The organism is Xanthomonas sp. 3793, from assembly GCF_024806835.1.
Lineage (GTDB): Bacteria > Pseudomonadota > Gammaproteobacteria > Xanthomonadales > Xanthomonadaceae > Xanthomonas > Xanthomonas arboricola_F.
The window spans coordinates 169,292-226,962 of the sequence record NZ_JANTYU010000007.1; the positions used below are offsets into that span (position 1 = coordinate 169,292).

The following is a 57,671-nucleotide window of genomic DNA, read 5'->3' on the forward strand; positions in this document are numbered from 1 at the left end:
CGGCACCACCATCAGCAGCACCAGCAGCGTGGAGGTCAGCATCCAGGCGACGTCGCCCTTGTCGACCACCGGCGCGGCTTCGGCCGCGGCGGCCGGCGCGGCGGCCGGCTGCGCAGACGGCAGCGGTTCGGTGGTGACCGGCTCGGTCGGCAACGGGGTGACCTGCGGGGTGGACTGCGCTTGCGCGCTGCCCATGCCGCCCACCACCAACGCGCTGAACAGCATCAGCATGCACACGCTATAGAACCGGGCTTTCCACCCGGCAAACAGAGCTGTCTTCATACGACCTCCGGAGGTGGGGGACTCAGAGCGCATCGGCGCCGATTTCGCCGGTGCGGATCCGCACCACTTGCTCGATCGCAGTCACAAAGATCTTGCCGTCGCCGATCTTGCCGGTGCCGGCCGCGTTCTGGATCGCTTCGACCACGGCGTCCAACCGGTCGTCGGTGACCACCGTCTCGATCTTGATCTTGGGCAGGAAATCCACGACGTATTCGGCGCCGCGATACAGCTCGGTGTGGCCTTTTTGCCGCCCGAAGCCCTTGACCTCGGTGACGGTAATACCCGACACGCCAGCGGCGGACAGGGCCTCACGGACCTCGTCGAGCTTGAACGGCCGGATGATGGCGGTGATCAATTTCATGCGCATACCCCGAAAGGTGGAAGGAACCGGCCGGCATTGCGCCGCCCGGCGGTGTCATTCACCTGGATGCCAACCCCGGCATCCAATCGTTCGCGGATCGCGCAGACCCCGACGGATGCCAGGCATCCGCCTCGTGGGAGAGGTCAGGCCCGCGCGCCGCGAACTGTGTGCTCTCTCGTTCCCCTCGACTCCACGGCGGTGCCGGGGAGCCATCGAACATGTGCGGCGATGGCGGAGGTGGGAGGGGGGGCCTCCGCCATCACCGCGGTGGAACTCAGTTGCCGTAGTACAGCTGGTACTCCAACGGATGGGTCGCAGCACGGAACTTGGTGACTTCCTGCATCTTCAGCGCGATGTAGCCGTCGATGAAGTCGTCGCTCATCACGCCACCGGCCTTGAGGAACTCGCGGTCCTTGTCCAGCGCTTCCAGGGCCTGATCCAGGCTGGAGCACACCTGCGGAATCAGCTTCTCTTCTTCCGGCGGCAGGTCGTACAGATCCTTGTCGCTCGGCGCGCCCGGGTCGATCTGGTTCTTGATGCCGTCCAGGCCGGCCATCATCAGCGCGGTAAAGGTCAGGTAGCCGGACTGCAACGGATCGGGGAAGCGCATTTCGATGCGGCGTGCCTTTGGGTTGGTGACCCACGGAATGCGGCACGAGGCAGAGCGGTTACGCGCCGAATAGGCCAGCATCACCGGCGCTTCGAAGCCCGGGACCAGGCGCTTGTAGCTGTTGGTGCCGGAGTTGGCGAAGGCGTTGATCGCGCGGGCGTGCTTGAAGACGCCGCCGATGTACCACAGCGCCAGCTGCGACAGGCCGCCGTAACCGTCGCCGGTGAACAGGTTGCTGCCGCCCTTGGCCAGCGACTGGTGCACGTGCATGCCGCTGCCGTTGTCGCCGACGATCGGCTTGGGCATGAAGGTGGCGGTCTTGCCGTTGCGGTAGGCGACGTTCTTGATGATGTACTTCATCGTCAGCAGTTCGTCGGCCTTCTGTACCAGCGAGCTGAACTTGGTACCGATCTCGCACTGGCCGGCGGTGGCCACTTCGTGGTGGTGCACTTCGGTTTCGATGCCGACCTGTTCCAGGGTCTTGATCATTTCCGCGCGCAGGTCGTGCAGGGTGTCGGTCGGCGGAACCGGGAAGTAGCCGCCCTTTACGCCCGGACGATAGCCGCTGTTGCCGCCGTCGTACTTTTCACCGGTGTTCCAGGCCGCTTCTTCGGAACCCACCTGGAAGAAGGTGTGGCCCATGTCGTTGGCGAAGCGCACCGAGTCGAAGATGAAGAATTCCGGCTCCGGGCCGAAGAACGCCTGGTCGGCGATGCCGGAGGACTTCAGGTAGGCCTCGGCGCGCTTGGCGATGCCGCGCGGGTCGCGCTCATAGCTCTGCATGGTGGCCGGATCGAGGATGTCGCAGGTCAGCACGATGGTCGGATCGGCGAAGAACGGATCCAGGTACGCGGTGCCGGCGTCGGGCAGCAACACCATGTCCGACTCGTTGATGCCCTTCCAACCCGCGATCGAGCTGCCGTCGAACATCTTGCCTTCTTCGAACAGCGCCGGCTCGATGATGTTGGCCGGGAAGGTGATGTGCTGCTGTACACCACGCATATCGACGAAGCGCAGGTCGACAAACTCGACCTTGTTGTCCTTGATCAGCTTTTCAACGTTTTCCACGGACATCGGAAGAAACCTCGGATTGGAGTGAAGTGGCTCGTGGGCGGAACTACAGCAGGGACCATGCCAAATGGCAGACTTTCACAAGTCGTTGATTTTGCTTGCGTCGCTTGAGGTCGCTCGCGGCTCGATAGCACCATTCAGGTGCTATCCGCGCAGAGGATGCACCGATATGGTGCATGCCGCAATGCACTATCCTGACGCCTCCCCCAATCCCCTCCTCACGTCCGATGTCCGATCTGATTTCCGCCCTGCTGTTGGGCATTCTCGAAGGCCTCACCGAATTCCTGCCGATCTCCAGCACCGGCCACCTGTTGATCGCCGAACAATGGCTCGGACGCCGTTCTGACTTCTTCAACATCGTCATCCAGGCCGGCGCGATCCTGGCCATCTGCCTGGCGCTGCGGCAGAAGCTGTGGACCCTGGCCACCGGCCTGGGCGAGCGCGCCAACCGCGATTACGTGCTCAAGATCGGCGTGGCCTTCATGGTTACCGCGGTGGTCGGGCTGATCGTGCGCAAGGCCGGCTGGCAGCTGCCGGAAACCGTGCATCCGGTGGCCTGGGCGCTGCTGATCGGCGGCCTGTGGATGCTGGTGGCCGAGCACTTTGCCGGCAAGCTGCCCGAGCGCGATGTGGTGACCTGGAAGGTGGCCATCGCGGTGGGGCTGGCGCAGGTGGTGGCCGGCGTGTTTCCCGGCACCTCGCGCTCGGCCTCGGCGATCTTCTTGGCCATGCTGCTGGGCCTGAGCAAGCGCTCGGCGGCGGCGGATTTCGTGTTCATGGTGGGCATCCCGACCATGTTCGCGGCCAGCGGTTATGCGCTGCTGGAGATGTACAAGGAAGGCGGCTTCGGCAGCGAAAACTGGGCCGATGTGGCGGTGGCCTTCGTGGCGGCGACCATCACCGGCTTTGTGGTGGTGAAGTGGCTGCTGGGCTACATCAAGAAGCACCGCTTCACGGTGTTTGCGGTGTACCGCATCGTGCTCGGCGCCGCCCTGCTGCTGTGGTTGCCGGTCGCGGCCTGACCCGCGAATGCGCATGCCCTGCCGGTCGCCACAGCGGCGCGCGGCGGGGCAACTGCACGGGCAGTGACGCCGGTCATTGCCGCCGCCGCGCGCTGGCGGTATCACTGGTGCCTTGACCACCGGGAGCCGCCGATGCGTGCCGTGTTCTTTGCCCCAGCCCTGCTGGCGGCGGGCGTGACGGCCTGCGGCTCGGGCGCAACGCCCGGTGCCGACGGCGCCGCGCCAGGCGCAACGTCCGCCTCGACCGCAGCGACCGCGCCCGTCAGCGACAACGCCCCGTTGCGCGCTGCCTTGCAGGCGCAGCACTGGCAGCTGCAGCAGGCCAGCGATGCGCACGGCACGGCCCTGCGCAGCCTGTTCGTGGCCGGCAGCGCGCCGCTGCAACTGGACTTTGCCGATCAACGCATCCAGGTCAGCCAGACCTGCAACGCGTTGGGCGCCAACTACAGCGTGGCCGATACGCAGCTGCAGATCGGCCGGGTGGTATCGAGCAAGCGGCTATGCGCGCAGCCGCGCAAAATGTCCCAGGAGCGCGCCGCCAGCGAACTGCTGTCCGGCAGCTTTGCGGTGACGCTGGACACCGCGCACGCCGCGCCCCGGCTGACCCTGATCCGCAGCGATGGCACCCGCCTGCTGTTCAACGGCGTGCCCACGGCAACCACCCGCTACGGCGGGCCCGGGCAGACGCTGCTGATCGAAGTGGCGGCCGACACCGTGCCCTGCGCCTCCGACCCATCACGCACCTGCCTGCAACTGCGCGAGCGCACCGACGGACAGCCGGCGACCGCTTCCTGGCGCCGCTTCGACGGCAGGATCGAAGGCTTCGACCACGAGACCGGCATCCGCACCCTGCTGCGCGTCACCCGCTATCCGCCGGCGGGCGGTCAGGATGGCGCGCCGGTCTATGTGCTGGAGCAGATGATCGAGGCGAGCGGCTAACGGGTGATGGGCCGGGATTGGGGATTGGGGATTGGGGATTGGGGATTGGGGATTGGGGATTGGGGATTGGGGAGTCGGGAGTCGGGATTGGTCTGACATCGAGCCGTTGCAGGTTCGGCCAGGCAATGGCGCTCTGCGACGCCCATGCCGATCGGCCAGGCGCGACGAGCCGGTGCTTGGCAGAACCGGCGGCCGCTTCGACGGCCCGAGGCATCACTTCGCTCATGCACACCGATCGACGTGCCGGTACGGTGCGGCGGGTACGCCAGACGCGCAGCGTCGCCTGCGTGCGAAGGCCGTGCACGACTCGCGTTGACTGGGCAGCCGACTGTCGGCTCGATCGAGCTGGCATTCGTTTCGTTCCCACCGCAAAGCCGCCGGCCACGCGGTCTGCTTCGCGGTCCTGGCGCGGCGACGGATTCAGCATTCGCGTGCCCTGCAGCGCCGCTTGGGCGAGACGCCATGCATGCAGGACGCGACTTGCCATGCGCCGGATCGAGCGTTCGACCCGAACGCCCTGCTCCCCTGTGGCGACCGCGAAGCCAGCGGCCACGCGGTCGGATTGCGCGGTCTCAGCGCAGCGACGGATTCAGCGTGTACGTGCCATGCAGCGCCGCTTCGGCCAGCACGTGGCCCTGGATGGCCGACAGCACATCGGCTGCAGTGAAGGTGGCGGGCAGGCTGAGCTTTTCCACATCCAGCGCAAACACCCGGAAGAAATAGCGGTGCAGGCGCAGATCGTTGAACGGCGGGTACGGGCCGTCGTAGCCCAGATAGTCGCCGGCCATGTCGGGATTGCCCGCGAACCACTGCGTGTAGGAGTTCAGGCCCTGGCGAGCGCCGGCGGGACCGACCGGCTGCTGCTTGCCCTTGGCCACGAAGCCGTCGCTGCAGCTGCCTGCGGCAATCTCGTGCACGCCAGCGGGGATGTCGGCCATCGCCCAATGCACGAAATCGGTGCGTGGCTGCTCGACCGGGATCTGCAGATCCTCACGGCCCACCGTCTCCGGCACCGTCGGCACATCCGGGTCCAGACACAGCAGCGCGAACGAACGCGTGCCTTGCGGGACATCGCTCCAGGCCAGATGCGGGTTGCGGTTCGGCGCGAAGCCGTCCGGGGTACCGGCAGCAAATTCCACTGCGATGGGCTTGCCGTTTTCGATGCTGGTGCTGGTCAGACGCATGCAAAGTCTCCGTGGATCCAAGCGCTCAGCCTGCCTGGATTGGCACCGCAACGGAAGCCGTCGCAGTGGAACCTTGTGTGGCACAGCTGGCGTCGTCCGGGTCTCTGAATCTCCGTAGGAACGGACCTGGCCGCGACGGGCTTCACCGGTATCGGCAACGCCTCGTCGCGGCCGGGTCCGCTCCTACGACAGCCCTGCGCACCGGGGATCTCCCGGCCATGGGTTGCAGGCATCGTTGAACGCCATCGGTGTCCACGCGTGCCGCGTCGTCCGGGCTCTGGGTCTATGTAGGAGCGGACCTGGCCGCGACAGGCTTCACCTGTATCGGTAACGCCTTGTCGCGGCCAGGTCCGCTCCTACGACAGCCTTGCGCACCGGGGATCTCCGGGCATGGGTTGCAGGCATCGTTGAACGCCATCGGCGTCCACGCGTGCCGCGTCATCCGGGCTCTGAATCTCCGTAGGAACGGACCTGGCCGCGACGGGCTTCACCGGTATCGGCAACGCCTCGTCGCGGCCGGGTCCGCTCCTACGACAGCCCTGCGCACCGAGAATCTCCGGGCATGGATCGCAGGCATCGCTGAACACCATCGGTGTCCACGCGTGCCGCGTCATCTGGGCTCTGGATCTCTGTAGGAGCGGACCTGGCCGCGACGGGCTTCACTGGTATCGGCAACGCCTTGTCGCGGCCGGGTCCGCTCCTACGACGGCGTCGCGCTTGTGGGATGTATGCGGCAGGCCGCGCGTCAGTCCTGCGGATACCCGAAGCGCACGGCGATCAGCGTCAGCAGGTCGAACTGGGCGCCGAGCACGCCGCGATAGTTGCGCCAGCGGCCGGCGGCCAGGCGGGCCGGGCCGCGTGGCTCGACCAGCGGGAAGCTCAGCCCGAACGCCTGCTCCAGCGCGGTGGAGATGCCCTGCGGATCGCTTTCGATGCCATCCAGGCGGATGATCCGGTGCGGATACAGATCGCGTTCGTGCAGCACGGCCAGCTGTTCCAGCGCGGCCAGCAGCCAGTCGGTGGCCTGCTGCGGCGACTGCACCGCCAGCGGGGCGGACGCGCCGGCCGAGAGCCAGTCCAGCAGCATGTCGCGCGGATCGCGCAGCGCGATCGCCAGCCGCCCCTCGGGCAGATGCGGGCGGAGCGCGGCGAGCAGGGTGTTGTCCCACCACAGCAGCCAGTCGATGACGTTGCCATCGTCGATGCCGCGGCGCGGCAGCTGTGCCTTCCAGCCTTCCACCAGGGCCATCGGCGCCAGTTCGCCGGATGCCAGCTGCTCGACGCTGCGATAGCTCTGCAACGCATCGGACGGCGGCGTGGCGCCGTAACGGTCGCCGCGCACCAGCGGGGTGGCCGCGTCCATCACCGCGATCAGGCGTTCGACATGCGAGCCAGGCGTGCCCCATACGAACAGCGGACGCGCGGTGACGGTGTCGGGAATGCTGCCCAGCGCCGGCCACTGCATCGGTTGTTTGGCGGCCTGCGGCGGCAACGGCAGGCGGTGCTGGGCCTGTTCGCGATGGAACTGCATCCAGGTCGCCAGGGCGGCGTCGGGCTGGCCGGCGCGGTCCTGCACATTGCCCAGCCAAGGCCGCAGGACGGTCTGCTGCGGTTCGGGCAAGGACTCGATCAAGGATTGGACACAGGCGATCGCTGCCGGCGGATCGCGCTCCAGCAGCGCTTCGACGATGCGCTGCTCACCGCTGATGCGGCCCGGCTCCACCGCCACGATCTGCCGCGCCACCATTTCCGCTTCGTCGGCATGGCCCTGCATGTCGTGCACGCGCATCAGCGCTTCCAGCGCGGGCAGGTGCTCGGGCATGCCCAGCAGCCAGCGCTCGATCACCGCCTGCGCCTGCGGCCCGCCGACCGGCTCCACTGCCAACCGCGCCAGCCACAGATCGTGCGCATTGCTGGAGGTGGCCAGCGCCGCATCCAGGGTGTCGCGCGCATCGTCCACCGCGCCCAGACGCTCCCAGGCGGTGAGCAAGGCATGCAAGGTGCGGCGGTCGGCCGGCCAATGCGCCAGCGCCAGGCGCAGATGCGCGGCTGCCTGGTCCGGGCGACCGGCCTGCAATTCCATTTCGCCGGCCAGCCGGCGCATCGCCGGACCATCGCCGTCGGGCTGCGCCAGCACGCCCTGCATCGCGCTCAGCGCGTCGTCCAGGCGGCCTTGCCGCTGGGCCAGCTGGGCGATGAAGGCGCGCAAGGCAGTACCCGGCGGATTGAGCTCGACCACGCGCTCGAAGGCGCGCTCGGCGAACGCAAAATGTTCCTTCTGCAGGTAGGCAAAGCCCAGCGCGAACATCACCCGCGGGTCGTCCGGCAGCTGCTCGGCGGCCCGGGTCAGCAGCGACAGCGCGCGGTCGCTCTGGCCGCGACGCATCTCCACCACACCATCGACCGCCAGCAGCTGCGGGTGGTCAGGAGACAGCCGTGCAGCGGTGCGGCTCAGCCGCTCGGCATCGTCCAGATCGCCGCGTGCCACGGCCAGATGCGCCTGCATCACGTAGGCGTTGAACTGGTTGGGATCCAGCGCGGTACTGCGCGACAACGCGGCATCGGCCGCGCTCAGATCGCGCGTGGCCAGCAGCAGCCCGGCACGCAGCAGATGCAGGTCGGCATCTTCCGGGGTCAGCGTCAGCGCGGTTTCGATGCTGGTCAGCGCCAGCGCCGGCTGACCTTGCTGCTGCAAGGACAGCCCGAGCCAGCGGTGCGCGGCAGCGTTGTCCGGCGCGGTGGTCGCCCACTCGCGGGCCAGCGCCACCGCATCGTCGGCCGCATTGCGGCGCAGGGCTTGAAGAATGGCGTCTTGCATGGCGGCGGCGTGTCCCGGACAAACCGCTATTGTAACGATGCGCGCTGCGGCGGCTTGGTGTACGCCCGACACTGCGGTCTATTGCCGCCCGCTTGCCGTGACTGCCCGAGAGTGTCTGCAAGGGCCGCTTCCATCGCCACTGCGGCTGTCAGCTCGAGTGACCGCACGGGTCGGACGTTGGCACGCGCGCCCACATCCGGCCAGGCACGCTTGCGCCGCAGGCCACAGAGCATCCCAGGGACAAGATGCCCCGCACACCAGAACGCAGCCTGGGCGCCGATGGCGGCCGGTCCTGTCTGTGCAAAGAACAGGATCTCGCCGGTTTGCGGGTAGGCGTAGAGCCTGAGAGCGCTGTCGTAGACCATCAGGCCACCGGCGAGCGCCGATGAAACCGCGGCCAGGGCACCCAGAGGCGGATGTCCTTTCAGCACGATTAGCGCGGCCGTTAGAGCGCTGCGGTGAGCCGTTCGGCCACCCAGCGCTCGGCGAATCCGTCGCCGCGGGCGTTTTCCAGAAAGCCGCAGTGGCCGCCCCAGCGCGCGATTTCCAGGTGCGCGTGCGCCGGCAGTTTCCAGCCGGCGAAGTCCTCGAACGGAATCACCGGGTCGTCTTCGGCCATCAGGATGTGCGAGGGCACCTGCAGGCCGGCCAGACGTTCGCCGGCGATCGAATAGCTGTCGAAATACGCTTCCAGCGAGCCGTGGCCGGTGTGCTGCACCGCCAGCCAGGCCATCAGCTCGCGCATGTCCAGCGCCAGGGTGGCGTCGTCGTAGCCGTGCTGGTCCGGGAACAGCTTGCGCTTGCGCAGCAGCGATTCGCGCCATTTGCGGCGGAAATACCAATCGTAGAACTGCGGGCCCTTTTCCAGCTGGGTCATGGTCGCAGCCGGGTCCAGCAACGGACACACCGCCGCCACCCGCGTCAGCGGCAGGCCGGCGGCCGGTGCCCGCAAGGCCAGCCGCAGCGCGAAGTTGCCGCCCAGCGAATAGCCGGCCGCCAGCAGCTGCGGCGCGGGAAAGCGCCGCCACAGATCGCCGGCCGCGTTGACCACCTCATCGATGCGATCGGAGTGGAACAGGTCCACATTGAGATGGTGGGTGTCGCCGTGATCGCGGAAATTCAGCCGGAACACCTGGTAGCCCAGGCCAAGCAGGCGCGCGGCGGTCAGCCGCATGTAGTTGGAATCGGCGCTGCCTTCCCAGCCGTGCAGCAGCAGCACGGTACCGCGCACCGGCGCATCGCCCGGCGGCACGCTCATCCAGCCCTGCAGGCGCACACCGTCGCCGCCGTCGAGAATATGTTCAGTGGTGACCGCGCCGCTGGCGCTCAGCAACTGACGGCTGCGCAGCCGGCGCAAGGCGCTGCTGCCCAGCACCGATTGCACGTGCGGATTGCGCAGCCAGCGCGGCGGCTGAAAGTCGGAGGCGTTCATGCGCTCATCGGGCCGGGCAGCAGGACGCCGGCCCCTGGATGGATGAGCGCGTGCATCGCCGGCTCAGGACTGCATCGCGGCGATGATGCGTTGACGCGAGGTGTCGGCCAGGCGGCGACGTCCTTCGACATCGAACGCACCGATCGGCTCCAGGAAATGCACTTCGGCCAGACGCGACGGCTCGCCGAGCAGGCGCACGATGTTGGCGAAGAAACTTTCGCGCTCGCCAAAGGCCACCACCGCCTGCGCATTGCCGCGCGCGCCGTAGCGCAGCGCCACCGGTTGCACCGGCACGCCGGCTTCCACCGCTGCCTGGAAGATGCGCGCATGGAACGGGCCGACCTCGGTGCCGCCGCGGGTGCGCCCTTCCGGGAACACGCCCACCGGCTTGCCGCTGCGCAGGCGCTGCAGCATTTCCAGCAGCACCCCACCCAGCGATTCGGTATTGCCGCGCTGATGGAAGATGGTCTGGCCCTTGGCCGCCAGCCAGCCTACCAGCGGCCAGCCGGCGATTTCCCGCTTGGCGACAAAGCCCATCACCCGCTGGCTGTGCAGCATGGAGATATCGACCCAGCTGACGTGATTGGCCACGAACAAGGTGGCGCCCGATAGCGGCGTACCGAAGCGGCGCAGCCGAAAGCCGAAGATGCGCATCAGGTTGCCCTGCCACCAGCGGATCATCAGCTCGTCCAGGGTGTCCGCGGGGCCGGTACGGATGCGCGCCAGCGGCGGCGTCACCACGCACAGCATGGTGATCGGCAGGCACAGGCACAGATGCAACAGCAGCAGCGGCACCCGATACAGGTACCGGAACCAACGCAGCGGGCCGCCAGCGTCGCGCGTGGCGTCCAGGGATGACTCGCTCATTCGACGAACGGGACCGGTAACGGGAGAAGGAGACACGACTATTGTGACAGCAGCTCGGCCGCGGCGCAGTGCCGGCAGCGGGTGGTGCTGTTCCACTGATGCAACTGCCAGGCGTACTCAGCCATGGGTGCGCGCCACCACGGCCAGGGTCAGGCGCGAGACGCAGACGCGCTTGCCGGCCGGATTTTCGATGACGATGTCCCAGACCTGGGTGCTGCGCCCTACATGCACCGCGCGCGCGGTGCCGGTGACCAGGCCCTCGGTGGCCGCGCGCAGGTGGTTGGCATTGATCTCCAGCCCCACGCACATCTGGGTGGTCATATCCACGCACAGGTTGCCGGCGCTGCTGCCCAGGGTTTCGGCCAGCACCACCGAGGCGCCGCCATGCAGCAGGCCATACGGCTGTTTGGTGCGCGCATCCACCGGCATGGTGGCGCGCAGCCAGTCGTCGCCGGCTTCGGTGAACACGATGCCCAGCTGCTCGATCAGGGTGTTTCGGCTGGAGGCATTGAGGGCGGCTAGATCGACGGGAGCGCGGAAGGTCATGGCTGGGGAATGGGGAATGGGGAATGGGGAATGGGGAATGGGGAATGGGGAATGGGGAATGGGGAATGGGGAATGGGGAATGGGGAATGGGGAATGGGGAATCAGGAATCGGGAATCGCATCGGCGGGAGCGTGGCTGGTGCAACGCCTGCCGCTGCCTGGTGGATTCAAGGCTACTGCAAGTCGGGGTCGCTGCTTGCCCCGGATTGGCGGGAGTGGTCGCGCCGCCCGGCTGACAGGGCGGTCCGACGCCATGCCGGCAACCAGTGCGCCGCTCGTTTCTGTCGAAAGATGCAGCCTTGGAGCGGCCAACACAACGTAACGAACAGTCGTGGGCGGGTGCGGACGGCACGCCCGGAACCGGCGGGTGCGAGGGCCACATGCCGTACCGGGCAAGGCCGCGCCCGCTGGGCGGTGAGCACGGCCACCTTGTCGGCTGCTCTTAGCGGTCGATCAGAGAATCGGCACCAGGCCGGCGCCGAACGCGGTCAGCATGCGCACCAGCAGCCATTTCGGCCCGACGTTGACCTCGGGGAAATCGCCTACCGCCACATAGCACTGCCGGAACTGCGGGTCCTGGCGCTTGAGCGGGAACGGGCAACCCGGGCCCGGCTGGAACTCGTAATTGGTGGCGTAGCGCCACGGCCAGAAGTCCAGCACCGGCAACGCTTCGGAGACTTTGCCCACGCTATAGTTCAATCCGCTGAGCACCGGCGGCTTTTCGCGCGGAGCCACTGTCCAGGCATTTTCCGGGCGCATGTCGCGCTCGATGCTGGCGGCCAGCGCCTGCGCAAAGCGCGCATCGTCGATCACCACCGCCGCTTCGGTGTTGTAGTTCTCGCTGCGCGGATCGAAGTTGTGCGTGCCGATCACGCCGATGCGGCGATCCACCACCAGCGATTTGGCGTGCAGCCCCATGCGCGCGCCGGCGCGGGTGACCGGCAGCGGCTTGTTGACCGCGCGCGTGCCCAGAAACGACGGCCGGGTTTCGGTACGGAGCACGCGGCGGTCGACCTCGCTGCCGCCGGGCGCGCGGCCGGCGCCGCTGCCGCGCAGCGCGCTGGCCGGCGCCGTTTGCCCGCCGGCATCGCCACCAGCGCCACTGCCACGCATCGCGTTGCCGGCCGCACTGCCGCCGATCAGCCGATTGGTGCGGCTGTCTTCATTGACTTCGGAAGCTGGATTGAGCGGGTCCGGCACCAGGTTGGCGTAATCCACCGGCGCATCCAGCGGAAATGGCTTGAATTCGTACAGGTTGAAGCCCAGCTCGCGCATGTTGCGGCGTTTGAACTTGTACGACAGCGCATACACGATGGGGTTGTCGGTGGCTGCCAGGCTATTGGTCGACACCACGATGCGCGGCGGCTGCGGGCGACTGCGCAGCGCGCGGAAGATCGCCTGAGCCTCGTCGGACAACACCAGATACGGCGTTTGCAGCAGCACTTCCTGCTGCGCGCCGGCGATCAGGCCGTCCAGTTCCGGCGCCGTCGACACCGCCTTGGACGCATGTTCCTTGCGATGCTTTTGCGGCAGGTCAGCTACGTAGAGCACGCGCTGCACCGACATCGCCGGCGCGACGAAGGCATCGCGCACGAACTGCGGATCGCGCGCTTCCTGGTCCACCCGCCCCACCCGATCCGGGCGCCGGAACTGTGCCGGCGGCATCTGCGGGGCGCCCTGCTCCAGCAGCAGCCTGCCCACATCGTTCAGGCGCTCGGCCGGCACGCTGCGCCGTGCGCGCCAGAACGCATCGAAGTTGGCCGCCATCGCGCGCACTTCCGGGCCGGCCAGGATCACGTCGCGGTCGCGGAAGTTGTACTCGCTGTCCCAGTCGTAATAGTCGTCCTGGTAATTGCGCCCGCCGACCACCCCCAGCACGTCGTCCACCACCAGCAGCTTGTTGTGCATGCGCTGGTTGAAGCGCCGGAAACAGCACAGCACGCTGCCGGCGTAATCGAAGTAATTGAGTTTGACCTTGCCGAAGGTGGGGTTGTAGATGCGCAGCTGCAGGTTTTCGTGGGTGCTGGCCAGCGCGCCGAGAATCTGCAGGTCGGCGATTGCCGACAGCTGATCGATCAGGATCCGTACCTTGACCCCGCGCTGCGCCGCATCGGTCAGCGCGTCCAGCACCATGCGCGCGCTGTCGTCCTTGTCGAAGATGTAGGTCTGCAGATCGATGCTGCGGGTGGCGCTGCGGATCAGGTTGAGCCGCGCCACCAGGGATTGTTCGCCGTGGTCGACGATGGTGGCGTAATGGCGTGGCGCGGCCGCGGTGGAAGCGGTGATGGCATCGCCGCCCAGCGTGCGCAGCGGCGAGGGCTGGGCGCAGTGATTGGCCTGGGTGCAGCTCACCACGGTGCTACGCGCCGCAGCGGCGACGCCGGCAGCACGGTTGCGTTCGACTTGCGACAGGCCGGCGCATCCGGTGCCGAGCAACAGGGTTGCCAGCACAAGCAGCCTCAACAGGAGCCTCACGGGCGCCGCGCCTCCTGCAACCGCCCACGCAGAATGAATGTCACCCTGTCGCCCAGGGCCATCTGCCACGCATTCATTCCGTAACGTCCACGCAGGACCGTACCTCGACTGATCACATCGCAATCATAGCCCGGCCGCGCGCATTCAGCCGGTGCAACGTGCAAAGTCTCGACGTGGGTGATTCCACGGATGGTCAGGTTGCCGGTGATGTTGCCGCCGTCCTTGATCGCTTCCTCGGTGTAGGGCAGCGACTCGAATTCCACCACCGGGTAGCGCGCCACATCGAAGAAATCCTCGCCACGCATCCAGCCGGTATAGCGGTCCTTGCCCGGAATCTCCACCTGGGTGGCATCCAGGCGGAACCTGACTTGCTGGCGTTTGTCGGGCAACTCCACCACTTCACCGCGGAAACGTGGGAAGAACCCCTCGATCTTCATGCCGAAGCGGGTCTTGATCTCGAACCCGAAGCGCGATTGCACCGGATCGATGAGGTGCACTTTCTGCTGCGCAAGGCAGGGGAGCGCGACCCAGAGCGCGAGCCAGGCGAACCAGCGCAGCGACGATGACACGGATCAAGGCCACCAGAAGGCGGTCAGGCGGGCGATCCCTGGCTCGATGGTGGCGTCCAGCGGCAGGGCCAGCAAGGCGATCGAGGCGGTCGGCATGCCGCGGTAATCGCCGGTCTGCCCGCTATGCATCAACGCGGCCAACCGCTCCAGGCCCGGGTTGTGGCCGACCAGCAGCAGGCGCTCGGCCTCGCGGTGTTCGTCGACCAGGCTGGCCAGGGTTCCCGGTGTTGCTTCGTAAATGCGCTCGTCCAGACGTTGTTCGATATAGCCGGTGAGCTCGAGCACCGCTTCCAGGGTCTCGCGGGCACGCCGTGCCGGCGAGCACAGCACCCGGTCGGGCACCAGCCGCTGTTCGCGCAGCCAGCGCCCGGCCGATTCGGCCTCGGCGATGCCGTGCGGGGACAGCGGGCGGTCGAAGTCGGCCTGACCGGTATCGGCCGGCTCGGCATGGGCGTGTCGCAACAAGATCAATTCGCGCATAGGAACTTTCCGGTTCTAGGACTTCTTGAGCCACTTCAACAGCGGCTCCCAGTCCTGTTGATGGTCGCGCACCTGCGCCGAGCGGTAATCGAACAAGCTGCGCCCCAGCCCGGCCATGACCACGTAGGCCTGGGTGTCGCGCAACTGGGTCACCAGCGGATAGGGCCAGGTGCCGATCATGTCGGCGGCCTGCTGCGAGGTCTGCGTCCAGGGACGGGCGCGGTTGAGCACCAGGCCCACCGGGAGCTTGCGCTGGTGCACGCGCGGCACCTTGGCCAGCGTGTTGAGGAATCCCACCACCGCTTCGATATCCAGTGCCGACGACAGCACCGGCACCACGATGGCGTCGACATGGTCCAGAAAGCCGCTCAGGTCGTCGGCCATCGCACCGGCCGGAGCATCGATGATCAACTGGTCGGTGCCATCGGGAACCGCAGCCTGCCAGTTGCGGCGCTTGGTGGCGTCGATCGGCAGCACCGCACTTTCGAGGCTGGCGCGTCGTTGCGCCCAGCGTGTGGACGAGCCTTGCGGATCGGCATCTGCCAGCACGGTGCGCTGGCCTTGCAACGCCGCGTGTGCGGCCAGATTGGTGGCGATCGTGGTCTTGCCGACGCCGCCTTTGGAGGCGGCCACCAGGACTGTCTTCATGCACGCCTCGCTTCCGGGAGCAAGCCGGCAGCGTACACCGCGGCAAGGTGAGGAAGTAGTCGAAACGCGTTAAACGCGATACGCGCGTTCGTCGTCGCAGTGCAGCATCGGCGCAGGGTTCAGCCGCGCCCGCATGCTGCAAGGCCATCTATCGACGCAGTGCCGCGACCGGATGCCAGTGTGCCGGTGGCAAGGCGGCAATGCCGTTGCGCCGCAAGTACGCGCGCAGCGAGGGGATTTCACCTTGCGTCAAGGTGGCCTCAAGCTCAGCGGCGGCGGTGGCAACACCGGGCGGGCGGCTGTGTTGATGTTGCTGCAACCAGCGCAACTCGCGCACCCGCGCGTGCCAGTACGCCGCGTCGCCGCCGGTGCTCAGCGCCGCCATGCGCTCGGAGCCGATCAACGCCGTTACCAGCATTGCGTCGTCATTGCCCAGGGCGCCGAGGATGGCCATGCACTCATCGCGCAATGCAGGTGCGGCGATGGGCGGGGTGCATCGTCGCGTGATCTCGACCAGCGACGGAATCACCTGGGCCGCCCAGGTGCCGACCGCGTAGCTCATCGCCATCTCTGCGCCGGTAGACGGCAGGCCTTGTGACTGTAGTTGCGCGCGTAGCTGCACCGATTGCAGTTGCGGCCATTGCACCCCGGCATAGGCCGCGTGCAAGGCCTGCCCCAGCGCAACCGCGCCGCTGTCGAAATGGTCCGCGCGTGCGGCGGCCTGCCAGGCAGATTCGGCGGCAATGCGATCGCCGCGTCGCTGCGCGGCGGTGAAGGCACGCAACGGCGGATCGGCGTTGCCGGCATCGGCCTGTTCCAAAAAAGCCAGTGCGCCGACGGGGTCGCAGCGCAGCTCTGCAGGACAGCCGTTGGCCTCTGCGCGCGCGACCAGCAGATCGCGTGGCCGTGCATCCAGCGCCCCCTGCAGCAGTGCCCGCTGGGCCGGCGCATAGCCGGTGGCGGCGGACTGCGTATCAGCCGGCGTGTCATTGCCGAGCCATAGCAGGCCTGCAACATAACGCTGACCCGGCTGTCCGCTGACGGCCAGTGTCTGCAGCCGCGCCTGCATGGCCTGGCCAACCTGCTGCACCCACTGCTGCACCTCGGGTGCATCGGCGGGGTCGGGCGTGCCAGGCGCTGTTGCCGCAGAGGCGGACAGGCTGGCGCCAAGGCACAGTAACGCGACTCCGATTCGACGATATCCCTGCATGTGGTCGTCCTGCGTGTGGGCGCGGCACCATGCCGCAGGCCAGCATTCCATGCGGCTGCGGGCCGATCAAGCCAAAAGGCGCGCCAGCAGCCAGGACCAGGCGGGCAAGGTCAGCAGCGACAGCAGGATGCTGTAGCCGACCATGGCCGCCGCCAGCCGGGGGGCCAGCCGATGGGAGATCGCCAGCGCGGCGGCGGTGATCATGGTGGGCATGGCCGATTCGAGGACGTTGGTCTGCAGCATCAGCCCGCGCAGGCCGAGCGCCCAGGACAGCGGCAACGCCAGGATCGGCATCACCGCCAGCTTGAAGACCAGGCCCACCGCCAGCGGCTTGAGCTCGTCGGCCGGCAGGCGCAACTGCAGCGAAAACCCCACTGCCAGCATGACCAGCGGCAACATCGCATCGGCCAGGCTCTTCAGGCCCGAGCCGATCCAGGCCGGCGGCTGCTCCGGCATCAGCGTCAGCGCGAACAGCAGCGCCCACAGCGGCGGGAACCTGAGCACCCGGGCCAGGATCATGGCTGCGGTGGGGGGCGTATCGCCGCTGTAGCGGGCCAGCACGTACAGCCCGAAAGTGGACAGCAGTACGAAGGTGCCGAACTGATCGTAGACCACCGCGTACGGCAGGGCGTGGTCGCCTAACAGCGCCCGCACCATCGGAAAGCCGATGAAGCTGGAGTTGGTGAACACCACGCACATCAGCAGCGCGGCGTACTCGGCACGGCCAAAGCGCAGCAGGCGACTGCAGCCCCACAGCAGTGGCACGATGATGGCGGTCAGCAGCCACGGCGTGGCGATCACCCCGCCCAGCGAGGCGTCCAGATGCAGGCGCGGCACGTAGGTCAGCACCGAGGCCGGCAGGCAGATGTACAACACGATGCGGTTGAGCACATCGGCGCTGTTGTCGGGCAGCACCTTGAGCCGCGCGAACACCAGGCCAAGCCCCAGCATCGCCAGGATCAACGCAAATGCATCCACCGCCATGCAGGGTCAGGTCCATTGGAAATAGAGGCACAGGATCGCATGACCCTGCGCGGGCGTCGGCAGAACGCTGACGTGGCGCGCGCCGTCGCCGCACCAGACAGTTGGCTGGTGGTTCTGTCGAAGAACGAAGACACCGCGTCGCGCGGCTTGCCGTTACGGGTTGAAACCTCTGCGCACCGACCAACTTGACTGGTCCTTGCCCGCCCACCGTCGCGGGACCCTGTGGCGGCATGGATGCCGTCACGGAGCTTACATGGACGTACTTGCAGCGTGTCCCGCGAGCGTGGGCGGGCAAGGACCCTGCAGCAAACGTGCAGACCACGCTGTCATCCCACGCATCAGCTTCGCAACGTCAGGAAGTCGAGCTTCAACCGTGGCGACGCTCAGGCGCACGCACCTGAGCGGCCTTCCACTCAGATAGCGGAGTCGACGTATGAGTCCCGTTCCTGGAAAGCGGCAGGGCGGCGCACCAGATCGATGGTGAGCCACAATGACACGATGCCGGCGCAACATCCGCCCGGTGCACGCCCCGCTGCGCGACATTCCCGCAGCGGGGCCAAGCGCTTACGGGAACGCGGGCGGGTTGGCCTGCCAGGCCGCGAAGACCTCGGCCAGGGTGGCGCGCTCTGCCTCGCGCCAGTCCGGCAGCAGGCTGGCGTAGTTGGCGGTGCTGCCCCAGCGGTCGGGCCAGGTGCGCACGGCCGCCGCATACCACTCCACCGCCTCCTGCTTGCGCCCGGCCCGCCACAACGCCAGTGCGGCGGTGGTTGGCAGCCATGCCGGCGTGGCCGGACGGCCGTTGGCCAGGTTGGCCCACTGCTGCAGCGCCTTGTCTGCGTGATCGGCACGTAGCAGGTCCCAGCCATAGTTCCAGGTGATGGCCCGGTACTGCTGGCTGCCATTGGACACCAGGGCCAACGCGCCCTGGTACAGCTCATCGCCCAGTTGCGTCCGTCCGCCGGCATAGGCCAGCGACGCCAGCTGGGCGCGGGGCTCGGCGGCGCGTGCGTCACGCTGCACCATCGCGGCCAGGCGGTCGACCACGGCATCGCCCTGCCCCGGCACCGCAACCACCGTCTTGGTGGTGCTGCGGTCTTCGTCGAAATAGAACTCCTTGGGCTTGGGCAGGCTCTGTGCCTGCGCCAGCGACCACGCGCCTCCAAGCAGGGCCAAGGCGGCCCATGCGTATTTCCTTTTCACTGTGTTTTCCCCTGACAGCAAACGACCCCTTCCCGTCCCCATCCTACCCGCAGCGCGACGGCTGCGCATCCGCATGCGAACGGGCGCGTGAAGGCTGACTGTTACACTTTGCGCCGCCGTTTTGGAATCCGTCGGGCGCGTCATTGGTTTCAAATGATACGCACCGGGTCCCAGCCACCCTTTCCGGGCACGCCATGACCAGTACCGCTGCACTCTCTTCTCCCGACTCTGCCAACACGCCGGAGCTCGGCCGGGTGGATGCGGACTACACCCTGGACCACAAATACACGCGCACCGACGGGCGCATCTATCTGTCCGGCGTACAGGCCCTGGTGCGGCTGCCGTTGCTGCAACGCCTGCGCGACGACGCTGCCGGCCTGGACACCGCCGGCTTCATCAGCGGCTACCGCGGCAGCCCGCTGGGTGGTTTCGATCTGGAGCTGTGGCGCGCACGCAAGCACCTGGATGCGGCCCGGGTGACCTTCACCCCCGGACTCAACGAGGATCTGGCTGCCACCATGGTGTGGGGGACCCAGCAGACCAACCTGTTCCCCGGCGCCAAGGTCCAGGGCGTGTACGGCATGTGGTACGGCAAGGGCCCGGGCGTGGATCGCAGCGGCGATGTGTTCAAGCACGGCAACGCCGCCGGCACTTCGCCCTACGGCGGCGTGCTGGCGCTGGCCGCCGACGACCACGCCTGCCGCAGCTCCACGCTGCCGCATGGTTCGGAAGAGGAATTCGTCAGCGCGATGATGCCCATCCTCAACCCGGCCGGGGTGCAGGACATCCTGGACATGGGCCTGCTGGGCTGGGCGATGAGCCGCTACACCGGGCGCTGGATCGGCTTCAAGACCATCGCCGAGACGGTGGAATCGTCGGCCTCGGTGCAGGTGGACCCGCTCGCGCGCAGCATCGTGCTGCCGGAGGATTTCGCGCTGCCGCCGGGCGGCTTGAGCATCCGGTGGCCGGACCCGCCGGTGGATCAGGAAATGCGTCTGCACCGCTACGCAGTGGGGGCGGCGCAGGCATTTGCGCGGGCCAATCACATCGACCGGATCGTGCTGGATTCGCCGCGTGCGCGGCTGGGCATCGTCACCACCGGCAAGAGCTATCTGGATGTATTGCAGGCGCTGGAGTACCTGGGCCTGGATGCGCAGGCCTGCGCGCAGATCGGCATCCGCGTGTACAAGGTCGGCATGACCTGGCCGCTGGAGCCGGTGGGCATCAGCGCGTTTGCGCAAGGGCTCGACGACATCGTGGTGGTGGAAGAAAAGAAGGCTTTCATCGAGCGCCAGATGAAGGAGCTGTTCTACAACTGGCCGGCCAGCGCCGGTGCGCGGCCGAGCATCGTCGGCAAGTACGACGAGCATGGGCAATGGATCCTGCCCTCCACCGGCGAGCTGACGCCGGCCACGATCGCCGCGGTGATCGGCAAGCGCATCCAGCGCTTTTTCACGACCGATTCGATCGAGCAGCGGCTGCGCTGGATGGACAGCAAGGAAGCGGAAATGGCCTTGCCGCGTGCGCAGTTTCCGCGCGTGCCGCATTACTGCTCCGGTTGCCCGCACAACACCTCCACGGTGGTGCCGGACGGCTCGCGCGCGCTGGGCGGCATCGGGTGCCATTACATGGTGACCTGGATGAACCGCTCCACCGACACCTTCACCCACATGGGCGGCGAAGGCGTGACCTGGTCGGGGCAGGCGCCGTTCACCGACACCCCGCACGTGTTCCAGAACCTGGGCGATGGCACGTATTTCCACAGCGGCTCGTTGGCGATTCGTCAATCGGTCGCCACCGGCGTCAACATCACCTACAAGATCCTCTACAACGATGCGGTGGCCATGACCGGCGGCCAGCCGGTGGACGGCACGCTCAGCGTGCCCGACATCGCCCATCAGCTGCGCGCCGAAGGCATCCACGAGATTGCGGTGGTCAGCGACGACATCGGCAAATGGACGCGGCGCCGCGATCTGTTTCCCGCCGATGTCGCATTTCATGATCGTGTTGAACTGGAGGCGGTGCAGCAGCAGCTGCGCACGGTCAAGGGCGTATCGATCCTGATCTACGATCAGACCTGCGCCACCGAAAAACGCCGGCGTCGCAAGCGCGGCAAGCTGGTCGACCCGCCCAAGCGCGTCATGATCAATTCGCTGGTCTGCGAAGGCTGCGGCGATTGCGGCGAAAAAAGTTTTTGCGTGTCGGTGCTGCCGAAGGAAACCGAATTCGGGCGCAAGCGGCAGATCGATCAGTCCAATTGCAACAAGGATTATTCGTGCGTGTCGGGATTCTGCCCGAGCTTTGTCACCGTGCATGGCGGAGCGCCGCGCAAGGGCAAGAAGCGCGATGCCAGTGCGTTGCTGGATACCCTGCCCGAACCGCCACAACGCACCACGCTGGAGCAGCCCTGGAACATCCTGATCACCGGCGTCGGCGGCACCGGCGTGGTGACCATCGGTGCGCTGCTGGGCATGGCCGGGCATCTGGAAGGCAAGGGCGCCACGGTGCTGGACCAGACCGGCCTGGCGCAGAAAGGCGGCGCGGTGACCACGCATATCCGCATCGCACGCACGCCCGGCGACATCCACGCAGTACGCATTGCCGCCGGTGAAGCCGACCTGGTGGTGGGCTGCGACATGGTGGTGGTCAACGATTACTGGGCGCTGTCCAAGGTGCGCGATGGCCGCACCCAGGTGGTGCTCAATACCTACGAAGCGATGCCGGGCAGCTTCACCACGCAGCCGGATCTGCAGTTCCCCGCCGCCGAGATCATTGCAGGCGTGCGCACCGCGCTCGGCGGCAAGGACCCATTGTTGCTGGACGCCACGCAGCTGGCCACCGCACTGCTGGGCGATGCGATCGCCAGCAATCTGTTCGTGCTGGGCTATGCCTGGCAGCACGGGCTGGTGCCGTTGTCGCATGCGGCATTGATGCGTGCGATCGAGCTCAATGGCGCGGCGGTGGCGATGAACCAGCAGGCCTTCGCCTGGGGCCGCCTGGCGGCAGTGGATCTACCGGCGGTGCAACGCGCGGCCGGCCTGGGTACCGTGCACGCGCCTGCACACCTGCACGGCGACACCCCAGCCGCGCGCGGGCCCGGCAGCTGGGAAGACCACGACCTCAGCGGACAGAACGCACCGCGTGCATTGGCGCAGACCGATGGCAGCACGCTGCATGGCGAGGTAGATGCACCGGAGCATCCGCTCGACGATGAGCAGCTGGCGCAGTCGCTGGACGAAGCGATTACGCGCCGCATCGCATTTCTGACCGACTATCAGGACGCTGCCTACGCGCAGCGCTATTGCGCGCTGGTGGAACGGGTGCGTGCGCAGGAGGCCCAGCGCGCACCCGGCAGCAGTGCATTGACCGAAGCGGTAGCGCGCTACGCCTTCAAGCTGATGGCCTACAAGGACGAATACGAAGTGGCGCGGCTATACACGCGTGGCGATTTCCAGCGCCGGCTGCAGCAGCAGTTCGAGGGCGACTACACCGTGCGCTTCCACCTCGCACCGCCGCTGCTGGCCAAGAAGGATGCGCACGGCAATCTGATCAAGCGCGAATACGGGACATGGATGTTCAGCGCCTTCAAGCTGCTGGCACGGCTGAAATTCCTGCGCGGCGGCAAGCTCGATGTGTTCGGTTACACCGCCGAGCGGCGTAGCGAGCGGCAGCTGATTGTCGATTACCTGACCACCGTGGACGGGCTGCTGGAGCGCCTGGATTCCGACAATGTGGGGCTCGCTGCGCAGATCGCCAGCATTCCCGAACACATCCGCGGCTATGGCCACGTCAAGGAGGCGCATCTGCATGAGGCCAAGGCGCGCGAGGCCGCGCTGCTCGCGCAGTGGCGCAATCCGAAGGCGTTGCATGTGGTGCAGGCGGCCTGAAGTGGTGGGCGGGCAGGAACCCTGCAGCAAAGCCGCAAATCAGCTGCTCTGCGACAAGGACCGGCATCGAGCGCTCCGCCACAGCCCAGCGTGAGATCGACCTGTCGGCCGCTGGTCGCGCACGCCAGTCCTCAGTCGAACTGTGGCCCGCGCATCAGGCGAATCGGTCCGCGAACATCCGGCAGCTGCACTGTCCTGCCTTGCTGGGTGACACGGACGACGCCGGCGCGTGCGGCTGCCGCGGCCACCTCGCGCACCTGCGGCATCAGATTGCGCCACACGGCAGCGTCGTCGCTCAACGCGCGCGCCACCTCCGAGGGGCAGAGTGATTGCTCAGGCTGCCGTTGTGCGAGCAAGTGCCGCATCAGCGCGGCGATCTGCGCATCACTGGGCGGTTGCACGCCTGCCCCGCGTGCTCACAGTGGGCGCAGCAGGCGCAGGCCGAACCAATCCTTGGTGTCGTTCCAACCGTGCGTGACCTTGAGCCCGGCGGCCGCGGCCAGTTCGGCAAAGCGCGCGTCGGTGTACTTGTAGCTGTACTCGACCTGCATGGCTTCGCCATCGGCAAAGGCGAAGTCCTTTCCGCCCACGTGCACGCGCTGGTCGCGTTGACTGATCAAGAAGGTTTCGATGCGCCCGCGCTCGCGCGCATACACCGCATGGTGACGGAAGCCGTCCAGATCGAAGTCGCTGCCGATCTCGCGGTTGAGTCGCGCCAACAGGTTCAAGGTGAACTCGGCCGTGACACCGGCCGCATCGTTGTAGGCGGCTTCGACCAGGCCGGCGTCCTTGTCCAGATCGATACCGATCAGCGCGCAGCCATCGCTTCCCATGGTCTGGCGCATCGCGTCCATCAGGGCAATGGCAGCGGTGTCGGTGAAGTTACCCAGCGTCGAGCCGGGGAAAAACACCACATGGCGGCGCGAGGGTCGCTGCGCAGCGGGAAGGCGCAACGGCTTGGTGAAGTCGGTGCAGACCGGCAGCATCTGGATCTGCGGGAATTGCTGGGCCAGCCGCGCGGTGCTTTCCAGCAGTGCGGTGCGCGAAATTTCCAGCGGCGTGTACGCCACCACATCGCGTAGCCCCTGCAACAGCAGCTCTGTCTTGCGGCCGCTGCCGCTACCGTATTCGACCACGTGCACTCCGGCACTGATCGCTTGTGCGATCGCCGGCATGCTGGCTTCCAGCAGTCCCAGTTCGGTGCCGGTGAGGTAGTACTCCGGCTGGCGGGTGATGGCTTCGAACAGCTGCGAGCCGCGCGCGTCGTAGAAATATTTCGACGGCAGTGTCTTCGGGGTCTGCGACAAGCCGGCCAGTGCGTCGGCGGTGATGTCGTCTGGTTGCGGGCGCAGGTCCGTCAGCGCGGCGTGCGCGCGTTGCATGGCATGGGCGGCGGCGTTCAAGGCAGGTCCTTGGCAAGGCGCACGCCGGCAAACTGCCAACGCGCATCGGAGGGGAAAAAGTTGCGGTAACTGGCGCGCATATGACTGGCCGGCGTGGCGCAGCTGCCGCCGCGCAGTACCCATTGCGCATTCATGAATTTGCCGTTGTATTCGCCCAGCGAGCCGGGCCAGGGCGCAAAACCGGGATACGGCAGATAGGCGCTGCCGGTCCATTCCCAGACATCGCCGAACAGCTGCTGCATGCCGGTGTCCATTGCCTGGGCAGCGCGCGGATGCAGTGCGTCGGTATCGACGAAATTGCCTTGCACCGACACACCGACAGCAGCCTGTTCCCACTCGGCTTCGGTGGGCAGTCGCGCACCGGCCCAGCGGGCGAAGGCATCGGCCTCGAACAGGCTCAGGTGACAGACCGGCGCATGCGCATCGCGCGCGCGCCAGCCATCCAGGGTGAATTCGCGTCCATCTGTGTCCCAGTACAACGGATGTTGCCAGCCCTGCGCCTGCACCATCGCCCAGCCATCGCTGAGCCAGGCACCGGCGCTGCGGTAACCGCCAGCGTCGATGAACTGCTGAAACTCGGCATTGGTCACGACGCGATTGGCCAAGGCGTGGGCACCGATCAGCACGCGGTGACGCGGCGACTCGTTGTCGTAGGCGAAGGTGTCGGCCTGCGGCCATGCCGCTGCGCCGATCTCCACGATCTGTTCGTCGCGCGCCTGCCAGCGCAACGTGCTGGCGACTGCAGCAGGCGGTGCCGGCGCATCGCGATAGGCCGGCTGCAGCGGATTGCTCCACAGCGCGTGCTTGATGTCGGTCAGCAGCAACTCCTGGTGCTGCTGCTCGTGCTGGATGCCCAGTTGCACGATGGTGCAGGCCTGCGCATCGAGCACGCCATCTTGCAGGCGCTGGTGCATGTGAGTGTCCACAGCCGCGCGATAGTCGCGCACCTGTTGCAGCGATGGACGCGACAACACCCCGCGACGTGCTCGCGCATGCATCGGGCCGACGCTCTGGTAGTAGCTGTTGAACAGAAAGTCCCACGCCGGATCGAAGACGCAGTACGCAGGGTCGGCCTGCAGCACGAAGCGTTCGAAAAACCAGGTGGTATGCGCCAGATGCCATTTGCTGGGGCTGGCGTCGGGCATGCTCTGCACCATCGCATCTTCAGCGCTCAGGGGTGCGGCGAGGCGATCGCTCAGCGCGCGGGTCTGCGCGTAGCGATCCAGCAGCGTCAGCTGCTGTTGCTGGTGGTGGCCCAGCAGAGGTGAGAGTGCAGACATCGCCATATGCTTGAGGAGCGCCTGTGAACGCGCCGTGTCGGCGGCATGGCAGCCAGCGGTAAGCTGTTGGCATGTCATCGTCTTCGCTGCCCAGCTCGCTCCCCACTCCTGTCCTCTGGGAACATCGGCAACGTGCGTTTGCGCTGTCCGGCGATGTGCTCTATCTGGATGCCGCCTCGCGTGGGCCGTTGCTGACTGCGGTGCAGGCCGCGGCGCATCGGGCCGTCGATGCGATGGCCACGCCATGGCGGTTGCCGTTCGATGCATGGCTGCACGACATCGAGCGGTTGCGCCGCTTGGCCTCCGGCCTGTTCGACAACGATGTCGATGCGGTGGCATTGGTGCCATCGGCCGCGCACGGGTTGGCCACGGCCGCACGCAATCTGCCACTGCATCGCGGCGATGCAGTGCTGCTGCTGGATGGGCAGTTCCCGTCCAACCTGCTGATCTGGCAACGGCGCTGCACCGAGGTGGGCGCACGCATCGTGGCGGTACCGACCACTGCCGGCATGGTGCTGACCGATGCGGTGCTGGAGGCGGTTGAACAGACGCCTGCGCTGCGCATCGTCAGCCTGCCGCATGCGTACTGGCTGGACGGGCGGCAGCTCGATCTGGACCGGATCAGCGCCGCGGTACAGGCGCGCGGCGCGGCGCTGGTGCTGGATCTGAGCCAGAGCCTGGGCGTCATGTCGACCGACCTGTCGCGTTGGAAACCTGAATTCGTGGTCAGTGTCGGCCATAAATGGTTGCTGGGACCGATGGGCCTGGCGTGGCTGTGGGTGGCGCCGCACTGGCGCACGCACGGCGTGCCGATCGAAGAACACTGGATCGGTCGCGATGCCGGCAGCAGCTGGGAGTTTCCGGTGGCGCAGGCACCGGACTATCGCGAGGGTGCGCGGCGGTTCGATGCCGGCGGCGTTGCCGACCCATTGCGGATTGCGATGGCGACAGCCGCCTTGCAACAGGTGACGGCCTGGCAACCTGCGCGTATCGCCACGGCACTGGGCGCATTGACCACGCAGTGGGATGCGGCCTTGTCCGCACGCGGTCTCGGCCATTGGTGCACGCCAGGTCATGCGCCGCATCTGACCGCGTTACGGCCGCCAGCGACACACTTGGATGCGGTGGCGAAGACGTTCGGCGAACAGGGTGCGATCTGCACGCGGCGGCACGGACGTTTACGTATCGCGCCGCACGTGGGTGTCGCCGAGGATGCGCTCCTACGCCTGGTTGCGGCGTTGCCGGGCGAATGAAGCGCCACGCCAGCGCATGTAGGAGCGGACCTGGCCGCGACTGGGCGCGATCCGGGTAAGGCGGTGTCGCGGCCTGGTCCGCTCCTACGGGCTCAGGCGCATCGGGGTCTGCGGTTGAATCGTTGCTCAACCGCGCTGGCTGAGCCGCAGGCCGCGCGGGGTTGCCCAACGCTCCAGTCCTTCGAATGCCGCCTGCACCAGCAGTGCGAGGACGGCGGCGGGAATCGCGCCTTCCAGAATCAATCCGATATCGTCCAGACGGATGCCGGTGAGGATCGGCTGGCCATATCCACCGGCGCCAATCAATGCACCCAGGGTCGCAGTCCCCACGTTGATGACCGCAGCGGTCTGGATACCGGCCACGATGGTGCGACGGGCCAATGGCAATTCCACACGCCACAGTCGCGTCCAGGCGGGCAAGCCGATCGCTTCGGCGGTCTGACGTAGTTCGCGCGGAATCGAGGTCAGCCCGGCATGCGTGTTGCGCACGATCGGCAGCAGGCTATACAGAAACAGCGCGGCAATGGCCGGCTTGGCGCCGATGCCGAACAACGGGATCATGAAGACGAACACCGCCAGTGAGGGCAAGGTCTGCAGTACGCCGGTCAGCGACAACACTCCCTGGCCCAGGCGCGGCCGCCGCGCTGCGAGCACGCCCAGGGGCAGCGCGATCAGCAAGGCAAAACCCAGCGAGATACCCACCAGCGCCAGGTGCTCGCGGGTGTTGCGCAGCAAACGGCCGCCGCGCGAATCGCCTTGCGCGGTGGCCGCAACGCCCAGCCATTGCGCGGCCACTGCAGATTCGCTCTTGCGCTCCAGCTTCACCTGCGCATTGAGTTGCTGGATGGCCGCTTCGTCGATGCGTCCCTGCAGGCCTTGCAAGGTCTGCAGCATCTTCGGCGCACGCTGTGCCAGATCCTTGCGGTACAGGAACACGGCCTGGTACTCCGGGAAATACTGGCGGTCGTCACGCAGCACCTGCAGTTTGTAGTACGGAATCTCCGCATCGGTGCTGTACAGATCGGTGACCTCGATGGCACCGCTCTGCAGCGCGCGGTAGGCCAGATCGTGATCCAGGCCAGTGGCGGCCTGCGGCAGGGCATAGGCGGCGCGCACGCCCGGCCAGCCGTCGGCACGCTGCATGAATTCGTTACTCAGCCCGATCTTCAAATCCGGGTGGCGCGCCAGTTCCGACAACGTGGTGATGCCCAACGCCTGCGCGCGCTCGCGCCGCATGCCGAACGCATAAGTGTTCTGAAAGCCGAGCGACTGCGTCATCGCCAGCCCGCGCGCGTCCAGTGCGGCGCGCAGCTCGGCGTGGCTGGCCTTGGGCAACTGCAGCAGTTCCTGTGCCAGGGTGCCGGTGTATTCGGCATACGCATCGATCTGGCCGGTTTCCAACGCGCGCCACAGGATGCGCGTGCCGCCGAGCTGGGCGCGATGCTGCACATCCACCCCGTCCCGCTTCCCGGCGGCAGTGGCGATTTCGCCCAGGATCACTGCTTCGGTGAAGTTCTTCGAGCCCACGGTGACCTGCGCAGCGTGTGCGCCCAGGCTGCACAGCAACAACAGCACTGCCACAACCGCACGCGCGCTCATGCGGCGTCGCCGATGCTGCGCTGGGCAGTGAGAAACCGCTGCACGAACGGGTCGGCCGGGTGCTCGAGCAGCGCGCGCGCACTGCCCTGCTGCACCACGCGGCCGGCGCGCATCAGCACCAGGGTGTCGGCCAGATACGCCGCCTCGGCAACATCGTGGGTGACCAGCACCACGGTCTTGCCGAGCTGCGCAAACAGCCCGCGCATCTGCGCCTGCAGGTCGTAGCGCACGATCGGGTCGAGTGCACCCAGCGGTTCGTCCAGCAACAGCGCCGGTGGATCGAGCATCAGCGCGCGGATCAGGCCAACGCGCTGGCGCTGCCCACCCGACAGCTCGGCCGGATAGCGCCCCAGCAACTCCGGCGGCAGCTGGCACAGCGCGCACAACGTCTCCAGGCGGGCATCGATGCGCTCGCGCGTCCAGCCCAGCGTCTGCGCCAGCAACACCACATTGCTGCGCGCATCCAGATGCGGAAACAGACCGCCCTCCTGGATCACATAGCCGATGCGCTGACGCTGCGCCTGCAGCCGCTCGCGTTGCAGTGGCGTGCCATCGAAGGCGACCGTGCCGCTGTCGGGCCATTCCAGCCCCACCAGCAGGCGCAACACGGTGGACTTGCCGGCACCGCTGGGCCCGATCACCGCGGTGGTGAAGCCGCTGTCGAACGCCAGGCTGACGTTATCGAGTGCGAGGGACTGGCCGTAGCGCCGGCTGACCTGATCGAGTGTGAACATGCGCTCGAGCTTGCCGAAGGCGACGTCAGCCGGGCGCGAAGGCGCGCGTCAACGCGGCGGCGCCAGCAATTCGCGTGCGCTCAGATAACCATCGCCGTTGGCGTCCTGGCGTGCGAAGCGCTCGATCAAGGTGGTGCGATGCGCAGCGCGGGTAATCGGCTTGCCGCGCCGGCCCGGCAGTTCGTCGCCCTGCAGCACACCATCGTGATCGGCATCGCGCTGATCGAAGGCGTAACTCATCCAGGCCAGATATTCATCGCGGCTGACCCGGCCATCGCCATCGGTATCCATGCGCTTGAGATAATCCTGGCTGTCCTGCACCTGTGCGTGCGCTGCGCACGCGCACGCGAGGCATGCCATCGGCAACGCGCGCGCCACCAGGCCCTTCCAGCCGCGTGCGCACACCGCAGCACGCGTAACGCTGCGCTTACCCGCCACTCAGCGCATAACCCTTGAGCCGCGCGGCATACGCCTGTAGCGCAGCATTGCCGCTGGCTTCGGCCTCATGGCACCACTGCTGCAACTGCTTGAGACGCTCGGACGCATCATGGCTGCGCGCTTCCAGCACCGCGGTCAGGCGCGCGCGGTACTCGACCAGCGTGCGCATGCGCGGACGCTGCGCCACCCAGGCCTGCAACTGCGCGCGCGCATCCGGCTTGAGCCAGCGCCCGTCATCGACCAGGCCTTTACGTAAACGCCGCGGCAACAACTCACGCAACTTGGCGCCGGTCGAGGCGGCCTCCTCGCGCAAGGCCGGCTTGAGCACGTTGCGCTGGTAATCGGTCATGGCCTGGAAGCGATGCGACAACAGCGCCTTCAGCGTATCGGCATCGGGCACGGCGATATTGGGGCGGATATCCAGCGACGGCGCCACGCGCAGCACCTTGGCCAGACCCACGGCCTGCAGCCCGCGAATCGCAATCCAGCCGATATCCAGCTCCCAGCGCCGCATCGAAAACCGCGCCGAACTGGGGAACGCATGATGGTTGTTGTGCAGTTCTTCGCCGCCGATCCATAGCGCCCACGGAGTGAGATTGGTGGAGGTGTCGGCGGATTCGAAGTTGCGATAGCCCCACCAATGGCCCAGGCCATTGACCACGCCGGCCGCCCAGAACGGAATCCACGCCATCTGGATCGCCCATAGCGCAATGCCGGGCAAACCGAACAACACACCGTTGAGAACCAGCAGCGCGATCGGCCCGGCATTGGCGTGCGGGGTGTACAGATGCCGCTCGATCCAGTCGCTGGGCGCGCCCTTGCCGTACTGCTCGATGTCGGCGCGTTGCGTGCGCGCCTCGCGATACAGCTCCACGCCGCGCCAGAACACCTGCCTGATGCCCTTGGTCTGCGGGCTATGCGGGTCTTCCTCGGTCTCCACCTTGGCGTGGTGCTTGCGATGGATGGCCACCCATTCGCGGGTGATCATCGAGGTGGTGAGCCAGGTCCAGAAGCGGAAGAAGTGCGCCACCACCGGATGGAAATCCACGCCGCGGTGCGCCTGGCTGCGATGCAGATACAAGGTCACCGCAAAGATGGTGAGCTGGGTAAACACCAGCAGCACCGCCAACATGCCCCACACACCCAGCCCGGCCACGCCGGCGGTCAGGAAGTCGATGATCGGATCGGACAGCATCGGCAGTTCCACGGTGGCGGTGTCTCGTTGGTCGATGCAGACATGATGGGGGCGATCGCGGCAAACTTCACCCTTCGGATGCGTAGGGTGACGTCCGCTTTTCTAAAGCGGTTCACACGTATCTTCTCCTCCACTGCCAGATGTCTTGCGTATGACTGTTGCCACCGATGTTGCGGATGATTTTGCCGATGCGACTGCGTTGATCGAACTCGACCAGGCAAGTGTGATGCGCGGCCAGGTCCGTGTGCTGCACACGTTGCGTTTGCGCATCGCACTTGGCCAGCACACCGCCATCCTCGGCCCCAACGGCTGCGGTAAATCGTCCTTCATCAAGCTCATCACGCGCGAGTTGTATCCGTTGGCGCGTGGCGATGGTCAGCCTGCGGTGAAGGTGCTGGGGCAGGCGCGCTGGCAGGTGGACCGGTTGCGCTCGCAACTGGGGATCGTTACCGGCGACCTGAGCGTCAACCTGGCCGACATGCCGGGGCTGGATGTGGAAAGCGCGGTGCTGTCGGGGTTTTTCGCCAGCTATGTGGTGCCGCCGCATCGTGAGATCAGCGACGACATGCGCGCGCGGGCGCGCGAGGCCCTGGCACTGGCGCGCGCCTTGCCGTTGCTGGACCGCCCCTATGCCGAGCTGTCGGCCGGCGAGACCCGCCGCGTGCTGATCGCGCGTGCCCTGGTCAACCGCCCGCAGGCGCTGCTGCTGGACGAGCCGTCCACCGGGCTGGACCTGGTGGCGCGCCAACACTTGCTCGACACCTTGCGCGACCTCGCCCGGCAAGGCATCACGCTGGTGCTGGTGACCCATCACATCGAAGAAATCGTGCCGGAAATCGCGCGGGTGATCCTGCTGCGCGGCGGTAAGGTGGTCGCCGACGGCCCGCGCGATGCGTTGCTGACCGATGCCGGCCTGTCGGCAGTGTTCGACGGCCCGGTGCGCGTGCACCGCGATGGCGAGCGCTACTGGGCGACAGTCGGGGAGTGAGCCGGCGGCGCTGCTGCAACGATCAGGGTGGCGCCCCGGCCGGAGGCAGGCGCCGACCAGACCCAGGCCAGCGCCAGCGCAATGGCTTGACCACGACCGCGACGGCCGCGTGCAGGTCCGGCAGCACGCCTGCGACGTCCAGCGGTCGCAACCGCGCCTGAGCGTCCTGCACGGCATGACCTTGGACACGGGACGCGGTGGCCGTTGCTGCGGCTAGACTCGCCGCACACACAGACAGGAGTCGTCCCGATGGCCCAGTGGTATTTCCATATTCCCGGACAGGCCGACCGCATCGGCCCGCTGGACGATGCCAGCGCCCGCGCGTACGCCCAGCGCCAGCCCGACGCACTGGCCTGGCGCGATGGACTCGATGGCTGGACGCCGGCGCGTCAGCTGGCCGACCTGCAGGGCGCCGGCAGCGCACCGCCACCGCTCGGCAGCGTCGCCGGCGCCGGGCGCGCCGATGAGATCGACTACCGCATCGTCGGCAACGACATGCAGTTTGTCGAAGTGGAACTGGACCCGGGTGAGAGCGCCATCGCCGAGGCCGGCGCGCTGATGTACAAGGATTCGGCGGTGCAGATGGACACCGTGTTCGGCGACGGCTCGCATGATGGCCAAGGCGGCAGCAGCGGCGGGCTGATGGGCAAATTGCTGTCGGCCGGCAAACGCGTGGTCACCGGCGAAAGCATGTTCACCACCGTGTTCACCCATGCCGGCAGCGGCAAGGCCAAGGTGGCCTTCGCTGCGCCCTACCCCGGCACGGTGCTGGCGCTGCGACTGTCCGAGCATGGCGGGCGCCTGATCTGCCAGAAAGACAGCTTCCTGGCCGGCGCGCGCGGCGTGTCGCTGGGCATTGCCTTCCAGAAGAAGATCCTCACCGGCCTGTTCGGCGGCGAAGGCTTCATCATGCAGAAGCTCGAAGGCGACGGCTGGGTGTTCGTGCATGCGGGCGGCACCGTGATGGAACGCGAGCTCGGCCCCGGCGAACGCATCGACGTGGACACCGGTTGCGTGGTCGCCTATCACGCCGGCGTGGACATGGACGTGCGCCGCGTGGCCGGATTGAAGAGCATGTTCTTCGGCGGCGAAGGCGTGTTCCTGGCCACCCTCACCGGCCCCGGCAAGGTATGGCTGCAATCGCTGCCGTTCTCGCGCATGGCCGGCCGCATGCTGCAGGCCGCCCCGCAAGCCGGCGGCCAGCAACGCGGCGAAGGCTCGGTGCTCGGCGGCCTGGGACGGCTGCTGGATGGCGATAACCGGTTTTGATGGGGTGAAGTGGCTGGCGGGTGTGTTGCCACCCTTCTCCCGCCGGGAGAAGGTGGCGCGGGATGAGGGACGGGCGAGGCCTGCTGCGCGCTCATTCCCATCTGGCTTCGTTCCGTCCCCCACCCCAAGTCCCGCTCCGCGCCCCGGCCCGCGCTTGCGGCGCGGGGGAGAGGGGCTCTGGTTCCGTGCTGGATGCAGATGGCTGCACCCATCGCATGAATGAACCGGCTTGGTTCTCCCGCCGGAACAAGGGAGTGCAACGCCTGCCGACGATGCCGTTGTGAATGAGCTCCACTCACGCCAACCACCAGCGCCACAGTGACGGCGCGCGTGTATTCTCCCTCGCCTTTCCCATCGACGTTTTCGCCATGACTGCGCTCCGCCGCCCCCGCTCGCTTGCCCTGTTGTCCATGCTCGGTCTGCTCTGCGCCTGCGGTGGAGAGCCGCGCCCGGCAGCGCCTGCGCCGGTGGTGCAGGCGCCTTCGTCGGCTGCGGTCAAGCCGGTGAAGATCGGCATCGCGCTCGGCGGCGGCGCGGTCAAGGGCTTTGCGCATATCGGTGTGATCAAGATGCTCGAAGCCAACGGATTTGCGCCTGTGGTCGTGTCCGGTACCAGCGCGGGCAGCGTGGTCGGCGCGCTGTATGCAAGCGGCATGGATGCGTTCGAGATGCAGGAAAAGGCGGTCGCGCTCGACCAGACCAGCATCCGCGATGTGCGGCTGTTTTCCGGCGGGCTGGTGCAGGGCCAGAAGCTGCAGGACTACGTCAACGATCAACTCGGCGGCAAGCCCATCGAGAAATTGCGCAAGCCGTTTGCGGTGGTGGCCACACGCCTGGAAGACGGCGAGCGCACCGTGTTCGTGCGCGGTAACGCCGGCCAGGCGGTGCGTGCATCCAGCAGCATTCCCGGCGTGTTCGAGCCGGTGACCATCGGCAAGTTCCATTTTGTCGACGGCGGCGTGGTCAGCCCGGTGCCGGTGGATGCCGCGCGTCAGCTCGGCGCCGAGTTCGTGGTGGCAGTGGATATTTCCAGCAAGGCCAGCGGCAAGAATCCGGGCGATCTGCTGGGCACGGTGAACCAGTCGATCTCGATCATGGGCCAGCGCCTGGGCGAAGCCGAACTGAAACGTGCAGACGTGGTGGTGCGCCCCAAGGTCAACGATATCGGCTCGGCCGACTTCAATCAGCGCAGTGTCGCCATCCTGGAAGGCGAACGCGCCGCGATGGCCGTGATGCCGCAGATCCGCGCCAAGATCGCGCAGTTGCAGGCCGCGCGCAGCAGTGCCACGCGCAACGCGGCCGACCAGGCCGCAGCGGCGAAACAACAGGCCTACCAACGCTGCCTGGAACAACGTTCGCGCTGGCAGAAATTGCGCGGCAAGGACGAGGACTGCGTGGCGCCGTAAAGCGGTTGTAGTGCGGCGGCAGCTGCGCTGCGCACGATGCGTTGTCCGGTTCGAGGCAAGGATGATCGCGGGGCGTTGTAGCAGCCGCCGGATGCTGCGGTCACTACTCGCTGCGTACAAGCGCGCCTTTGAGTGCAATGGCGACCTGCATTACGCACGTTGGCGCGCGTGGGCGGGCTCTTTGCTGCCCGGTAGATAGTCTTGCGCATCGGCGCTATCGGGACGGCGTCGCGGCCAGGTCCGCTCCTACGAAGCGTGGAATCTCGGCCGGATGGTGGGTGGCGGTGTCTCCCTTTGTGCCGGCGTTGCACGCCGTCGCGTGCGATGCATTGATCCAGGCGAATGCGTTTCTTTTTGCGTTGGTCGATGCCTGCAGCCGAAGCGCGGGTGCTGTGTCGGGACGGCGTCGCGGCCAGGGCCGCTCCTACGAGGCGTGGAATCTCGGCCGGATGGTGGGTGGCGGTGTCTGCCTGCGTGTCGGCGTTGCATGCCGTCGCGTGCGATGGATGCATTGGACCAGGCGAACGCGTTTCTTTTGCGTTGGTCGATGCCTGCTGCCCAGGCGCGGATGCAGTGTCTGTCCGGCGTCGCGGCCGGAGCCGCTGCGATGCAACAGCAACATTACCTTGGGTGCTGTTTCAGGACCTATGGTTGCGACAGGACCTGCGATTGCGATGCCGGGCCGATGATCGTGGTGCATGCACCGCGCGGTGATCGGCCCGGCATCGTGGTTTCTTCAATACCGCCAGCGCAGGGACACGCTGACAAAGCGCGGTTCGCCGTAGTTCTGGTAGTCCAGATTGGCCCAGTAGGTCTTGTCGAACGCGTTGCGTACCGCCAGCGTGGCTGTCCACTGATCGCTGATGCGGTAGTTGGCGTTGAGGTGCACCAACGCATACGGGTTCTGCACCACGGTGACCGGTGTGGTGGCGCCGCTGCCGTCGCCGGTGGGGCGTGCGATGTTGAAGCCGCGCACCGCGCTCTGCCAACTGACGCCACCGCCGATGCTCAGGCGGTCCCACGCGCCGGGCAGGCGTACCTGGGTGGACAGCTGCAGATAGTCCTCGGGCAGGTTGGCGTAAATCGCATCGGTGGGCGGGCGCGTCACCTTGACGTGGGTAAAGCCGGCGTTGACGGTCCAGCCGGGCAGGATCTCGCCGTTGAAATCCATTTCCCAACCGCGGCTCTTGGTGCCGTTGATACCGATGTAGGCCGAATTGCCGTCCGGCAACGAGGATTCCGGCTGGGTCATGTCGCGCACCGCGAAGTTGTCCTGCTTGGCCTCGAACACGGCGGCGGTGGCCATCGCGCGGCCATCGAGCAGTTGCGCCTTGATGCCGGCTTCCAGATTGGAGCCTTCCACCGGTGCAAGCAGGTTATTGTCCTTGTCGCGGTAGTTCTGCGGATTGAAGATCTCGGTGTAGCTGGCATAGAGCGACACGTCCGGCACGATGTCGTAGACCAGGCCCACGTACGGGGTGACTTCATCGCTCACCTGGTACCGGCCGCTGGTGCCGGTGTAGGCGCCGTTGGTGTTGAAGGCCTGGGTGCGGGTTTCCCAGGAACTCAGGCGTGCGCCGGCGATCAGCGACAACGGCTCGGCCAGGCGTAACCGAGTGGAGGCGTACACGCCGCGCTGGGTGGTGCGCGCTTCGCGGCGGGAGCCGGTGCGGCTGTAGGTCACCTCGGGGGCATCGCCATCCCAGTTGCGGATGTTGGGAATCCGATAACAGCGCTCGGGCGCGCCGCTTTCGTTGATGCACGTTCCCCAGCCGCTGGGGTACTGCTGGGCAAGGCCGTACGTGGTCGATTGCAGATCCTGCCAGCTGCCGCCCAGCACCACGTCGTGCCGGCGGCCGAACAGCGAGAACCCGCCCGACAGGTACACATCCACGCCATCGCGCGCATCGCTGGTTTCGCCGGTGCCGGTGCGCAGGAACACGCCGCTGCCATCGGCGGCCGGGTAGCCGGTGCCGTAGACGCGAATGCTTTGCACATCGCCCTTGGTGTGCGCGTAGTTGACGCGCAGCAACCAGTCCTCGCCGAAGCGTTGTTCCAGATTGGCGAATGCAGTGCTGGTTTCGCGCTGCCAGCGGGTCCATTCCGGTGCCATGTTGGTCGAGCGCGATAGATTGGCCAACCTGCCATCGGCCGCAAAGAACGGCACCGTGCCCCAGGTCGAACCGACCGGGCTGTTGTCCTGGCGCTGGTAGCCCACGGTGAGCGTGGTGCTGTCGGTCAGGTCGCCTTCCAGCACCGCCATGCCGGACATCTTGTTGTCGTGGTAACGGTCGTAGTAATAGTCGCGGTCCTGCCAGGCCGCAACCACGCGGCTGCGGAAGCGGCCATCGTCGGTCAGCGGGGCGTTGACGTCGGCCTGCATGCGGCGGAAGTCCCAGGTACCGGCGCTTGCGGCAACCGAAGCGTCGAACGTCTTGCCCGGGCGCTTGCGCAGCAGGTTCACCGTGGCCGAGGGAATGCCCGCACCGGTCAGCAGGCCGTTGGCGCCGCGGATCACTTCGATGCGGTCGTAAAACACCGTGTCGTATTCCTGATTGGTCGCGCCGCTGTAGGTGGGCAGGCCATCGACCTGGAAGTCGGTGATCTGGAAACCGCGCGCAAAATACAGCGGGCGCTGGGTGTCGTAGAACGACACGTTGACGCCGGTGACATTGCGCATCACGTCATCGATGCTGAAGAGCGACTCGTCCTCCAGCCGCTGCAGCCCGATCACGCTCACCGATTGCGGCGTCTCCTGCAGCGTCAGCGGCAAGCGCGTGGTGGTGGCCGGTTGCGCGCGGCTGACCGCGCCATTGACGGTGACCTGGTCGAGCGTCTTGGCATCGGCCAGGTCGGCGGCGTGCGCAGCAGCGGGCCAGGTCAATGCGCACAACAAGGCAACAGACAGCGGAGTCAGTGGGTGGGTCGGTGCAGGCATCGGTCTCTCATCGATCGTGGGCGCACGCCGGGGCGTGGCGACAGGAAGCAGGCATGCGTCGGCGTGCTGCTCGGGCGACGAGCTGGCTGGCCTGGCGAGGCTGGCGGATCGACGAACAGGACGTGGCCGGAGGCGGCCGGACGTTAGGTAAATGTAAATCGTTATCGTTTGCCGGGCAAGTGCGGCGTGGTTGCGGCAGCTGGTCCTCGTCAGGAGGCACCTCCTAGTTTGTCTAGTAGGGAGCGCGCCTGTGCGGACGCTGCTGTTGTCGCATGCATTTGGCTAGACTTGCGGCAGGTCATCCAACGAGCAACGATCCGCTATGCATGCCCACGCGCTCATTCTGCTGCTGCCGATCGCCCTCGCCGGCGGCTGCACTCAGGCCGCACCGAGTAGTGCCGCGCCCGCAGCGACGGCAACCGCCATGCCACTGCAAGCGCCATCCGCCGCGGCGCCAGCGACGCCGGCCATTGCCCAATTTTTTCGCAAGGATATGACCTACAGCGAACTGCGCACGCGGTTGCTAAGAGACGACTGGCTACCGTTGCGCGAGCCCAGGTGCTGGGACAATATCGGCGGCGACGCGGATGTGTGTCGCGTCCTGCCGGAGGTCGACAGCTGCAGCGCGGACGGCTACTGCATCATGCGCTTCGCCAACCGCGCGCTCGGCCTGCAGGCCCAGATCACCACCTACGGCCCTTACGATGCATACAACGCCACAGGCGGCGGCAGCGCGCTGAAGGCGCGTTCACTCGACGTGCAGGCACCGCCGCGCACGCCGCAGGCGACCGCCTGCCCGGCGCAGGATTTCGCCCAGTTCCTGCAGCGCTTTGCTGCGGACGAGACGATCCAGCGCCAGTTCACCGCGCCGTTCGTCAAGGCGATGGAGCTGCGCTCCGATGGCGACGGTGACCAGGAACAGCCGGTCTACCTGCGTGCGCAGGACTACCGGGACTTCGACCTGCGCTACCAGGGCGGCGCGTTCCACTTCGTCGATCCCGACGGCAAGGTGGATGCGGCCCCGCTGCGCGTCCAGGTCACCCAACCGGACGCGCACGGGCAGCTGGTGCGTTACTCCATGAACATGTCGGAAGGCAATTCCTTCCTGTTCGAGCAACGAGACGGATGCTGGTACCTCAGCGAGGACCCTGAAGCCCCCGCTCCCTGAGGACATATCGGGGTGCCTGTAGAGCGATTTCCCAGAAGGACATGGAGAACGGATGCATGAGCAGATACACCATCACTGAAAGCGTCAATCGGCGCGGCGGTACCGAGCACGTACACGACTTCGAGGATCTGGAGAAACACCATCCCAGCTCGGGCCGCGAGGCCGGCCGCCAGTACGCCACGATCGATGGCAAGCTGGAGGAGGTCCGCCATCTTTCCGATGGCAGGACGTTGATCAAGAAAGACTTCATCCTTGGGCAGGACACGCCAGGGCCGGTCAGTATCCCGGCCCCGATTGCGGGCTATGTCCATCGAACCAACGATCCCTGGAACACGGTCAAGATCTACGACCGCCCTTATGTGCCCGGCGGCGACGCGGTGCTGCTGGGACAGGTGCTCCATATGGGCCGCGGTACATCGCCGCCGGAAGGTGCGCGCATCGAGTACGGCCAGCCGCTTGGACGCATGGCCGACACCGGCACCCCGGGTTCCATCCATGCTCATGTCGAAGTCGATCATGCGCAGTTCCAGCGTTATGTCCGCGACATCGACCGCGGCGCGATCGCGCCCGGAGTGACCGCGCCCGCCCTGGACGGAGTGCTGCGCCGCGGTGAGCAGGGCGAGGATGTGAAGCATCTGCAGGAAGCGCTGAACCGCCACGGTGCGCAGCTGCCGACCAATGGCAACTTCGGGCCACAGACCGAAGCGGCGGTGCGCGATTTCCAGCGCACGCAAGGGCTGGAGTTAGTGGACGGCATCGCCGGCCCCCATACGCTCAAGGCGCTGGGAGTGGCACCGCCCCAGACGCCGGGCGCCGCCAGATCTGCGCCCGGCATGGCCCAGGCAACGCCCGCCGCACCGCAGCCAGCGACGGCGACTGCGGCAACGCCTTTTCGCGACAGCCCGCTCAGCGCCCTAATCTCCGGGGGCGAGGGCGGCTATGGCTCCTATAATCGCGGCCGCGCCGGGGATGCCAACGGCGGGCAGATCGATTTCTCCGCGCTCACCGTCGGCGAAGTGATGCGACGCCAGCGGCTGCACGAGACCAACCCCGGTAGTCCGGACGAACTGTTCGCCGTCGGCAAGTACCAAATGGTACCGGCGACGATGCGAGAAGCCGTCGCTAGGCTTGGCATCGACCCGAGCGAGCAACTTACGCCGCAGCTGCAGGAGCGCCTGTTCAACGACTATCTGATTGACGAGAAACGTCCGGAAGTGCGCGACTACATCACCGGGCAAAACACCGACGAGGCCGCGCGCAGCAATGCGCAGCTGGCTTTGTCGCGCGAGTTCGCCAGCGTCGCCAATCCGGCGACTGGGCGCAGCTACTACGACGGCGACAGCGGCGGCAACGCGGCCTCGATCACCGCCGCGCAGACCGCTTCGGCGCTGGATCAGATGCGCGACAGCTACCAGCGCAACGTGCAGAGCGGCATGTCGCCCAACGAGGCATACCGCGACGTCATGACTGGCGATCGCCACAGCGGCTATCCGTCGGCGCTTGGCGGGACCCTGCGCGAGGGTCGAGGCGCACCCGACGACGTACGTGAGCTGCAGACCGCACTCAACCGCCATGGCGCCAAGTTGCCAGTCACCGGTACGTTTGATACCGAGACCACCGACGCACTCAAGACCTTTCAGCGCAGCAAACAACTCGACGACGACGGCATCGCCGGCGCGCGGACGCTCAAGGCCCTGGGCATTGGCCAGCCGACGCAGGCCGCCCCCACCCAGACTCGTACCGATGATGCCGGCGCGCCTGCGAGGGCGGCGCAGGCGGCTGGGCAGATCGAGGCACAGCCTCGCACGCACACCACTGCTGAAGCAGCGCGCGCGCCGCTGCTGTCAGACAGCGGCCATCCGGACAACCCCATGTACCAGCAAGCGCTGGCCGAATTGGAGAAGTTCAGCCCTACCTCGGCGTTCAACAACAGAGAGAAGCTGGAGCGCGGTGCGGCGATGATGGTTTACGAGGCGCGCATCAGTGGTCTGAGCCGTATCGATCACATCGTGCCCAGCACCGACGGCAGCCGCCTCATCGCGGTGGAGGGCGAATTGCGCGATCCGGCGCAACGACGCGTGGTGGCGGGTACCGCACAGGCTATCGGCCAATCGGTCGAGCAGACGACGCGCGCGCTCGCGCAGGACGTGCCGGCGCCCACACCGCTGGCCGCAACGCCAGACCCAGTGGAGCAAACGCGGATGCGCCCGATGGCGCACTGAGCCCACGTTGACACGGTGCGATACCCGCTCGGTTCCGCGTCTGCGTGCGACCCATGACTGCGCGACCGCCGCACTAGAGGCGGTCGCCAGGAGTGCAGTATCCGTCTCTCGATGGTTGCCGCCGTGCCTTAACTGCGCGGCAGTGGCAAGCCGGCGAAGTCCTTGACGGTGCGCAGGACGAAACTGGAATTGACGTCGGACACGCCGGTGGCGTTGAGCAACCGGTCCAGCAGAAACCGCGAAAAATGCTCCAGATCGCGCACCTGGACCTGTAACAGATAATCCATGTCGCCGGTCAGCGCCCAGCACGCCACCACTTCGTCCCAACCGCGCACGCCATCGGCGAACAACTCGATATCGGCCTGACCGTGCTGCTCCAGCTGCACGCGCACGAAGGCCTGCAGACCCAGCCCCAGCGCGCGCGCATCCAGGCGCGCGCCGTAGCCGGCGATGATGCCCGCGGCCTCCAGCCGTTGCGTGCGCCGCAGGCAGGCCGATGCCGACAGATTCACCTGCACGGCGAGTTCCGCGTTGCTGGTGCGCCCCTGCGTCTGCAGCAGGGCCAGCAACCGTAGATCGGTGCGGTCAAGAGCGATAGGTTGGTCCATATGTTGCGCAGCAGCAGATCAATACGCACAAATCTTGCGCGATACCGGCAGCGTTGCGCAAGATTCGCAATCCTGTTGCGCGGCGATCCGGCTAAGGTGAATCCCTGTCGCCACGGAAGTCCTGCCGCATGAATACTGCCCCGCGCCGCGTGGAAAACCAGCTTACCGACAAGGGCTACGTGCCGGTCTACACCACCGCCGTGGTCGACCAGCCATGGGACGGCTACAGCAGCGACGACCATGCCACCTGGGGCACGCTGTACCGCCGCCAGCGCGCGTTGCTGGTGGGCCGCGCCTGCGATGAGTTCCTGCAGGCGCAGGACGCCATGGGCATGGACGACAGCCAGATCCCGCGCTTCGACGCACTCAACGCGGTACTGCAGGCGGCCACCGGCTGGACATTGGTCGGCGTGGAAGGCCTGCTGCCGGAGCTGGATTTTTTCGATCATCTGGCCAACAAGCGCTTCCCGGTGACGTGGTGGATCCGCCGCCCCGATCAGATCGACTACATCGCCGAGCCGGACCTGTTCCATGACTTGTTCGGCCACGTGCCGCTGCTGATGAACCCGTTGTTTGCCGACTTCATGCAGGCCTATGGCCGTGGCGGGGTCAAGGCGCACGGCATCGGCCCGGACGCGCTGCAGAATCTCACCCGGCTGTACTGGTACACGGTGGAGTTCGGCCTGATCGCCACGCCGCAAGGCCTGCGCATCTACGGCGCCGGCATCGTGTCGTCGAAGGGCGAATCGCTGTATTCGCTGGACTCGCCCGCGCCCAACCGCATCGGCTTCGATCTGCAGCGCATCATGCGCACGCGCTACCGCATCGACAGTTTTCAGAAGACCTACTTCGTCATCGACAGCTTTGCGCAGTTGATGGAGGCGACCAGCCCGGACTTCACTCCGATCTACGCTGCATTGGCGCAACAGGTGCAGGTGCCGGCCGGCGATGTACTCAGTAGCGATGCGCTGATCCAGCGCGGCAGTGGCGAAGGCTGGAGCCGCGACGGCGACGTGTGAGGCGGTGCGCTGGTGACGCGGTGGCAGCAGTGGGGCGACGGTGAGCTTGACGAGCGCGGCAGGTTGGTCGTGTTTGCACCGCACTGCGCTCGCTGTGGGACGCAATGCGGTGCGATTGCTGGATTCGGCACGCAATCGCGCGCGGGCAGAGTGCGTTGCCCTCGCGCGCCTCGCCCAAGCGACAGCCTGACCCTGGCCAGGCGCTGCGCCATCGCGCGACGGGAATATCGGATACGTCGCGGCTCGACACCGTCGCCAGCGCGGACTATGGTCCAGATTCCCCACCTCGCCTTCGCTCAATGGACCTGACGCATCTGCGCATCCGGCGCTTGGAGCTGGACGACACCCGCCTGCTGTTCACCCTGGCCAACGGCATCCGCATCGACGAGCCGATCCAGGCGCATCGATTGCTGCTCAAGGCAGCGCCGCCGCAGCGCGCGCAATGGCAGATCACCGACGACGGCCATGGCGTGAACTGGCCCGCGATCGCACCGCCCACACCGGAAGGCCTGCTCAACATGCCCGAGCTGCTGTGGCGCCGCCGCGCCGCACGCGCGCAGGCAAAGCTGGCCAGCTTGCGCGGACGTCTGGATGGGCTGTCGCCTGGCGAACGCGAGCTGGTCGCACTCGCACGGCTGGATGCGGACATGACCGAGAGCGGCTACGCCCGCTACTTCGACCGCTGGGATGCGGCTACCCGCAGCGACGCGGTGCGCGGTCTGGCAGCGATGGGCGCAGCGCAGACCCGCCAGGCGATCGAAGGCCTGGGCGCAGTGTTCGAACGGCTGGAAGAAGACCCCGACCTGCTCAGCATCGAAGACATCCTCGACGCGATGAACGAAGCCGACCGCCAACGCGTGCAGGGCTGGGAAGAGGTCTATTACCGCCGCTCCGGCGACCTGGCGCGGCTGGGGCTGGTGCATTACGGGGTGGACAAGGCCTAACGTCGTCTGGGCGATGCGCAGCTGGCAGGACGCATTGGCCAACGCCAGCGGCGGGAGTGCACAGGCACGCTGCGATGCCCGCCCAACCAGCGCGTGGATGCACCCGCTAGTGCATCCACGCGTTGCCGCCGCATCTATCGGTGATTCGAACGGCACTGTGCGGGGCAGCGCGGCTGCGCAGTGCGGTCAGAGCGCGCAGCGATCGTCGGGCACGCCGGGGACGCGCTCCCATTGCCAGGTGTCCATGGTCTTGCCACGTGGCAGATAGTCCACATCGAACTCCTTGCCATCGCGACGCAGGCGCAGATGCAACCGTTCGGTTTGATTTCCCTGGATGCCATCCTGCGGCACCGGCCGCACGATTTCATCGCCATTGCGCACGCCGGCCACGGCGGCCGCCGAGTCGGGGACAAGACCGCGCACGATGCGCCTGGGTTCGGCCAGCACGGCCGGCTCGAATCCCAGCACGTATTCGCGCAAGGGCTTGCTGGTGCGGCGGAAGCAGGGGCCGAACGCATCGGAAGCCGGCAGCGGCGGTGTTCCGGCGAGGAAGGCGTGGAAGTCCTCGACCGCGCCCGCACCAAGCTCCTGTGCCAGCTGGGTTTCCCAATCCGCCTGCGTGGGTCCGGGACGCTGTCGGCCGATTTCCAGCAAGGCGCGCAGCACGTCATCCAGCGAACGCTGCCCGTGCGACTTCTTGCGTAGCGCATCGTTCACCGTGGCCAGATACAACATGCCGCGATCGTAGGCGAGCGTGCGGATACGGGTGTCCTTCCAGAATCCCTCGTCGATGCGCGCGTTCGGAAGATTTCCCAGCGCATTGGTGTAGTAACGCGCTGCGGTGATGTTGAGGGAATCCAGAAACTGCTGTGGGGTGAGCAAACCGAATCGCAACGGCAGCAGCGCCTCGTAAAACACCGCCGAGCCTTCGCTGAACCAAGTCGTGGACTCGGACCCGTGCTGGGCAAGGCGCGGCTGGTAGGTATGGAACATCTCATGCGACAAGGTGATCTTGACCAGGTTGATATCGGCGCCGTCCCCTGCACCATAGGTGGTGACGAAGGATTGGTTCAGTGCGGTCCCGCCGCCGGCGTTGACCGGGTTGTAGCGCAGGAAGATCGTGTAGGGCCCGGACTCGCGCTGCGGAAACGCCAGCTCGAACTGGTCGTGCAGCTTGCCTATCCACGCGGACAAGGCATTCGCGTCGAAGGGAGGTTGCCCCTGCCAGGCGACCGAAAACTTTTCCGCACGTGGCACGCCTGGCCAGTGTCCGATCTGCCCGGCCATGAAGAACAGCCCGGACAAACCGCCGCTATCGATCTCCCCGACCTGCACATCGCCCTCGCCGAACGAGCTCACGCCTTTGGCACCATCGGGCAGATGCGACAGATCCCAATCGATGTTCAGGACGTAGGTCTGCCGCTTCGGCGGCACCACCAAAAACACACTGGACGCCGCAGAAAATGCCTGGTCATCGTTGCGGAACTCGATCGGCGGTGCCGGGCCGCGCGGAGGCCGCGTCGCATTGGCAGGTACCCGGTAGCGCAAGGTCAGCGGGCCGCTGAGCGCACGTGGCGCAGTCCACACGCGCAACGGCTGATCCTCGCTTTCTTCCGCAGTGGAGGCGCGTGCTGCAAGTTGTACCGTGCCCTGCGCATCGCTCGCCTCGATGGAGGCAATGCTTTCGGCAGCGGTATCGACGTTGGCCGCCATCATCGGCAGGGACACGACGATCTCGTCGCGCGCGATGGTGGCTGTCGCAAAGCGCAGGCGCACCTCCAGCATGTTCACCTTGCCCTTGTCCGCGTAGGGAACAAGTTGCAGGTCCAGGGCGACCGGTGCAGGAACAACCGGCGCCGGGCGGGCCAGCGCGCCGGCTGCCACGGTGGTGAGTACGAACAGCAGGGACCAGGGAGTGTTCATGGGGTGCGCATTCTGGATTGGCCGATCATGCCGCCGGTCGCGCCCGCCTGCCAGCATGCCGAAGGTCATGATGCCTGCGGCGCTTGCGGCAGACGGTGGCGGCTGTCTGAGCCAGCTCGGCGCCAGATCCAGGCCCGGGAGGTCACTTGCGCAACGCTTGCCGTCTCACCGCCACTGCCCGGACACGCAACCCCATCCGCTTGTCACGCCGGCGTTGGATGCCAGTTTTCAGGTCCCTTCACACTCGTACCGGTCATCGGCAAAGCACCGTCGACGTCCCCTGCAGTACATCCGCGTTTGCTCTGGCGGACCAGCCGAGTGCCGAGGCATGCCGCTTGGCGATCTGCCCAGCACTGCTGCCCCCTGCCGGCACATTGGCCGCCATGCACGATGCAGCACCTGGCTGCTGCGGCTGAACCGCATGTCGAGCTGTGCCTAGCGGGATGCGGTGTACGCCAGCAACAGCACCAACGGGTCTTCCCCGGTTTGCTGTAACGCGTGCGTGCTGCCCGGCCGCGTCAGCAGCGCATCGCCTGCAGCGACCTGGTATTGCTTGCCATCCAGCGCATACAGGCCACGACCGCTGACGATGTAATAGATCTCGTCCTTGTCGTGCAGGTGCAGGCCGATGCCGGCGCCCTTGTGCAGCACGCGTTTGCGCAGCACGAACTTCAGCTCCGGCGCGTCCGCGAAGAATGGATACGCCGTGGTGGGACCGGCGCCGCCGTGTGGCCCGGGCTGATCGCGGGCCAGGTCGCGCTCGTGCACCACCAGCGACGGATGCGCCTGTGCAGCGCGTTGCGCGGCGGTGTCGGGAGCTGCGCCGCAGTCGGCGTCGCGACGCAGCTGGGGTTTTAGCTCAGGCTGGAGCTGCGCCCAGCCGTGCACGACCAGGCAGGCGACTGCGGTGGCGCCGGCACGGCTGAAGTGGGTGCCGTCTGCCTTGTTCTGCTCGGGCACGAACAGGAAATACGGCTTGGCAGCCTGTTCGCCGAGCGCACGAATCCAGTCGCTGGAACTGGCGTTGAGATCGATCAGGCCGACGTGTTCTTCGGCAGCCAGTTGCTGCATGGCCACGGTGTAGCGGCCATGCGTGTCGAGCAATGCACCGAAGTCGTAGAGCAGGCGCGCGGCCGGGGTGATCAGGATGGGCGTCGCCCCCTGATCACGCGCAACGGCGATATAGCGGCGCAGGAACTGCACGTAGTCGGTCGTTGGGTCGGTGTAGCGGGTGGGATCTTCGCGCTTGGCGTCGTTGTGGCCAAACTGGATCAGCAACACATCGCCGCGTTGCAATTCTTTTGCGATGGCATCAAGGCGCCCTTCGGCGATGAAACTGCGCGTGCTGCGCCCACCTTTGGCGTGGTTGTGCACCCGCCACTGGGCCGGGTCGAACCAGTCCTGCAGCATCTGGCCCCAACCAGCCTGTGGAGCGCGCTCGGTGCCGTATTCGGCGGCGGTGGAATCGCCGGCGATGAAGATCCGTTGGGGCGCCGCGTGGGCGAGGTGTGCGGAGAGCAGCAGCAACGATGCGAAGAGCAGCAGACGCATGGTGGACTCCGGGGAAATGCTGAGTGCTTGACGCCGTTCCTTCTCCCACCGGGAGAAGGTGCCCGGAGGGCGGATGAGGGTGCGACTGCATTGGAACTATTGGACAGTGCCGCCGTCGTCCAAGCCTTCTCCGTTTGCAGTGCTGTCTGCCGCCGTACCCTCACACCCCCCGCTCCACGCCCCTGCCCGCGCTAGCAGCGCGGGCGCTCCAAGGTACGTGCGCCAATGGCGCGCAAGCGGTACCTTCTCGCCCCGGAGGGAGAGGGGATTTAGCGCTTCGGGGGCCGGTTAAGCTGCCGCTGCTGCAGCGGCTTCGGGCTTGCCCAGTACACCGGCGACGAAGGCGCGGATCTCGGCGTCCTGGGCATTGTCGAAGAAGCACTGCTGGAAGCGCTCGCCGCCGATGGCCTGCCTGATCAGTTCCGGGTCGATGGCGCGCAGGCCGTCGAGGTAGGACTTGGCAGTGGCCTGCTTGACCTGGGTCAGGATGCCGGCGTTGGCGGCCTGCGATTCGCGACGCTCGGCCGGGTAGCCCAGGCCGCGCTCGCCGCTGAAAGCCTTTTCGAAGATGTAGCGCACGTTGATTTCCGCGCCCCAGCCGTAGCCCTTGGCGAATGCCAGCGACAGCGCGTTGCCGTTGTTGACCTGCGCGAACAGGTAGGCGTCGGTCGGCTCGATGCAGTAACCGCAGAACACACCCGGGTGGGCATTGAGCGACATCATCGCGCCCTGCCCGGTGCCGCAGCCGGCGACGACGAAGTCCACGGCCTTGGAGTTCAGCAGCAGGCTGGCGACGATGCCCAGGTGGATGTAGGTCAGGCGGTGGTCGTTGTCGCCGTCCATGCCCACGTTGAAGACGGTGTGGCCCTGCTCGCCGGCGACGTCGTTGAGTTGCTGCAGGATCACCGGGTTCTTGGCGGCCTGGCTAAACTCGTTCATGAGTGCGATTTTCATGGGAATGCTCCGATTGGTTGGGGAAGTGGTTCGGAAAACGTTGGAAACGACGGTGTTGCTGCCAGATGCTTCGATGGCCTGCCCCTACGGCGCCTTGGCGCCAAACGAACAAGGCGTGACCCAGGAGCTGCGTGCCGTTGGTCGTGGTTGCGGGCGGGTAGCTGCCCTCATCCGCCCTGCGGGCACCTTCTTCCGCGCGCGGGAGAAGGACATGGATCGCGGGATGGCGAGGACGGCTGCGCGCCTTGGAGGGTGCACGCCATCGCCGTGCGATCTGGATCAGCGCGCCAGCCAGCCGCCGTCGACCGGGATGATGGCGCCGTTGACGTAGTCCGAGGCGCTGCTGGCCAGGAACACCGCAGTGCCGCCGAGGTCGGCCGGCACGCCCCAGCGCGCGGCAGGGATGCGGTCCAGGATGGACTTGTTGCGATCTGCATCCGCACGCAGCTGCGCGGTGTTGTCGGTGGCCATATAGCCCGGTGCGATGGCGTTGGTGGTCACGCCCTTGCTGGCCCATTCGTTGGCCAGCAGGCGGGTGATGCCGGCGATGCCCGACTTGCTGGCGGTGTAGGACGGCACGCGGATGCCGCCCTGGAACGACAGCATCGAGGCGATGTTGATGATCTTGCCGCGGCCCTGGGCGATGAAATGGCGGCCGGCGGCCTGCGCCATGAAGAACGCCGACTTGAGGTTGACGTTGAGCACGTCGTCCCAGTCCTGCTCGCTGAAATCCACCGCGTCGGTGCGACGGATCAGGCCGGCGTTGTTGACCAGGATGTCCAGTCCGCCCAGGCCGGCGATGGTCTCGTCGACGATGCGCTGCACCGGCTCGATGCTGATCAGGTTGGCTTCGATGGCGAGGAAGCGACGGCCCAGCGCCTTGACCTTTTCTTCGGTCTCGGTGGGCGCCTGGATGCCGGCGGCGGCGATGTCGGCGCCGGCCTGCGCCAATGCCAACGCAATGCCCTGGCCCAAGCCGGTGTTGGCACCGGTGACCAGTGCGACCTTGCCTTCGAGACTGAACGGATTGCTCATTACCTTATCGCTCCTGCTGGGTGTGCCACGTTGTGATGGGTGAGCCGCGCGGGGCGCGGCAGAGTGCGTTGATGTGGTTTGAACTGCTGCACCGCCAACGCCCAAGGTGGAGCGCGCCGACGGTGCCGGTGCCGGCCTGGATTGCAGGCGTCACCCAAGCGAACGGAGTGCGGGAACCGGGCTTACTTGAGCTGGCAGATGTCCAGCACGTGCATGTCGGTGTAATCGAGGTTTTCGCCGCCCATCGCCCAGATGAAGGCGTAGTTGCTGGTGCCGGCGCCCATGTGGATGGACCACGGCGGCGACACCACCGCTTCGTTGTTCTGGATCACGATGTGGCGCTGCGCCTCGGGCTCGCCCATGAAGTGATACACACGATCGTTGGCGCCGAGGTCGAAATAGAAATACACCTCGCTGCGGCGGTCGTGCAGATGCGGCGGCATGGTGTTCCAGACGCTGCCCGGCTTGAGCACGGTCAGGCCCAGCAGCAGCTGCGAGGACTGGCAGGTGGCCGGCACGATGTACTGGTAGATGGTGCGCTCGTTGCTGGTTTCCAGCGCGCCGCGGTCCAGGGCCACGGCATCCTTGATCGACAGCTGTTTGGTCTCAAAACGCGCATGCGCCGGCGTCGAGGCCAGATAGAACCTGGCCGGGTTGGCGGCGTCGTCGGAGGCGAAGCTGACATCGGTGCTGCCCATCGCTACGTACAGGCCGTCCTTGGGGCCGAGCGTGTAGGCGGTGCCATCCACGGTCACGGTGCCGCTGCCGGCGCCGACGTTGATGACGCCCAGCTCGCGGCGCTCCAGAAACGGGTGGCCGGCGGCGGAGGCCGGCTCGGTCTGCCTGGGCAGCTCCAATGCGGTGCCGAGCGGCGCTGCACCACCGAGCACGAAGCGCTCGTAGTGGGTGTATTTGAGCGTCACCGCACCGTCGACGAACAAGCCGTCGAGCAGGTACAGCTCGCGCAGGTCGTCGTTGCTGGCGCCCTTGATGGCGTCGGGATGGGTGGCGTAGTGGGTCTTGCAGTACAGGGACATGCGCGATCTCCGGTGCCAAGCGCGGGGGGATTGGCTTGTACCAGGCCATTCTACCGGTACTGGTTAACCGGTGTCATTGCGCAGTGCACGATGGGGAGCTGGCCTTGCGGCGACTTGTCCCTTCTCCCTGCGGGATAAGGTGGCGCGCAGCGCCGGATGAGGGTGCCAGGCCGCGCGTCGTGTTGAAGAGCGCGGCCTGGCAGTCGGTGTGCGTTTGCGCGCTTGGTTCATCCCGCGCTTCTCGGATGGCTGCCTGCTGCCGTTTCAGATGGCTGTCTGCCGCCTTGCCCTCACCCCAACCCCTCTCCCGCAGGCGGGAGAGGGGCTTCACGGCAGCGACCGGCCGACTGCCTTCCCCCGCCTGCGGGGAAGGTGCCGGAATGACGGACTGCCTTCTCCCGCCTGCGGGGAAGGTGCCGGAATGACGGACTGCCTTCTCCCGCCTGCGGGGGAAGGTGCCCGAAGGGCGGATGGGGGCAAGCCGTTGGCCGATCGAGCCAGCTGTTCTCACCTCGACGGGCGCACTGTCCTGCAAGGTGGAGCGGAAGGCCGGCACCGCGTGAGGCCGCGGCGCGCGGCCCTCAATCTTCCGGCGCGGCGCGGCGCTCAATCTTCCGGCGGTTGGCAGGAGTCGCGCACGATCAGGTGCGGGCGCACGCTGGCGGTGGGGAGTTGCGGGGCGTTGTCGGGCTGGATCAGCATCGCCGCGGCAGTGCGGCCGGTGTCGCGGGTGTGGCGACGTACCGAGGTCAGCGGCGGCCACAGCCGCGAGGCCAGCGAGCTGTCGTCGTAGCCGATCACCGACAGCTGGCGCGGGATGCTGATGCCGGCGCGCAGCGCCACCTTGTAGATACCGGCGGCCATTTCGTCGTTACCGGTGAAGATGGCGGTGGGGCGCTTCTTGCCCAGCAGCAGCTTTTCGGCCGCGGCCACGCCCGACTCGAAGGTGTAGCCGGCTTCGACGATGCGTTCGGGCGGCAGTTCGATGCCGCGCCGGGTCAGTGCATCGGCAAAGCCGGAGGTGCGCTCGATCGAGGAGCGGTAGGCGCTGGGGCCGGTGACCAGGGCGATGTCGCGGTGGCCGAGCGAGAGCAGGTAATCGGCCGCTTCCGCTGCGCCGTCGCGGTCGTGGGTGATGACCGTCTGCGAGGTGGTGTCCAGCGCGATCGAGGCGATGCGGGTGTAGCGGCAGCCGATCTCGGCCAGCATGTCGGCCAGTGCCTGATCTTCGGAGGCGCGCGGCACCAGGATAACCCCATGCAGCTTCTGCGCCTGCGCAAACCGGCGCACGCCTTCGATGTAGCCGGGGCTGCGGCTGTCGCAGGGGTGCACCACCAGCTCGAAGCTGGAGCCGCGCAGCGCGTCCAGCGCGCCGTACTGCATGTCCACGATGTACTGCGCGGTGGGGTTGTCGTAGACCATGCCGATCAGGAACGAGCGCCGGAACGCCAGCCCGCGCGCGAGCGGGTCGGGCGCGTAGCCGACCTCGCGCATCAGCGCCTCGACCTTCTCGCGGGTGTCCTGGCGCACCAGCGGCGAGTTGTTGATGATCCGCGACACGGTCTTCTTGGACACGCCCGACATCCGCGCGATGTCGTTGATCGTGGCTACCTTGCCCTTCGGCAGGCCGGGCATTCCCTCTTCAGGCATCTTGCGGGCGGGCATAGCGGTCAACCAGTGAAGTTGATTGGATTCTACCGGCCCTGGGGCCGGCAGACCTGAGCGACGCCTGCCGCTGCACCGGACCTGCCAGGCCGGGCCTGCCGCAGCGGGGAGCGCCATGGCATGCCCGGCAGTGCAGACCGGTCAGTCCAGGGCGCGGTAGCGGAAGTTGCGGAACTCCACCTGGCCCTGCCCGGCGGCGTACAGCGCCGGTTTCAGGGCCAGGAACTTGCCGGCCACGTTGTGGTGGTAGCCGGACACTTCCATCTGCACCGGATACTTGGTCCAGGTGGTGCCGTCGGTGCTGCTGTGGATGGTGACGATGTGGCGGTTGTTGGTGACCCGCAGCCACAGGGTGCCACCGGTAGCACTGGGAGCCAGCGTGCCGGGGCGTTCCTCGCCGTAGCGGTGCATGACGAAGTTCTCGCCATTGCTGCCCACGCCGGCGTAGAGCTTGTCGCTGTAGAACAGCAGTGCCCCGCCCTGCCCGCCCGGCGCGACGGTCATCTGCACCTCGAACTGGTAGGCCTGATCGGTGGCGATCACCGTCAGCGGCGAGGCGTTGCGCGGGGCGGTGCCCTTGCCCTGCAGCCGCAACACGCCATCGCCGACCCGCAGGCGCCTGGCCTCGTCGGCGGCCGGGTTGAAGAAGGACCACTGCGGGCCCAGCGTGCTGGCGCGGAAGTCGTCCGACAGCGCCAGACCGTGCGACAGGGCCTGCCCGCTGGGCTTTTTCAACGGCGTGCCCAGGTCGCCGCCCTTGGCGACGAACCAGCCGTCCGGAGTCCATTCGATCGGGTCCAGCAAGGCCTGCCGGCCCAGCGTCCAGTAGCCGTGCTCGTAGCCGTGGTACAGCATCCACCAGCGCTTGTCGGTGCCTTCCACCAGGGTGGCGTGGCCGCGCGACCACCACGGCTCGTCGGCGCTCTTGGTGCGGGTGATCGGGTTGTTGGGCGCGTTCTGCCAGGGGCCGTGGATCGAGCGCGAACGCGCGGTGATCACCATGTGCCCGGTCGGCGGGCCGGCGGTGCCGCCGACCGCGGTGGTCATGTAGTACCAGCCGTTGTGGCGGGTGATCTTGGGGCCTTCCTGCGCGTAGCCTTCCACGTCCCAGCTTTCCGGGTACTTCCAGCCGTCGTAGACGTGCTTGGGGGTGCCGACCACCTTCAAGCCGTCGTCGGACAGTTGCACGTAATCGCCACCGCTCAGGAACAGATAGCGCTTGCCGTCCTCGCCCACCGCATGGCCGGGGTCGATGTACTTGCCAAGACCAATGTCGATCGGCGCGCTCCAAGGGCCCTTGATGTTGTCGGCCCAGACCACGAAGTTGCTGCGTTCGCCCTGGTCGCCACGGCGCGCCGGGAAGTAGATGTAATAGCGCTTGCCGTGCTTGATCAGGTCCGGCGCCCAGATCGCGCCGACGTTCTGGGTGATGGCGTGGCCCAGCGGCTGCCAGTTGACCAGATCGCGCGAATGCCAGATCGGCAGGCCCGGATAGGCGTCGAACGAGGACAGCGTGAGGTAGTAATCCTCGCCATCCTTGAGCACCGACGGATCGGGGTGATCGCCGGCCAGCACCGGGTTGAGGAAGGTGCCGTTGCCCTGATCGGCAATGCGCTGATGTTCGATGCCGCGCTTCCAGTCGGCCGCGCCGCCCAGGCCGGCACACAGCAGCAATCCGGCAGCAACCAGCCAACGCAGCCGGGATGAAGTGATACGTACACGCATGCTGTCTCCTAGTCCCCAAAGGATGGGGCGATGCGGTCACCGGCAGGCAGTACCACCGGTTGACCGAATGAGGCGGAAACCTCCCGCCAGCAGCAACGTCCTGCACGCTTGGCAAGGCGTCGCACGCGCCCGGCAGGTGTGGCATCGATGCGGCATCACCTGCCGCATCGATCCCGCCCATCCACCAGGCACCCGATCGCTCAGCGCGTCATGGCCTTACGCGCGCAATGCGCGTGGCAACCACAGCGACAGTTCGGGGAAGAACGCCACGATCAACAGCACGCACAAGGCCGCCAGCCAGAATGGCCAGATCGTGCGCATGCTCTGGGCGATAGTGATCTGCCCGATCGAGGTGCCGATGAACAACACCGAGCCGATCGGCGGAGTGATCAGCCCGATGCCGCCGGCCAGCACCATCACCAGACCGAAGTGGATCGGGTCGATGCCGTAGGCCTTGACCACCGGCAGGAAGATCGGCGTGCAGATCAGGATCTTCGGCGCCAGGTCCATGAACATGCCCAGCAGCAACAGCATCACCACGATCATCAGCAACACGGTGTTCTTGCTGTCGGCGATGGCCTGCAGGAACTTCACCGCCGCCGCTGGCACCTGCAGATAGGCCAGCAACCAGCCGAACACTGCAGCCGTGGCGATCACGAACAGGATCACGCCGGTGGTGCGCGCGGCATGCGTCACGGCGGCGAAGAACTCGGCCCAACGCAGCTGGCGATACAGCAGCGCGGTGACGATCAAGGCGTACACCACCGCGATCGCCGCGCTCTCCACCGCGGTGAAGATGCCGGCGCGGATACCGATGAAGATCAACGCGACCAGGCCCAGGCCCGGTAGTGCACCGAACAGGCGCAATGCCACCGCGCGCCAGCCCGGGAACGGCTCGGTGCCGTAGCCGCGATGGCGCGCCACCGCATAACCGGTGACCATCATCGCTGCGGTCATCAGCAGCGCCGGCACGATGCCGGCCGCAAACAGATCGGCGATCGACAGGCCGCCACCGGCCGCGGCCGAGAACAGGATCAGGTTGTGCGAGGGCGGTACCAGCAACGCCACCAGCGCGGCGGTCATGCTCACGTTCACCGCGTAATCGCGGTCGTAGCCGCGCTTGATCATCTGCGGGATCATGGTGCCGCCGACCGCCGACACATCGGCGATCGCCGAACCGGACACGCCGCCGAAGAACAGCGACGACAGCACGCTGACCTGGCCCAGGCCACCACGCACGCGCCCCACCAACGAGGAGGCCAGCGCGATCAGGCGCTCGGAAATGCCACCACGCAACATCAGCTCGCCGGCGAAGATAAACAGCGGAATGGCGATCAACGACGCCGAGCCGCTGCCGGCGGAAATCTGCTGCACCAGCACCACCGTGGGCAGGTCCAGATACAGCAACGTGGCCAGTGCGGCCGCGCCCAAGGCGTAGGCCACCGGCACGCCGATCAGCAGCAGCACCACGAAGGTTCCCAACAACATGGCGATGCCCATCAGCGCACTCCTCCGGTGTGGATCGGGCGCAGCACACGCCACAACTTGTACAAGGCAAACACCACCATCAGCGCACCGCCGATGGACAGCGGCAGGTAGTTGATGCTCTGCGGCATCTGCGCGCCGGCCATCTTGATGTCCAGGCCATCGATCAGCAGCGCGGCGCTCCACCATGCCAGCACCACGCCGATGGCGATGATCATCAGCGGGCGAATCACCTCGAATATCTTGCGCACCAGCGGCGGCACGTGTTCGCCCAGCAGGTAGAAGCCGAAGTGGCGGTTGGTGTGCACACCGGCGGCGGCGCCCAGGCTCAGCGCGGTGCTCAGCAGCAACAGCGTCACCGGCTCGGTCCAGCTGGGCGAGTCGTTGAGCACGTAGCGGGTGAACACCTGCCAGCCCTGCACGACCACCAGGCCCAGCAGCGCCAGCGACGCCACGCCAATGGCGATATCGGAAACGCGGTCCAGCGCGCGCTGCAACGGCGCGACCGGGACGGCGACGGTCTCGGGTTCGGTCATCGGGATACCTCTATGCGAAATCGCGGATGCGGCGGTACAGCGCTTCGATCTCCGGCTGCTTGCGGTACTCGGCCAGCAGCGGTGCGGCGGCGGCGCGGAACGCCGGCATGTCGACCTGGTTGAGCTTCACGCCGTAATCGATCACCTGCTTGCGCGCGACCGTTTCAGACGCATCCCACAACTGGCGCATCACCGGCACCGACGCACGCGCCAGTTCCACCACCAGGCCGCGATCGGCCGGGCTCAGCGATTCGAAGCTCTTGCGCGAGATCACCAGGATGTCCGGCGCGTAGGAGTGCTCGCTCTGCGACCAGTAATGCGCCGCCTCGAAATGCCGGCTGGACTGGAAGCTGCGCATATTGTTTTCCGCACCGTCGATCATGTGCGTTTCCATCGCCGAAAACGTTTCGCCCAGCGACATCGGAGTGGGGTTGGCGCCCAGCATGCGCATCAGCTTGAGGAAGATGTCCGAGGAGGCCACGCGCAGTTTCAGGCCCTTGAGATCTTCCGGGCGGTGCAGCGGATGCTTGGTGTTGTAGAAGCAGCGCGCGCCGGAGTCATAGATCGCCAGGCCCACCAGATCGCGCTGTTCGAAGCTGCGCAGGATGCTGTCGCCGACATGGCCGTCGATGACGCGGCGCAGATGCGGCACCGAGTCGAACACGTACGGCAGGCACAGCGCCTGGGTGAGCGGGAAGGTGTTGTTCAACGCACCCGAATACACGCGGGTGATGTCGATGGCGCCAAAGCGCGCCATGTCGATCGCCTCCGACTCGCGACCCAGCTGGCCGGAGTGGTACTGGCGCAGCTTGAGCCGGCCATTGGTACGCGCTTCGAGCTGCTTGCCGAACCAGCGCACCGCTTCCACCGTGGGGTAGTCGCCGACGTGCACGTCGGTGGCGGTCAGCAGCTGCCCGCCGGGGATCGGCGTGGTGGCGCCGGCACCCAGCCAGGGGCCGGCCGCGGCGGCGCCGAGCCCGGCACCGAGGAAATGTCTGCGTGTGATCATTGGCGCCCTCCCAAGCGTCTGGTCACCGGGTCCACCGTTACTTGGCGGACACAGCCGTACAGGAAATGTCGCCGATGCCGGCGAAGCGAATCAGGGCACGCTGTCCCACTTCAATGTCATGGATACCGGTGGCATTGCCCGTGGCAATGAGATCACCGCGCTTGAGCGGGCGCCCGCGCCGGGCCGAACGGCTGAGCGCGAATGCGTAGGCCGCGCGCAACCCGCCTGGCAGGGTGGTGGCGCCGCCGGTACCCACCACCTGGTCGTCGATCAGGGTTTCGGCGCTCAGCGCGGCTTCGTCGCGGCCCAGCCAATCGGTCACTTCCGGCCCCAGGATCAGCCCGTTGTTGTTGCCGAAATCGGAAATCACCACACGCGGGCCCAGCTTGTTGATGGTCGCCAGCGGGCTGCTGGCGATCTCCACGCCGATGAACAGCGTGGCCGGCAACGCAGCGGCCTCATCTGGCGTGTAGTCGATCTTGTCGCCCGGCGCATCGGCCTCCAGCCGAAGCACATACTCCGCCTCCACTGCGCCGAAGCCGCCGACATAGATCGGAAACTCGGTTGTTCCACCGGTAGCATTCCAGAGCTTCTGAGAGAAGATCGGGCCGAGCAGACGCTCGTCGCCGGAGGCATCGCGGCGCTCGGCGGCGATATACCCCACCTTCCAGCCAACCACGTGGTCGTGCCACTGGCTGATGGCGATGTCCTGCACCTGGTAGGCAGTGACCAGATCGACGGGAATTTGCCCGGGAAAGTCGGGAAGCGAGGCCCCTGCACGGCGTGCCTCCACAAAGCGCTGGGCGATGTCGGACAGCGTGGATGTGGACGTTGGCGGGGTGGCGGCGTCGTTGCTCAAGGGTGTCTCCCTGATAGGTGTTTTGTTGCACTGCCAATCGACAGCGGCACGGTGTGCTGTATATGGTAAACCGGTGTCATTGGCAATGTGCAGTGCGACATTGTGACCGCGATACCGAAGTGGCCCTGGGAGGGGTAGATGCAGCAGACACGCCAGAAACACCTTGGAAACCAGGCGGTGCGGGCCCTGCGCCGCTGCCTGGCCACGACCCTGGCCGTCCTGGCAATGGCCAGTGGGCCGGCCTGGTCGGCAGAGCGCGCCAGCGCCGACACCGCTGCCGAGCAGGCCAGCCGGATCACGCTGTGGCCGCAGGCGATGGCACCGGGGGACACCCCATTGCCGCAGCCGCAGCGCATCGTGGACCGCAACAGCGATGACGCCCTGCCCGACCGCTACATCCAGAACATCAGCCAGCCCTACCTGGTGGTCTACCGCCCCAAGCGGCCCAACGGCACCGCGCTGCTGGTCACGCCCGGCGGCGGCTACCAACGCATCGTGCTGGACAACGAAGGCAGCGCCCTGCTGCCAAGCTTCGTCGACCAGGCCGGCATCACCTTGTTCGTGCTGCGCTATCGGCTGCCCGGCGAGGGCCACCCGAACGGCGCCGACGTGCCGCTGGCCGATGCGCAGCGCGCGCTGCGGCTGATCCGCGCCAATGCGGGCCGCTACAGCATCGATCCGCAGCGGGTCGGGGTGATGGGCTTTTCGGCTGGCGGCCACGTTGCCGCCAGCCTGGCCACGCGTTATGCCGCGCAGGTGTACCCGGCGCAGGACGCCGCCGATGCATTGAGCGCACGGCCGGACTTCGCGCTGCTGATCTACCCGGTGATCGACATGGACAGCG

The 57,671-nt window shown here is 66.8% G+C and carries 47 protein-coding genes and 1 other RNA gene (2 of these 48 running past the window's edge); 12 read left to right on the forward strand and 36 right to left on the reverse strand.

What is annotated here, in order from left to right; all coding sequences use genetic code 11:
* The 3 genes from FHY18_RS20555 to glnA form a co-directional block, all read right to left on the reverse strand.
* Positions 1-282 carry the 5' portion of an ammonium transporter gene (locus FHY18_RS20555; protein WP_259159536.1) on the reverse strand. Its footprint begins 1,161 nt before the window's first position, so 282 of the gene's 1,443 nt are visible here — the first part of the coding sequence; its start codon is at positions 280-282; its stop codon lies beyond the left edge, outside the window.
* 22 nt (positions 283-304) lie between these two features.
* Positions 305-643, reverse strand: coding sequence for a P-II family nitrogen regulator (locus FHY18_RS20560; RefSeq protein ID WP_002808480.1), 339 nt, complete (start codon positions 641-643; stop codon positions 305-307).
* 274 nt (positions 644-917) lie between these two features.
* Positions 918-2,327 (reverse strand): type I glutamate--ammonia ligase, encoded by a 1,410-nt coding sequence (gene glnA / locus FHY18_RS20565; RefSeq protein ID WP_104611882.1) that lies wholly within the window; start codon positions 2,325-2,327, stop codon positions 918-920.
* A gap of 224 nt (positions 2,328-2,551) precedes the next feature.
* Here glnA and FHY18_RS20570 point away from each other — a divergent pair, with 224 nt between their 5' ends.
* The gene (locus tag FHY18_RS20570) at positions 2,552-3,346 is read left to right on the forward strand and encodes an undecaprenyl-diphosphate phosphatase (RefSeq protein WP_259159565.1); all 795 of its coding nucleotides are present in this window, start codon (positions 2,552-2,554) and stop codon (positions 3,344-3,346) included.
* Positions 3,347-3,478: 132 nt separating this feature from the next.
* Entirely contained in the window at positions 3,479-4,285 is an 807-nt protein-coding gene (locus tag FHY18_RS20575; RefSeq protein ID WP_259159566.1) for an META and DUF4377 domain-containing protein, read from the forward strand.
* Positions 4,286-4,857: 572 nt separating this feature from the next.
* On the opposite strand, the gene FHY18_RS20580 is transcribed toward FHY18_RS20575, so the two are convergent.
* The 13 genes from FHY18_RS20580 to FHY18_RS20640 form a co-directional block, all read right to left on the reverse strand.
* Complete coding sequence (locus tag FHY18_RS20580) at positions 4,858-5,469, reverse strand: YbhB/YbcL family Raf kinase inhibitor-like protein (RefSeq protein ID WP_259159567.1); 612 nt, start codon at positions 5,467-5,469, stop codon at positions 4,858-4,860.
* 745 nt (positions 5,470-6,214) lie between these two features.
* Entirely contained in the window at positions 6,215-8,287 is a 2,073-nt protein-coding gene (locus FHY18_RS20585) for a tetratricopeptide repeat protein (RefSeq protein ID WP_259159568.1), read from the reverse strand.
* 445 nt (positions 8,288-8,732) lie between these two features.
* On the reverse strand, positions 8,733-9,719 hold the full coding sequence (locus tag FHY18_RS20590) for an alpha/beta fold hydrolase (protein ID WP_259159569.1): 987 nt from the start codon (positions 9,717-9,719) through the stop codon (positions 8,733-8,735).
* Positions 9,720-9,782: 63 nt separating this feature from the next.
* The gene (locus tag FHY18_RS20595; RefSeq protein ID WP_259159570.1) at positions 9,783-10,682 is read right to left on the reverse strand and encodes a lysophospholipid acyltransferase family protein; all 900 of its coding nucleotides are present in this window, start codon (positions 10,680-10,682) and stop codon (positions 9,783-9,785) included.
* Positions 10,683-10,703: 21 nt separating this feature from the next.
* On the reverse strand, positions 10,704-11,132 hold the full coding sequence (locus FHY18_RS20600) for a hotdog fold thioesterase (protein WP_259159571.1): 429 nt from the start codon (positions 11,130-11,132) through the stop codon (positions 10,704-10,706).
* 305 nt (positions 11,133-11,437) lie between these two features.
* Positions 11,438-11,513, reverse strand: a non-coding RNA gene (locus FHY18_RS20605) — sX9 sRNA.
* Positions 11,514-11,584: 71 nt separating this feature from the next.
* Positions 11,585-13,606: a phospholipase D family protein gene (locus FHY18_RS20610; protein ID WP_259159572.1), complete on the reverse strand. Its 2,022-nt coding sequence runs from the start codon at positions 13,604-13,606 to the stop codon at positions 11,585-11,587.
* Complete coding sequence (locus FHY18_RS20615; RefSeq protein WP_259159574.1) at positions 13,603-14,175, reverse strand: YceI family protein; 573 nt, start codon at positions 14,173-14,175, stop codon at positions 13,603-13,605. The genes FHY18_RS20610 and FHY18_RS20615 overlap by 4 nt, the downstream gene beginning before the upstream one ends.
* 3 nt (positions 14,176-14,178) lie before the next feature.
* On the reverse strand, positions 14,179-14,655 hold the full coding sequence (locus FHY18_RS20620; RefSeq protein WP_005992684.1) for a histidine phosphatase family protein: 477 nt from the start codon (positions 14,653-14,655) through the stop codon (positions 14,179-14,181).
* A gap of 15 nt (positions 14,656-14,670) precedes the next feature.
* Positions 14,671-15,303: a ParA family protein gene (locus FHY18_RS20625; RefSeq protein ID WP_259159575.1), complete on the reverse strand. Its 633-nt coding sequence runs from the start codon at positions 15,301-15,303 to the stop codon at positions 14,671-14,673.
* Between the two features lie 148 nt (positions 15,304-15,451).
* Positions 15,452-16,513, reverse strand: a complete 1,062-nt coding sequence (locus FHY18_RS20630) for a hypothetical protein (RefSeq protein ID WP_259159577.1) — start codon at positions 16,511-16,513, stop codon at positions 15,452-15,454.
* 66 nt (positions 16,514-16,579) lie between these two features.
* The gene (locus FHY18_RS20635) at positions 16,580-17,497 is read right to left on the reverse strand and encodes an AEC family transporter (protein ID WP_259159578.1); all 918 of its coding nucleotides are present in this window, start codon (positions 17,495-17,497) and stop codon (positions 16,580-16,582) included.
* Between the two features lie 564 nt (positions 17,498-18,061).
* On the reverse strand, positions 18,062-18,697 hold the full coding sequence (locus FHY18_RS20640; RefSeq protein ID WP_259159581.1) for a tetratricopeptide repeat protein: 636 nt from the start codon (positions 18,695-18,697) through the stop codon (positions 18,062-18,064).
* 194 nt (positions 18,698-18,891) lie between these two features.
* Here FHY18_RS20640 and FHY18_RS20645 point away from each other — a divergent pair, with 194 nt between their 5' ends.
* Positions 18,892-22,584 carry an indolepyruvate ferredoxin oxidoreductase family protein gene (locus FHY18_RS20645; protein WP_259159582.1) on the forward strand — a complete coding sequence of 1,231 codons (3,693 nt, stop codon included), beginning with the start codon at positions 18,892-18,894 and terminating at the stop codon, positions 22,582-22,584.
* A gap of 131 nt (positions 22,585-22,715) precedes the next feature.
* Here the strand turns inward: FHY18_RS20645 and FHY18_RS20650 are convergent, their stop codons facing one another.
* Genes FHY18_RS20650 through egtB form a run of 3 tightly spaced genes read right to left on the reverse strand, consistent with a single transcriptional unit; the run spans position 22,716 to position 25,273 of the window.
* On the reverse strand, positions 22,716-22,985 hold the full coding sequence (locus tag FHY18_RS20650) for a DUF3253 domain-containing protein (protein ID WP_259159584.1): 270 nt from the start codon (positions 22,983-22,985) through the stop codon (positions 22,716-22,718).
* A gap of 15 nt (positions 22,986-23,000) precedes the next feature.
* Positions 23,001-23,987, reverse strand: a complete 987-nt coding sequence (gene egtD / locus FHY18_RS20655) for an L-histidine N(alpha)-methyltransferase (RefSeq protein ID WP_259159586.1) — start codon at positions 23,985-23,987, stop codon at positions 23,001-23,003.
* Positions 23,984-25,273 (reverse strand): ergothioneine biosynthesis protein EgtB, encoded by a 1,290-nt coding sequence (gene egtB, locus FHY18_RS20660; protein ID WP_259159588.1) that lies wholly within the window; start codon positions 25,271-25,273, stop codon positions 23,984-23,986. Before egtB ends, egtD begins: the two co-directional genes overlap by 4 nt.
* 65 nt (positions 25,274-25,338) lie before the next feature.
* On the opposite strand from egtB, the gene FHY18_RS20665 reads away from it, so the two are divergent.
* A complete protein-coding gene (locus FHY18_RS20665) occupies positions 25,339-26,520 on the forward strand; it encodes an aminotransferase class V-fold PLP-dependent enzyme (protein ID WP_259159590.1) in 1,182 nt (393 codons plus the stop codon).
* 126 nt (positions 26,521-26,646) lie between these two features.
* Here the strand turns inward: FHY18_RS20665 and FHY18_RS20670 are convergent, their stop codons facing one another.
* From FHY18_RS20670 to FHY18_RS20685, 4 genes are all read right to left on the reverse strand, one after another.
* Positions 26,647-28,119 carry a glycine betaine ABC transporter substrate-binding protein gene (locus FHY18_RS20670; protein ID WP_259159592.1) on the reverse strand — a complete coding sequence of 491 codons (1,473 nt, stop codon included), beginning with the start codon at positions 28,117-28,119 and terminating at the stop codon, positions 26,647-26,649.
* A complete protein-coding gene (locus FHY18_RS20675; protein WP_259159596.1) occupies positions 28,116-28,853 on the reverse strand; it encodes an ATP-binding cassette domain-containing protein in 738 nt (245 codons plus the stop codon). Before FHY18_RS20675 ends, FHY18_RS20670 begins: the two co-directional genes overlap by 4 nt.
* Before the next feature lie 48 nt (positions 28,854-28,901).
* Positions 28,902-29,213 (reverse strand): EF-hand domain-containing protein, encoded by a 312-nt coding sequence (locus tag FHY18_RS20680; RefSeq protein WP_259159598.1) that lies wholly within the window; start codon positions 29,211-29,213, stop codon positions 28,902-28,904.
* Between the two features lie 67 nt (positions 29,214-29,280).
* On the reverse strand, positions 29,281-30,486 hold the full coding sequence (locus FHY18_RS20685) for a fatty acid desaturase (protein WP_259159599.1): 1,206 nt from the start codon (positions 30,484-30,486) through the stop codon (positions 29,281-29,283).
* A gap of 151 nt (positions 30,487-30,637) precedes the next feature.
* On the opposite strand from FHY18_RS20685, the gene FHY18_RS20690 reads away from it, so the two are divergent.
* The 3 genes from FHY18_RS20690 (at position 30,638) to FHY18_RS20700 (ending at position 34,149) form a co-directional block, all read left to right on the forward strand.
* A complete protein-coding gene (locus tag FHY18_RS20690; RefSeq protein ID WP_259159601.1) occupies positions 30,638-31,474 on the forward strand; it encodes an ATP-binding cassette domain-containing protein in 837 nt (278 codons plus the stop codon).
* 249 nt (positions 31,475-31,723) lie between these two features.
* Positions 31,724-32,743 carry a TIGR00266 family protein gene (locus tag FHY18_RS20695; protein WP_259159603.1) on the forward strand — a complete coding sequence of 340 codons (1,020 nt, stop codon included), beginning with the start codon at positions 31,724-31,726 and terminating at the stop codon, positions 32,741-32,743.
* Between the two features lie 368 nt (positions 32,744-33,111).
* Positions 33,112-34,149, forward strand: a complete 1,038-nt coding sequence (locus FHY18_RS20700) for a patatin-like phospholipase family protein (RefSeq protein WP_259159604.1) — start codon at positions 33,112-33,114, stop codon at positions 34,147-34,149.
* 736 nt (positions 34,150-34,885) lie between these two features.
* Here FHY18_RS20700 and FHY18_RS20705 read toward each other — a convergent pair.
* Positions 34,886-37,087 (reverse strand): TonB-dependent siderophore receptor, encoded by a 2,202-nt coding sequence (locus FHY18_RS20705; protein ID WP_259159605.1) that lies wholly within the window; start codon positions 37,085-37,087, stop codon positions 34,886-34,888.
* Between the two features lie 322 nt (positions 37,088-37,409).
* Here FHY18_RS20705 and FHY18_RS20710 point away from each other — a divergent pair, with 322 nt between their 5' ends.
* Together FHY18_RS20710 and FHY18_RS20715 are read left to right on the forward strand one after the other, a co-directional pair.
* Positions 37,410-38,255 (forward strand): hypothetical protein, encoded by an 846-nt coding sequence (locus FHY18_RS20710; RefSeq protein ID WP_259159607.1) that lies wholly within the window; start codon positions 37,410-37,412, stop codon positions 38,253-38,255.
* Between the two features lie 56 nt (positions 38,256-38,311).
* Positions 38,312-40,477: a peptidoglycan-binding protein gene (locus FHY18_RS20715; protein ID WP_259159609.1), complete on the forward strand. Its 2,166-nt coding sequence runs from the start codon at positions 38,312-38,314 to the stop codon at positions 40,475-40,477.
* Between the two features lie 128 nt (positions 40,478-40,605).
* Here the strand turns inward: FHY18_RS20715 and FHY18_RS20720 are convergent, their stop codons facing one another.
* The gene (locus tag FHY18_RS20720; protein ID WP_259159610.1) at positions 40,606-41,085 is read right to left on the reverse strand and encodes an Lrp/AsnC family transcriptional regulator; all 480 of its coding nucleotides are present in this window, start codon (positions 41,083-41,085) and stop codon (positions 40,606-40,608) included.
* A 128-nt stretch (positions 41,086-41,213) separates the two neighbouring features.
* On the opposite strand from FHY18_RS20720, the gene phhA reads away from it, so the two are divergent.
* Both phhA and FHY18_RS20730 read left to right on the forward strand, forming a co-directional pair.
* Positions 41,214-42,104 carry a phenylalanine 4-monooxygenase gene (phhA, locus tag FHY18_RS20725; RefSeq protein ID WP_259159613.1) on the forward strand — a complete coding sequence of 297 codons (891 nt, stop codon included), beginning with the start codon at positions 41,214-41,216 and terminating at the stop codon, positions 42,102-42,104.
* Between the two features lie 299 nt (positions 42,105-42,403).
* Entirely contained in the window at positions 42,404-43,048 is a 645-nt protein-coding gene (locus FHY18_RS20730) for a DUF4375 domain-containing protein (RefSeq protein ID WP_259159614.1), read from the forward strand.
* A gap of 186 nt (positions 43,049-43,234) precedes the next feature.
* On the opposite strand, the gene FHY18_RS20735 is transcribed toward FHY18_RS20730, so the two are convergent.
* The 11 genes from FHY18_RS20735 to FHY18_RS20785 form a co-directional block, all read right to left on the reverse strand.
* A complete protein-coding gene (locus FHY18_RS20735) occupies positions 43,235-44,971 on the reverse strand; it encodes a peptidase M61 (RefSeq protein WP_259159616.1) in 1,737 nt (578 codons plus the stop codon).
* A gap of 435 nt (positions 44,972-45,406) precedes the next feature.
* The gene (locus FHY18_RS20740) at positions 45,407-46,522 is read right to left on the reverse strand and encodes a GDSL-type esterase/lipase family protein (RefSeq protein ID WP_259159617.1); all 1,116 of its coding nucleotides are present in this window, start codon (positions 46,520-46,522) and stop codon (positions 45,407-45,409) included.
* Positions 46,523-46,810: 288 nt separating this feature from the next.
* On the reverse strand, positions 46,811-47,476 hold the full coding sequence (locus tag FHY18_RS20745) for an RpiB/LacA/LacB family sugar-phosphate isomerase (protein ID WP_259159620.1): 666 nt from the start codon (positions 47,474-47,476) through the stop codon (positions 46,811-46,813).
* Between the two features lie 279 nt (positions 47,477-47,755).
* Positions 47,756-48,511 carry a 2-dehydro-3-deoxy-D-gluconate 5-dehydrogenase KduD gene (gene kduD, locus FHY18_RS20750; RefSeq protein ID WP_259159622.1) on the reverse strand — a complete coding sequence of 252 codons (756 nt, stop codon included), beginning with the start codon at positions 48,509-48,511 and terminating at the stop codon, positions 47,756-47,758.
* Between the two features lie 182 nt (positions 48,512-48,693).
* Entirely contained in the window at positions 48,694-49,548 is an 855-nt protein-coding gene (gene kduI / locus FHY18_RS20755) for a 5-dehydro-4-deoxy-D-glucuronate isomerase (protein ID WP_259159626.1), read from the reverse strand.
* Between the two features lie 606 nt (positions 49,549-50,154).
* The gene (locus FHY18_RS20760; RefSeq protein WP_064507993.1) at positions 50,155-51,213 is read right to left on the reverse strand and encodes a LacI family DNA-binding transcriptional regulator; all 1,059 of its coding nucleotides are present in this window, start codon (positions 51,211-51,213) and stop codon (positions 50,155-50,157) included.
* Positions 51,214-51,354: 141 nt separating this feature from the next.
* Positions 51,355-52,938 (reverse strand): family 43 glycosylhydrolase, encoded by a 1,584-nt coding sequence (locus tag FHY18_RS20765; RefSeq protein ID WP_259159630.1) that lies wholly within the window; start codon positions 52,936-52,938, stop codon positions 51,355-51,357.
* A gap of 216 nt (positions 52,939-53,154) precedes the next feature.
* A complete protein-coding gene (locus tag FHY18_RS20770) occupies positions 53,155-54,438 on the reverse strand; it encodes a TRAP transporter large permease (RefSeq protein WP_046965389.1) in 1,284 nt (427 codons plus the stop codon).
* Positions 54,438-54,959 carry a TRAP transporter small permease gene (locus FHY18_RS20775; protein WP_259159632.1) on the reverse strand — a complete coding sequence of 174 codons (522 nt, stop codon included), beginning with the start codon at positions 54,957-54,959 and terminating at the stop codon, positions 54,438-54,440. The genes FHY18_RS20770 and FHY18_RS20775 overlap by 1 nt, the downstream gene beginning before the upstream one ends.
* A 10-nt stretch (positions 54,960-54,969) precedes the next feature.
* Positions 54,970-55,968: a TRAP transporter substrate-binding protein gene (locus FHY18_RS20780; RefSeq protein WP_259159635.1), complete on the reverse strand. Its 999-nt coding sequence runs from the start codon at positions 55,966-55,968 to the stop codon at positions 54,970-54,972.
* A gap of 37 nt (positions 55,969-56,005) precedes the next feature.
* The gene (locus FHY18_RS20785) at positions 56,006-56,827 is read right to left on the reverse strand and encodes a 2-keto-4-pentenoate hydratase (RefSeq protein WP_259159636.1); all 822 of its coding nucleotides are present in this window, start codon (positions 56,825-56,827) and stop codon (positions 56,006-56,008) included.
* Between the two features lie 138 nt (positions 56,828-56,965).
* Here FHY18_RS20785 and FHY18_RS20790 point away from each other — a divergent pair, with 138 nt between their 5' ends.
* Positions 56,966-57,671 carry the 5' portion of an alpha/beta hydrolase gene (locus FHY18_RS20790; protein WP_259159637.1) on the forward strand. Its footprint extends 347 nt past the window's final position, so the window shows 706 of its 1,053 coding nt (coding positions 1-706); its start codon is at positions 56,966-56,968; its stop codon lies off the right edge, out of view.

What these genes read in the sequence shown, in the direction of transcription:
- FHY18_RS20560 (WP_002808480.1), bottom strand. Translation starts at nt 643, where the DNA reads ATGAAATTGATCACCGCCATCATCCGGCCGTTCAAGCTCGACGAGGTC.
- glnA (WP_104611882.1), bottom strand. Translation starts at nt 2,327, where the DNA reads ATGTCCGTGGAAAACGTTGAAAAGCTGATCAAGGACAACAAGGTCGAG.
- FHY18_RS20570 (WP_259159565.1), top strand. Translation starts at nt 2,552, where the DNA reads ATGTCCGATCTGATTTCCGCCCTGCTGTTGGGCATTCTCGAAGGCCTC.
- FHY18_RS20575 (WP_259159566.1), top strand. Translation starts at nt 3,479, where the DNA reads ATGCGTGCCGTGTTCTTTGCCCCAGCCCTGCTGGCGGCGGGCGTGACG.
- FHY18_RS20580 (WP_259159567.1), bottom strand. Translation starts at nt 5,469, where the DNA reads ATGCGTCTGACCAGCACCAGCATCGAAAACGGCAAGCCCATCGCAGTG.
- FHY18_RS20585 (WP_259159568.1), bottom strand. Translation starts at nt 8,287, where the DNA reads ATGCAAGACGCCATTCTTCAAGCCCTGCGCCGCAATGCGGCCGACGAT.
- FHY18_RS20590 (WP_259159569.1), bottom strand. Translation starts at nt 9,719, where the DNA reads ATGAACGCCTCCGACTTTCAGCCGCCGCGCTGGCTGCGCAATCCGCAC.
- FHY18_RS20600 (WP_259159571.1), bottom strand. Translation starts at nt 11,132, where the DNA reads ATGACCTTCCGCGCTCCCGTCGATCTAGCCGCCCTCAATGCCTCCAGC.
- FHY18_RS20620 (WP_005992684.1), bottom strand. Translation starts at nt 14,655, where the DNA reads ATGCGCGAATTGATCTTGTTGCGACACGCCCATGCCGAGCCGGCCGAT.
- FHY18_RS20625 (WP_259159575.1), bottom strand. Translation starts at nt 15,303, where the DNA reads ATGAAGACAGTCCTGGTGGCCGCCTCCAAAGGCGGCGTCGGCAAGACC.
- FHY18_RS20630 (WP_259159577.1), bottom strand. Translation starts at nt 16,513, where the DNA reads ATGCAGGGATATCGTCGAATCGGAGTCGCGTTACTGTGCCTTGGCGCC.
- FHY18_RS20635 (WP_259159578.1), bottom strand. Translation starts at nt 17,497, where the DNA reads ATGGCGGTGGATGCATTTGCGTTGATCCTGGCGATGCTGGGGCTTGGC.
- FHY18_RS20645 (WP_259159582.1), top strand. Translation starts at nt 18,892, where the DNA reads ATGACCAGTACCGCTGCACTCTCTTCTCCCGACTCTGCCAACACGCCG.
- egtB (WP_259159588.1), bottom strand. Translation starts at nt 25,273, where the DNA reads ATGGCGATGTCTGCACTCTCACCTCTGCTGGGCCACCACCAGCAACAG.
- FHY18_RS20665 (WP_259159590.1), top strand. Translation starts at nt 25,339, where the DNA reads ATGTCATCGTCTTCGCTGCCCAGCTCGCTCCCCACTCCTGTCCTCTGG.
- FHY18_RS20670 (WP_259159592.1), bottom strand. Translation starts at nt 28,119, where the DNA reads ATGAGCGCGCGTGCGGTTGTGGCAGTGCTGTTGTTGCTGTGCAGCCTG.
- FHY18_RS20675 (WP_259159596.1), bottom strand. Translation starts at nt 28,853, where the DNA reads ATGTTCACACTCGATCAGGTCAGCCGGCGCTACGGCCAGTCCCTCGCA.
- FHY18_RS20680 (WP_259159598.1), bottom strand. Translation starts at nt 29,213, where the DNA reads ATGGCATGCCTCGCGTGCGCGTGCGCAGCGCACGCACAGGTGCAGGAC.
- FHY18_RS20685 (WP_259159599.1), bottom strand. Translation starts at nt 30,486, where the DNA reads ATGCTGTCCGATCCGATCATCGACTTCCTGACCGCCGGCGTGGCCGGG.
- FHY18_RS20690 (WP_259159601.1), top strand. Translation starts at nt 30,638, where the DNA reads ATGACTGTTGCCACCGATGTTGCGGATGATTTTGCCGATGCGACTGCG.
- FHY18_RS20695 (WP_259159603.1), top strand. Translation starts at nt 31,724, where the DNA reads ATGGCCCAGTGGTATTTCCATATTCCCGGACAGGCCGACCGCATCGGC.
- FHY18_RS20700 (WP_259159604.1), top strand. Translation starts at nt 33,112, where the DNA reads ATGACTGCGCTCCGCCGCCCCCGCTCGCTTGCCCTGTTGTCCATGCTC.
- FHY18_RS20705 (WP_259159605.1), bottom strand. Translation starts at nt 37,087, where the DNA reads ATGCCTGCACCGACCCACCCACTGACTCCGCTGTCTGTTGCCTTGTTG.
- FHY18_RS20710 (WP_259159607.1), top strand. Translation starts at nt 37,410, where the DNA reads ATGCATGCCCACGCGCTCATTCTGCTGCTGCCGATCGCCCTCGCCGGC.
- FHY18_RS20715 (WP_259159609.1), top strand. Translation starts at nt 38,312, where the DNA reads ATGAGCAGATACACCATCACTGAAAGCGTCAATCGGCGCGGCGGTACC.
- FHY18_RS20720 (WP_259159610.1), bottom strand. Translation starts at nt 41,085, where the DNA reads ATGGACCAACCTATCGCTCTTGACCGCACCGATCTACGGTTGCTGGCC.
- phhA (WP_259159613.1), top strand. Translation starts at nt 41,214, where the DNA reads ATGAATACTGCCCCGCGCCGCGTGGAAAACCAGCTTACCGACAAGGGC.
- FHY18_RS20730 (WP_259159614.1), top strand. Translation starts at nt 42,404, where the DNA reads ATGGACCTGACGCATCTGCGCATCCGGCGCTTGGAGCTGGACGACACC.
- FHY18_RS20735 (WP_259159616.1), bottom strand. Translation starts at nt 44,971, where the DNA reads ATGAACACTCCCTGGTCCCTGCTGTTCGTACTCACCACCGTGGCAGCC.
- FHY18_RS20740 (WP_259159617.1), bottom strand. Translation starts at nt 46,522, where the DNA reads ATGCGTCTGCTGCTCTTCGCATCGTTGCTGCTGCTCTCCGCACACCTC.
- FHY18_RS20745 (WP_259159620.1), bottom strand. Translation starts at nt 47,476, where the DNA reads ATGAAAATCGCACTCATGAACGAGTTTAGCCAGGCCGCCAAGAACCCG.
- kduD (WP_259159622.1), bottom strand. Translation starts at nt 48,511, where the DNA reads ATGAGCAATCCGTTCAGTCTCGAAGGCAAGGTCGCACTGGTCACCGGT.
- kduI (WP_259159626.1), bottom strand. Translation starts at nt 49,548, where the DNA reads ATGTCCCTGTACTGCAAGACCCACTACGCCACCCATCCCGACGCCATC.
- FHY18_RS20760 (WP_064507993.1), bottom strand. Translation starts at nt 51,213, where the DNA reads ATGCCCGCCCGCAAGATGCCTGAAGAGGGAATGCCCGGCCTGCCGAAG.
- FHY18_RS20765 (WP_259159630.1), bottom strand. Translation starts at nt 52,938, where the DNA reads ATGCGTGTACGTATCACTTCATCCCGGCTGCGTTGGCTGGTTGCTGCC.
- FHY18_RS20770 (WP_046965389.1), bottom strand. Translation starts at nt 54,438, where the DNA reads ATGGGCATCGCCATGTTGTTGGGAACCTTCGTGGTGCTGCTGCTGATC.
- FHY18_RS20775 (WP_259159632.1), bottom strand. Translation starts at nt 54,959, where the DNA reads ATGACCGAACCCGAGACCGTCGCCGTCCCGGTCGCGCCGTTGCAGCGC.
- FHY18_RS20780 (WP_259159635.1), bottom strand. Translation starts at nt 55,968, where the DNA reads ATGATCACACGCAGACATTTCCTCGGTGCCGGGCTCGGCGCCGCCGCG.